General features: G+C 66.4%; 43 protein-coding genes (2 of these 43 running past the window's edge). 18 read left to right on the forward strand and 25 right to left on the reverse strand.

Annotated elements, in window-relative coordinates:
- The 6 genes from KF688_12595 to KF688_12620 all read right to left on the reverse strand — a co-directional run.
- A protein-coding gene (locus KF688_12595; protein ID MBX3426512.1) for a hypothetical protein crosses the window boundary here: on the reverse strand, positions 1-1,005 show its 5' portion. Its footprint begins 468 nt before the window's first position; only the first 1,005 of its 1,473 coding nucleotides appear in the window; the start codon lies at positions 1,003-1,005; the stop codon falls past the left edge of the window.
- Between the two features lie 508 nt (positions 1,006-1,513).
- The gene (locus KF688_12600; protein ID MBX3426513.1) at positions 1,514-2,983 is read right to left on the reverse strand and encodes an NAD(P)(+) transhydrogenase (Re/Si-specific) subunit beta; all 1,470 of its coding nucleotides are present in this window, start codon (positions 2,981-2,983) and stop codon (positions 1,514-1,516) included.
- Between the two features lie 85 nt (positions 2,984-3,068).
- Positions 3,069-3,335 carry an NAD(P) transhydrogenase subunit alpha gene (locus tag KF688_12605; protein MBX3426514.1) on the reverse strand — a complete coding sequence of 89 codons (267 nt, stop codon included), beginning with the start codon at positions 3,333-3,335 and terminating at the stop codon, positions 3,069-3,071.
- A 104-nt stretch (positions 3,336-3,439) separates the two neighbouring features.
- Positions 3,440-4,642: a Re/Si-specific NAD(P)(+) transhydrogenase subunit alpha gene (locus KF688_12610; GenBank protein ID MBX3426515.1), complete on the reverse strand. Its 1,203-nt coding sequence runs from the start codon at positions 4,640-4,642 to the stop codon at positions 3,440-3,442.
- Positions 4,643-4,855: 213 nt separating this feature from the next.
- A complete protein-coding gene (locus KF688_12615; protein MBX3426516.1) occupies positions 4,856-6,847 on the reverse strand; it encodes a hypothetical protein in 1,992 nt (663 codons plus the stop codon).
- A 208-nt stretch (positions 6,848-7,055) separates the two neighbouring features.
- Entirely contained in the window at positions 7,056-8,567 is a 1,512-nt protein-coding gene (locus KF688_12620; protein ID MBX3426517.1) for a carboxypeptidase M32, read from the reverse strand.
- Positions 8,568-8,819: 252 nt separating this feature from the next.
- Here KF688_12620 and bshB1 point away from each other — a divergent pair, with 252 nt between their 5' ends.
- Positions 8,820-9,509 carry a bacillithiol biosynthesis deacetylase BshB1 gene (gene bshB1, locus KF688_12625; protein ID MBX3426518.1) on the forward strand — a complete coding sequence of 230 codons (690 nt, stop codon included), beginning with the start codon at positions 8,820-8,822 and terminating at the stop codon, positions 9,507-9,509.
- A 102-nt stretch (positions 9,510-9,611) separates the two neighbouring features.
- Here bshB1 and KF688_12630 read toward each other — a convergent pair whose 3' ends face one another.
- Positions 9,612-10,793, reverse strand: coding sequence for a hypothetical protein (locus tag KF688_12630; GenBank protein MBX3426519.1), 1,182 nt, complete (start codon positions 10,791-10,793; stop codon positions 9,612-9,614).
- Positions 10,794-11,175: 382 nt separating this feature from the next.
- On the opposite strand from KF688_12630, the gene KF688_12635 reads away from it, so the two are divergent.
- Positions 11,176-12,366: a GNAT family N-acetyltransferase gene (locus tag KF688_12635; protein ID MBX3426520.1), complete on the forward strand. Its 1,191-nt coding sequence runs from the start codon at positions 11,176-11,178 to the stop codon at positions 12,364-12,366.
- Positions 12,367-12,602: 236 nt separating this feature from the next.
- On the opposite strand, the gene KF688_12640 is transcribed toward KF688_12635, so the two are convergent.
- On the reverse strand, positions 12,603-12,815 hold the full coding sequence (locus KF688_12640; GenBank protein MBX3426521.1) for a hypothetical protein: 213 nt from the start codon (positions 12,813-12,815) through the stop codon (positions 12,603-12,605).
- Between the two features lie 416 nt (positions 12,816-13,231).
- On the opposite strand from KF688_12640, the gene KF688_12645 reads away from it, so the two are divergent.
- The 4 genes from KF688_12645 (at position 13,232) to KF688_12660 (ending at position 20,416) form a co-directional block, all read left to right on the forward strand.
- Positions 13,232-16,363 (forward strand): CHAT domain-containing protein, encoded by a 3,132-nt coding sequence (locus KF688_12645; GenBank protein ID MBX3426522.1) that lies wholly within the window; start codon positions 13,232-13,234, stop codon positions 16,361-16,363.
- A 382-nt stretch (positions 16,364-16,745) separates the two neighbouring features.
- The gene (locus KF688_12650; protein ID MBX3426523.1) at positions 16,746-17,429 is read left to right on the forward strand and encodes a VWA domain-containing protein; all 684 of its coding nucleotides are present in this window, start codon (positions 16,746-16,748) and stop codon (positions 17,427-17,429) included.
- Between the two features lie 154 nt (positions 17,430-17,583).
- Positions 17,584-18,354 carry a protein phosphatase 2C domain-containing protein gene (locus tag KF688_12655; protein ID MBX3426524.1) on the forward strand — a complete coding sequence of 257 codons (771 nt, stop codon included), beginning with the start codon at positions 17,584-17,586 and terminating at the stop codon, positions 18,352-18,354.
- Positions 18,317-20,416 carry a hypothetical protein gene (locus KF688_12660; protein MBX3426525.1) on the forward strand — a complete coding sequence of 700 codons (2,100 nt, stop codon included), beginning with the start codon at positions 18,317-18,319 and terminating at the stop codon, positions 20,414-20,416. Before KF688_12655 ends, KF688_12660 begins: the two co-directional genes overlap by 38 nt.
- 76 nt (positions 20,417-20,492) lie before the next feature.
- On the opposite strand, the gene tadA is transcribed toward KF688_12660, so the two are convergent.
- Positions 20,493-21,974, reverse strand: a complete 1,482-nt coding sequence (gene tadA / locus KF688_12665) for a Flp pilus assembly complex ATPase component TadA (GenBank protein ID MBX3426526.1) — start codon at positions 21,972-21,974, stop codon at positions 20,493-20,495.
- Between the two features lie 304 nt (positions 21,975-22,278).
- Here tadA and KF688_12670 point away from each other — a divergent pair, with 304 nt between their 5' ends.
- On the forward strand, positions 22,279-23,715 hold the full coding sequence (locus KF688_12670; protein ID MBX3426527.1) for an MATE family efflux transporter: 1,437 nt from the start codon (positions 22,279-22,281) through the stop codon (positions 23,713-23,715).
- Between the two features lie 105 nt (positions 23,716-23,820).
- Here KF688_12670 and KF688_12675 read toward each other — a convergent pair whose 3' ends face one another.
- Both KF688_12675 and acs read right to left on the reverse strand, forming a co-directional pair.
- Positions 23,821-24,108, reverse strand: a complete 288-nt coding sequence (locus tag KF688_12675; GenBank protein ID MBX3426528.1) for a hypothetical protein — start codon at positions 24,106-24,108, stop codon at positions 23,821-23,823.
- A gap of 131 nt (positions 24,109-24,239) precedes the next feature.
- Positions 24,240-26,198 (reverse strand): acetate--CoA ligase, encoded by a 1,959-nt coding sequence (gene acs, locus KF688_12680; GenBank protein ID MBX3426529.1) that lies wholly within the window; start codon positions 26,196-26,198, stop codon positions 24,240-24,242.
- Positions 26,199-26,450: 252 nt separating this feature from the next.
- On the opposite strand from acs, the gene KF688_12685 reads away from it, so the two are divergent.
- Positions 26,451-28,433: a glycoside hydrolase family 97 catalytic domain-containing protein gene (locus KF688_12685; GenBank protein ID MBX3426530.1), complete on the forward strand. Its 1,983-nt coding sequence runs from the start codon at positions 26,451-26,453 to the stop codon at positions 28,431-28,433.
- A 75-nt stretch (positions 28,434-28,508) separates the two neighbouring features.
- On the opposite strand, the gene KF688_12690 is transcribed toward KF688_12685, so the two are convergent.
- The 3 genes from KF688_12690 to KF688_12700 all read right to left on the reverse strand — a co-directional run bounded on the left by KF688_12690 (position 28,509) and on the right by KF688_12700 (position 32,400).
- Positions 28,509-29,735, reverse strand: coding sequence for a 6-phosphofructokinase (locus tag KF688_12690; protein ID MBX3426531.1), 1,227 nt, complete (start codon positions 29,733-29,735; stop codon positions 28,509-28,511).
- A 267-nt stretch (positions 29,736-30,002) separates the two neighbouring features.
- Positions 30,003-30,719 carry a polyprenol monophosphomannose synthase gene (locus KF688_12695; GenBank protein ID MBX3426532.1) on the reverse strand — a complete coding sequence of 239 codons (717 nt, stop codon included), beginning with the start codon at positions 30,717-30,719 and terminating at the stop codon, positions 30,003-30,005.
- 94 nt (positions 30,720-30,813) lie between these two features.
- Positions 30,814-32,400, reverse strand: coding sequence for a sodium:proton antiporter (locus tag KF688_12700; GenBank protein ID MBX3426533.1), 1,587 nt, complete (start codon positions 32,398-32,400; stop codon positions 30,814-30,816).
- Positions 32,401-33,273: 873 nt separating this feature from the next.
- Here KF688_12700 and KF688_12705 point away from each other — a divergent pair.
- Positions 33,274-34,014, forward strand: coding sequence for a PEP-CTERM sorting domain-containing protein (locus KF688_12705; GenBank protein ID MBX3426534.1), 741 nt, complete (start codon positions 33,274-33,276; stop codon positions 34,012-34,014).
- A gap of 97 nt (positions 34,015-34,111) precedes the next feature.
- Here KF688_12705 and KF688_12710 read toward each other — a convergent pair whose 3' ends face one another.
- The 5 genes from KF688_12710 to flhA all read right to left on the reverse strand — a co-directional run bounded on the left by KF688_12710 (position 34,112) and on the right by flhA (position 39,999).
- The gene (locus tag KF688_12710; protein ID MBX3426535.1) at positions 34,112-34,906 is read right to left on the reverse strand and encodes a FliA/WhiG family RNA polymerase sigma factor; all 795 of its coding nucleotides are present in this window, start codon (positions 34,904-34,906) and stop codon (positions 34,112-34,114) included.
- Positions 34,907-35,069: 163 nt separating this feature from the next.
- Complete coding sequence (locus tag KF688_12715; protein MBX3426536.1) at positions 35,070-35,330, reverse strand: hypothetical protein; 261 nt, start codon at positions 35,328-35,330, stop codon at positions 35,070-35,072.
- Between the two features lie 161 nt (positions 35,331-35,491).
- The gene (locus KF688_12720) at positions 35,492-36,364 is read right to left on the reverse strand and encodes a hypothetical protein (protein ID MBX3426537.1); all 873 of its coding nucleotides are present in this window, start codon (positions 36,362-36,364) and stop codon (positions 35,492-35,494) included.
- Between the two features lie 192 nt (positions 36,365-36,556).
- A complete protein-coding gene (flhF, locus tag KF688_12725) occupies positions 36,557-37,765 on the reverse strand; it encodes a flagellar biosynthesis protein FlhF (protein MBX3426538.1) in 1,209 nt (402 codons plus the stop codon).
- A 143-nt stretch (positions 37,766-37,908) separates the two neighbouring features.
- A complete protein-coding gene (gene flhA, locus KF688_12730; GenBank protein ID MBX3426539.1) occupies positions 37,909-39,999 on the reverse strand; it encodes a flagellar biosynthesis protein FlhA in 2,091 nt (696 codons plus the stop codon).
- 343 nt (positions 40,000-40,342) lie between these two features.
- Between flhA and mdh the strand changes: the two genes are divergently transcribed.
- Together mdh and KF688_12740 are read left to right on the forward strand one after the other, a co-directional pair.
- Complete coding sequence (gene mdh, locus KF688_12735) at positions 40,343-41,284, forward strand: malate dehydrogenase (protein ID MBX3426540.1); 942 nt, start codon at positions 40,343-40,345, stop codon at positions 41,282-41,284.
- A gap of 153 nt (positions 41,285-41,437) precedes the next feature.
- Entirely contained in the window at positions 41,438-42,199 is a 762-nt protein-coding gene (locus tag KF688_12740; GenBank protein ID MBX3426541.1) for a prolyl oligopeptidase family serine peptidase, read from the forward strand.
- A 47-nt stretch (positions 42,200-42,246) separates the two neighbouring features.
- Here the strand turns inward: KF688_12740 and KF688_12745 are convergent, their stop codons facing one another.
- The 4 genes from KF688_12745 to ppdK all read right to left on the reverse strand — a co-directional run bounded on the left by KF688_12745 (position 42,247) and on the right by ppdK (position 48,450).
- Complete coding sequence (locus KF688_12745; GenBank protein MBX3426542.1) at positions 42,247-43,356, reverse strand: radical SAM protein; 1,110 nt, start codon at positions 43,354-43,356, stop codon at positions 42,247-42,249.
- On the reverse strand, positions 43,353-44,840 hold the full coding sequence (hemG, locus tag KF688_12750) for a protoporphyrinogen oxidase (protein ID MBX3426543.1): 1,488 nt from the start codon (positions 44,838-44,840) through the stop codon (positions 43,353-43,355). Before hemG ends, KF688_12745 begins: the two co-directional genes overlap by 4 nt.
- 85 nt (positions 44,841-44,925) lie before the next feature.
- Entirely contained in the window at positions 44,926-45,705 is a 780-nt protein-coding gene (locus KF688_12755) for a hypothetical protein (protein ID MBX3426544.1), read from the reverse strand.
- A gap of 72 nt (positions 45,706-45,777) precedes the next feature.
- A complete protein-coding gene (ppdK, locus tag KF688_12760; protein MBX3426545.1) occupies positions 45,778-48,450 on the reverse strand; it encodes a pyruvate, phosphate dikinase in 2,673 nt (890 codons plus the stop codon).
- Positions 48,451-48,859: 409 nt separating this feature from the next.
- Here ppdK and KF688_12765 point away from each other — a divergent pair, with 409 nt between their 5' ends.
- Both KF688_12765 and KF688_12770 read left to right on the forward strand, forming a co-directional pair.
- A complete protein-coding gene (locus KF688_12765; GenBank protein ID MBX3426546.1) occupies positions 48,860-49,438 on the forward strand; it encodes a CPBP family intramembrane metalloprotease in 579 nt (192 codons plus the stop codon).
- Between the two features lie 746 nt (positions 49,439-50,184).
- On the forward strand, positions 50,185-51,033 hold the full coding sequence (locus KF688_12770) for a hypothetical protein (GenBank protein ID MBX3426547.1): 849 nt from the start codon (positions 50,185-50,187) through the stop codon (positions 51,031-51,033).
- Positions 51,034-51,072: 39 nt separating this feature from the next.
- Here the strand turns inward: KF688_12770 and nfi are convergent, their stop codons facing one another.
- Together nfi and KF688_12780 are read right to left on the reverse strand one after the other, a co-directional pair.
- Positions 51,073-51,744, reverse strand: a complete 672-nt coding sequence (gene nfi / locus KF688_12775) for a deoxyribonuclease V (protein ID MBX3426548.1) — start codon at positions 51,742-51,744, stop codon at positions 51,073-51,075.
- 210 nt (positions 51,745-51,954) lie between these two features.
- Positions 51,955-53,337, reverse strand: coding sequence for a hypothetical protein (locus tag KF688_12780; protein ID MBX3426549.1), 1,383 nt, complete (start codon positions 53,335-53,337; stop codon positions 51,955-51,957).
- A gap of 701 nt (positions 53,338-54,038) precedes the next feature.
- On the opposite strand from KF688_12780, the gene KF688_12785 reads away from it, so the two are divergent.
- The 5 genes from KF688_12785 to KF688_12805 form a co-directional block, all read left to right on the forward strand.
- Positions 54,039-54,539 carry a beta-hydroxyacyl-ACP dehydratase gene (locus KF688_12785; protein ID MBX3426550.1) on the forward strand — a complete coding sequence of 167 codons (501 nt, stop codon included), beginning with the start codon at positions 54,039-54,041 and terminating at the stop codon, positions 54,537-54,539.
- A gap of 135 nt (positions 54,540-54,674) precedes the next feature.
- Entirely contained in the window at positions 54,675-55,064 is a 390-nt protein-coding gene (locus KF688_12790) for an acyl carrier protein (GenBank protein ID MBX3426551.1), read from the forward strand.
- 129 nt (positions 55,065-55,193) lie between these two features.
- The gene (locus KF688_12795; protein ID MBX3426552.1) at positions 55,194-55,721 is read left to right on the forward strand and encodes a beta-hydroxyacyl-ACP dehydratase; all 528 of its coding nucleotides are present in this window, start codon (positions 55,194-55,196) and stop codon (positions 55,719-55,721) included.
- Positions 55,722-55,824: 103 nt separating this feature from the next.
- On the forward strand, positions 55,825-57,111 hold the full coding sequence (locus tag KF688_12800; protein MBX3426553.1) for a beta-ketoacyl-[acyl-carrier-protein] synthase family protein: 1,287 nt from the start codon (positions 55,825-55,827) through the stop codon (positions 57,109-57,111).
- 353 nt (positions 57,112-57,464) lie between these two features.
- Positions 57,465-57,671, forward strand: partial view of a class I SAM-dependent methyltransferase gene (locus KF688_12805; GenBank protein MBX3426554.1) — the start only. Its footprint extends 543 nt past the window's final position; the window shows 207 of its 750 coding nt (coding positions 1-207); it begins with the start codon at positions 57,465-57,467; the stop codon falls past the right edge of the window.

The raw sequence follows: 57,671 nt of genomic DNA on the forward strand, positions 1-57,671 counted from the left end.
CGATTCTTGCCAAGCCGTCGCTGCTTCCTCCTGCGAGAAGTCCCACCGGCGAATCGACTCGAACGACCCCGGAGCGTCTTCGCGCAGCAGCATGATCGAAGTCGCCTCGATCGCCGTCGCCGGGCGGCCGTGGATGTCGACCGCTTCGACGACCACGAACAGACTCTGCGGCTCGGCGCCGTCCGAGCCCGCGTCGTCGCGGAGGAGGTGACGCACGACCAATTGAACCGGCGCCCCGGCGACGAGCGGCGATTCTTCCTCGGGATTCGCCGCCGTGAGTTGCAGTGCGTCGGGGGCGCGGACGAGCGCGGCATCCTCCGCCGCGAGCAAGGCGGAACCGTCCTCCGGCGGCAGGTCGTCGGCCGCAGGGTCGGGCAAGACCAACGCCAAGTCCCCGAAGCCTTCCGGTTCGTCCCCAGGCGTCGCGGCGTAGCTCGGCGCCGTCTCAAGCGGTCGGGCGTCGCTCGTCGGACCGATCTCCAGTTCCGGCGCTTCCAACTCCTCCGGCGAGAAGTTCTCGGGGAGCAACTCTTCCGCGGGCGCATCGAGCTCCTCGGGCGCCGCGTCGGGGAGCTCCGTTTCGGGGAGTTCGAACTCGGGCGCGGTCGGAGCCGGATCTGTCGGCGTCGTGCGCGGTCGCGGCGTCGGAGCGGGCGTCGCCGCCTTGGCGTTCGCTCGCGGCGCCGGGGCGTCCTCGGCCAGCGTCGGCTCAGGCAGGGGCCGCTTCGACGGCGGAGATTTCTTCGTTCCGTTGGTCGCGGCGTTCGGATTCGCGCACCGGCACTCGCGCAGCTTTTCGGAGTAGGTGAGGAGATTGTCCTCGAGTTCGTAGATATAGTCCTCCTGCTGCCGCAGCTCGCGTTCGAGCAGATCGAGCTGCGCGGTGTTGACCCCGCGACATCCCGTCGCCGCGCTCAGCACGGCCAACGCCCAGCAAATCCGTCGGCGGACCGGTCGCGGGAGAGCCGACGGAGACGTTCGATCGTCGCGATTCACAAAAGCCATGGCTGGCAGACTCGCAGCAGGGACGGTCGTCGCTTGCGCCGCAGGCGCAGCGATTCAGGGCGGGAGGAATAGAAAAACCGCTGCTGGGAGTCAACGGCGCTGAGCAGCGAGTGCTAGCACTCGGGCGCCGGCGTGACCTCAAAACTCGGACTCCGGCGGCGAGAGCATCGTCTGCAGCCGGACGCGGCATGATCCTGTTCTTGGTAGAAAATGGGCCGCGGTTTCGTGTAGAACAATCGCCGGCGAAAGCGCGGGGGACGGCGCGCAGCAAAGCGAGAATCGCTTGAAACGCCGGGGGCATTTTGCTCGACTGGCTGCGAGTTTTGCTGGCAAAACGCCCGCCCGGGGACCGCCGAGCTCGGTCGTAAACCCTTTGCGATCAAGCAGTAAGGCAATTCGCCATCGCGTGGTGCAGCGGAGTTTTGCACCGAAGAATCGAGTTCGGCCGCCTTGGCCAATGTGCAAAAAGGCCCTCGCCGCCGCTGCGTCGTCCCGCGCCGAACCTTGCCTACGATTCCTTGAGCGCTGCAACCAACTCGACGAGCGCCTTCTTCCCGTCGCCGAACAGCATGAGGCAGTTGTCGGCGGCGAACAGCGGATTGGGGATCCCCGCGAAGCCGGGGCTGAGGCTCCGTTTGACCACGACCACCGTGCGGGCTTCGCCGACGTTCAGGATCGGCATTCCCGCGATGGGGCTCGTGGGGTCGGTGTTCGCCAGCGGGTTGACCACGTCGTTGGCGCCGATCACGATCGCCACGTCGCACTGGGCGAACGTCGGGTTGACTTCGTCCATCTCTTTGAGCTGGTCGTACGGCACGTCGGCCTCGGCCAACAGCACGTTCATGTGCCCCGGCATGCGGCCCGCGACGGGGTGGATGGCGTACTCGACGGTCGCCCCCTTCGCTTCCAGCAGGTTGGCCAGTTCGCGCACCGTGTGTTGCGCCTGAGCGACCGCCAAGCCGTAGCCTGGCACGACGACGACTCGCTGGACGCCGTCGAGCAGCATCGCGAGCTCCTCGGGCGAGGTTCGCTTGATCTTGCCGGCATAGACTTCGTCGTCGGTGGGGCCCGTGCCGCTGGCTTCCATCTTGCCGAACAGCACGTTGGCGAGCGAGCGATTCATCGCCTTGCACATGATCTTGGTCAGGATGAGTCCCGACGCCCCCACGAGCGAGCCGGCGATGATCAGCACGTTGTTGTCGATCACGAACCCCGCGGCCGCGGCCGCCAGACCCGAGTAGCTGTTCAACAGCGCGATGACCACGGGCATGTCGGCCCCGCCGATCGGCGTGGTGAGCAGCACCCCCAGGACGAACGACAGCAGCACGATCGCAAAGTACTCCCACCCCGTGCCGTCGGTCATCTCCAGGCACAGCAGCACGGCCACGCCGACCAACAGGGCGTTGACGAGTTGCTGGCCCCCAAAGCTCCATGGCTTCTTGAATTGCGGCAATTCTTGCAATTTGCCTGCCGCGACGAGCGAACCGGTGAAGGTGACGGCGCCGATCAGCCCCGTCAGCCCGGCGAACAGCCCCGCGGTCTCGGGCGAGTCGGAGCTGCTCGTGGGATGGATGATCTCGGCTCCGGCGACCAACACCGAGGCGATCCCGCCGAACCCGTTCAACAGCGCCACCATCTGCGGCATCTGGGTCATCTGGATCTTGATCGCCATGAAGATCCCGATGCCGCCGCCGACGAGCATTCCCGCGATCCACACCGCAGGGGGAGCGCCGGAAATGGTCAGCGTGACCACGACGGCGATCAACATGCCGATCGCCCCCAGCAGGTTGCCGCGCACGGCGGTCCGCGGGTGGGTCATCCCCTTGATGCCAAGGATGAACAGAATCGAGGCGACGAGGTACCCGACGTTGGCCACGCGGACGGCTCCGGCGGCCTCGATTGCTTCCTCGACCTTCTCCAGGGCGTCGGCGGCGGGTTTCGCCAGTTCAGTCGCGGCGGCAAGCAAGGGGGAGAACATTTCGAACATGGCGTGCGCGACCATCAGGTAAGGCGAGCGGGAGGCGTCGTCAGGCGGTATGAGGGTCTGCGCCCTCCGTCGACCGCTATTTCTTCTTGAACATTCCCAACATGCGATTCGTCACCAAGAACCCGCCGACGACGTTGATCATGGCGAACACGACGGCAAAAAAGCCGAGGACGTTGGCCGCCCAGCCGCCGCCGGCGAGCACCGCCCCCACGAGCGTAATGCCGCTGATTGCGTTCGAGCCGCTCATCAACGGCGTGTGCAAGGTCGGAGGCACCTTGGTGATGATCTCGAAGCCGACGAACACGGCCAAAGCGAAGATCGTCAGTGCAGTAATGAGGTCCATGGCGGGAAGGACAGGGTGATTGGTGGTTGGTGATTGTTGGGGCGGGCTGCGGCGTTGGGCGCCGAGTCGCTCGCGCTCGGCGCCAATCGCAAATAACCGGTCGCTTACGTCGCCAGATGCTCCGCCGGCGGAGTCGTCTCCGGCAGGACCAGCGGTCCCAGGCCGAGCGTTTCGCGGATGCGGGCGTTCTGCACTTGGCCGTCTTTGGCGGCCAGGGTGTCGCGAATCACCTCGTCGCCGAGGTTGACGTCGAGTTCGCCGTTCTGCATCAAGAGCCCCAACAGCGTCGCCACGTTCTTGGCGAACATCTGGCTGGCGTGCTGGGGGACTTCGCTGGGAAGATTCGTCGGCCCCAGGATCGTCACGCCGTGGACGACGGCGGTTTGGTCGGGGCAGGTGAGGCCGCAGTTGCCGCCCCGTTCGGCCGCCAAGTCGACGATGACCGAGCCGGGCCGCATTCGCTCGACCGCCGAGTCGGTGATCAATCGCGGCGAAGGCCGCCCCGGGATCGCGGCGGTCGAGATGCAAACGTCGCATTCCGCGATCACGTCGGCCAGCAGGTCGCGCTGACGCTGCTGCTGCTCCTCGCTGAGTTGCTTGGCGTAACCCCCTTTGTCTTCACTGCCGGAGGTGTCGAGCGGCAGTTCGACGAACTTCGCTCCCAGCGATTCGATTTGCTCCTTCACGACGGGCCGCACGTCGTACCCCAGCACGACGGCGCCCAGTCGCCGGGCCGAGGCGATCGCCTGCAACCCCGCGACCCCGGCGCCGATCACCAGCACCTTGGCCGGGGTCAACGTGCCTGCGGCGGTCATCAGCATGGGGAACATCTTCGGCAGGTGATTCGCCGCCAGCAGCACGGCCTTGTAACCGGCGATCGTGGCCATCGACGACAGCACGTCCATGCTCTGGGCCCGCGTGATCCGCGGGATCAGCTCGAGCCCGAACAGCGTGACGCCGCGGTCGGCGAGGTCCTTCACCGCGGCGGGATTTCCCAGCGGATCGCACATGCCGATGACGACCTGCCCGCGGCGAAACAGTTCAAGATCGCTGCGTCCCGCGTCGGGATTGGCCCCCAGAGCGCGGACCTGCAGCACGACGTCGGCCGCGGCGATCGCCGCAGCCCGATCGGCGGCCAACTCGGCCCCTTTGTCCAGGTACTCTTGATCGGGCAGATCGGCGCCCGCGCCGGCGCCCGGTTCCATGACCACCGTCAGGCCCAGCTTGGCGAGCGCAGGCAAGACGGCGGGGACCAGGGCGACTCGACGCTCGCCGGGAAACGTCTCGCGAAGGAGGGCGGCTTTCATCGACACTTCGGCGCGGGAGGAACGACGGACGCGGTTCGGCCACGGCGCAACGAGTCGTGCGCTCGAGCGCGCCGGGGGGCGATTCCCCCGTCGACGCGGCCCGCATTGTTTCACACCCGGGGGGGCGGGCGAAAGGGGGGCGAACCCGCCCCGCAAGAATCGCTCCTCGCGACTCTCGCCCGAACGACGACCGCCCCGCAAGCCGAGGCGGAATTATCGCAAGAGAAGAGCCCCCGGCCGTGGGATCGGCCGCGGTTCATCGAGCGAGAAGACGCACGGGGCGACGACCAGCACCTCGGCGCCGCCTGCGTATCCGACGAGCCTTTGGGTCGGTTGGGGCACGATCAGCCCGGCTGCGACGACCTCGTCCCCCAGTCGCCCCCGCCCGTTTTCGCCGAGTACCGCCGCGATTTGCGCCTGGTCGCCGTCGCCCATCACCAACTCGTACTCGGTCCACGGTCCGCGGGCGTGCAGGTCGCGCACCCGGCCGCGGACGACGACGCCGGCCGTCGATCGCTTGTCGTAGGCGAGCCACTGCCCGGCGACCTGCGCGATGACGCCTGCTCGCTCGGCTTCGCTCCCGGCCCGGCGAAAGAGCTCCTTGGCGAGCATCCGCTGCGTGACTGCTGCGTTGGGATCGTCGCTGGTTGCGGCCAGGGTCGCGCGCTCGGCGAGCTGCGCCAGGGCCACGTACGCCCGGCCGGTGCGACCGGCGGCTTCGGTGTTGCTCAGATCGCCGGCCAGGAAATCGGGGAGCGCTCGCTCGGCCGTTGCGACAGCCGCGGCGAGCTCCGCCAGTTCGCACCGCGAGGCGTCCAGGGCCGTCGCCGCCAGATCCTCCAGTTCGGGGATCGGTTCGGCGTGCGAGCCGATCGTCGTCGGCGTTTCTGCGAGTCCTCCAGCGGATTCGGCTGCCAGGGGGGACGTCGACTCGACGGCCAACGACGCGGTCGCCGCTTCGACCGCGGCATCGGGCCGCAACTCAGCCAACGGCGCCGCGACGACCGGCGGTTCCGACTCGATCGCCGGTTCCTCGGCGCCGAAGTCATTTCCACCGACGGCGAGCAATTTCTCGCTCGCGATCTCGGGCCCCGCGGCGGAACGCATCGCGGGGGGGAGCATCGACTCGGGCAGCACTGTCGCCAATTGCAGCAGGTCTGCCTGTCGCCCGCCGATCCAAAGCATGAGGTACCCGCCGGCGAGCGTCCCGACGGCGCCGAACAGAACGACCCCGACGAGCGTTCGCACCCAACTGCCGCGAACTCGCCGTCGGGGGCGCCCCACGGCGATCGGCTTCGACAGCGTCACCGCATCAGCCGCTTCCGCGGGCCGGGCGGCGAGGGCCGCGCTCAGGTTGAGTTCCGCCGGCGCTTCGTCCGCGAGGAGTTCCTCAATCTCCGAGGCGTCGGCGTTGAGACGGAACGCGCCGAGCGCCTCGCTGACGGCCGGGATCGACTCCGGTTCCGGCGCCGCCTCGGACGAGGCCGACTGGCGAGCGAAGTCGCGCAGCGAATCGCCGACATCGTCCCGTGCCGCCGTCGCCAGCGGCTCGCAGGGCGTCTCCTCGGCCGGCTGCGATCCTCTAGCGCCGAGGTCGAGGGCTGCGCGGCCGTTGGCGGACGACTTCGATCGCAGTTCGGCAAGCAGCGAGTCAATCTCCTCGGCCGCTTCCCGCTGCGCGTCGGTTTGATCAGGATCCTCCTCCCCGGCCGCGGCGCCGGCGTTCGTTCTTCCTTTGACCGGATCGGCCGAGTCAGCGGCGTCGGCTGATTCGAACTCTGCCGCGATGAATGGCGATGCTTCGTCGGCCAAGGGATTGATCGAGGGTTTCCCCGTCTCGGTCTCGTTGTCGGCGGCAGGGGCGTCGCAGGTTGCGGGGTCGACGTCTTCCAGCCACTGCGAGAAGTCGCGGTTCGGCGAGTCGCCGAGCACGGCCGGCGCCGAAGTGAGGGATCGCAGGCGAGCTGAGAGACTCTCCAGCGGGTCGGCGCTCAGCAGCGAGTCGCCTGCCGACTGCGTCGCCGGCTCCGTCTCGACCGGCGCAGGTCGCGAAACGATCCGCGCCAGAGGCGCACGACGCACCGCGGCGGCGTCTCGCGCGAACTTGCCGCCGCACACAGGGCACTCCAGCGTCGCCTCGTCCGGGGCGTCGTCGGGAAGCGCCAACTCGGTCGAGCAGCGCGGGCATCCGCAGATCATCGTCATGGCGAGGAATTCCATTCGCGCGAATTGCTGCTGGATCTCTTGGGCAAGTGCGGCCCCCGTCCCGGAGCGAAGCCGCGGATGCCGTCATCCAGCCCGGCAGTTGTATTCTAGCAGCCTCGTCTTCGTGCGCCGGGGCCGAATTGCCCTGTCGACCCCCGGCGCCAGCATCTCGAATTCGGGTCGAGGCGGTCGCTTGCTTTCCCAGCCGTTACAACCGATACAGCTCGCTGTACTTAGCCGTGCATTGCCCGAGCCAGTCGGCGTGCGACAGCGGCTTGCCGGTGATCCGCTCGGCGAGCTGCGCGGCCGAGTAGCGCCGACCATGGCGGTGAATGTTCGCGCGGAGCCATTCCAACAGCGGCGCGAACTCGCCGCGGGCGAACATCGTCGGCAGGTCGCCCAAATCGCGCTCCGCCTGGGCGAAGAACTGAGCCGCGTAAAGATTGCCCAGCGCGTACGTGGGGAAGTAGCCGAACGCACCGCCGCTCCAGTGAACGTCCTGCAGCACTCCCTGGGCGTCGTTGGGGGGAGTGACGCCGAGATAACTCTCGTACGCGGCCCGCCACGCGTCCGGCAAATCGCGCGCGGCGAGCCGGCCCTCGATCAACTGTCGCTCCAGATCGAACCGGATGCAGATGTGCAGGTTGTAGGTCACCTCGTCCGCGTCGACGCGAATCAGCGACGGCGCCACGGCGTTCACCGCGCCGTAGAACTCGTCGACCCCGGCGTCGGCGAGCGCCGGAAACCGCGCCGCCGCGCGGGGGAGCATGGACTGCCAGAACGCCCGACTTCGGGCGACTTGGTTTTCCCACATCCGCGACTGCGACTCGTGAATCCCCAGCGAGGTCGCCTCGCCCAGCGGCAGGCCGAACTGCTCGGCGGGGAGCCCCTGCTCGTACAGACCATGCCCCGCCTCGTGGAGGATGCTGAAAAACGCATCGCCGAAATCGTTGCGGCGGTACCGCGTCGTGAGTCGCACGTCGCGCGGGCCCGAGGTGGAACAGAACGGGTGGACCGTCCTATCGAGCCGGCCGGCGTTGAAATCGAACCCGATCGCCGCGGCCGCCTCGATTCCGAACGCTTCTTGCGCGTCTTCGGGAAAGTCGCGCTGCAGCACGTCGGACTGCGGTCCGCGATCGCTGCCGACGATCTGGTCGACCAGCGGCGCCAGGGCGTCGCGCAAGCCCTCCAACACGCGCGCCACGTTGGCGGTCGTCTCGCCCGGTTCGAATTCGTCGAGCAGCGGGTCGTACGGAGTGGCGTCGTAACCGAGCGCCGAAGCCTGCTCGCGCTTCAGGGCGAGCGTCTGATCGAGCACCGGCAGGAACATTGCAAAGTCGTCGGCCCCCCGAGCCTCGGCCCAGATCTGCTGCCCCCGAACGCTCAGCCGCGACAACTCCTCGACCAGTTCCTGCGGCAACTTCGTCTCGCGTTGGTAGTCGCGGCGCATCAGTCGGATGATCGCCCCCGCATCGCTGTCGGGATCGGCCGCGAGCGGCGAGTCGGCGAGCGTCGCCAGCCACTCGCCCCGCACTGGGTCGATTTGTCGGCGATGGATTTCTCCGGCCAGGAAGGCGACCTGCTCAGCCCGATAGTCTCCCCCCGCGGGCGGGAGCTTCGTCCGCTCGTCCCATTCCAACAGGCCCACGACGCTCCTCAGAAGCCCTGTCTGGCGGGCGTGAGAACATAGTTGGTCGAACAACTCGGCAGGAGCAGGCATGCTGGACATGGGGGCAAGGGCTTTGTGACGGGGGAGTGCGAGCAGCGCGGGCTCTCACCCTACGGCGCCTCGCCCGGTCCGACAATGCCGCGGCAGCCGTCGCCCAGCCGTCGCGAGGGCAAGGTCCTCGGTCGTACCTGCTGGCGGCGGTTCTGCGGGGCGCGGCATTGAGACTTGCGACTGCTACAATGCACCGGCCCGACCGGTTGCGCGCGACGCAGGCAAGCTCCATCCCCCGCGGACAGGTTCCCGATGCTCGATATCCTGGTGATCGCTCCCCATCCCGACGACGCCGAATTGGGGGCCGGCGGGGCCATGCTCAAGTGGAAAGCCGAGGGTTTGCGCGTCGGGGTCCTCGATCTCACCACGGGCGAGCCGACTCCGCACGGCTCGTCGGAGATCCGTGCTCGCGAGACGGCCGCGGCCACCGCGATCCTGGGGCTCGAGTGGCGGGGCAATCTGGGCCTCCCCAATCGCAGCCTGCAACCGACGCTCGAGGCTCGGGCCCAACTAGCCGGGGTGATCCGTCAGCAGCGCCCGCGGTGGCTGCTGGGGCCGTATTGGGTCGACGCTCATCCCGACCATGTCGCGGCGATCGAACTCGTCGAGGCGGCCCGGTTCTGGGCGAAGCTCACCAAGACCGACCTGCCGGGCAAACCGCACCATCCCGAGCGGATCTACAACTATTACTGCGTCCATCTGAAGCTCGCCCCCCAGCCGGCGTTCGTGCTCGACATTTCCGACGTGTGGGAGCAGAAGGCCGCGGCGATCGCGGCGTACCAGAGCCAGTTTGTCACGGGTCGACCTGTCGACTCGCCGACGTTCCTGGAACGCTTGCGCGACGAAGCGGCGTATTGGGGCAAGACGATCGGCGTTCGCTACGGCGAGCCGTTCACCTGCCGCGAACCGCTGGGATTGGCGACGACGGTCGGGCTGATCTAGCGGTCAGTTCCGAGGGTCGCTCGTGAGCATCCCTAGGCAGGACCCGAGCGAACGATCGGGATCAGCAAGGCGCCGCCGCGAGTCGTTCGCCGCATGGCGCGTTCAAGCGTTGCGTCGTAATGCCGTTGACGACACGTCGGAGCGGAACGCGGCTTCGGGCACCTCGTCGCAGAGTTGCGACAGGGCCGGCGGCAGGGGCAGGGTCCCCAGCGTGGCGAACCTCTCCGCCTCGGCGCGGCCGAACACGAGAAATCGACAGCCGAGCGTTGCGAGCTCGGCAAGCGCTTCGTCACGATCCGCCTCGCCGCCGTAGTACCGCGGCTGGGCGATCCGGGCGATCGTGTCGGCCCCCACGACGAAGACGCACCCCGGGGCGAGGCGGGCCTTTTCGACGAACGTCGGCGCCGCCGTGAGCACCAGCGGCGCTCCCCTGAATTGCTCGGCCCGCGCGGCGATCTCCAGGAAATCGAGCGGCGGCTTGTCGACGTTGGCGATCGACAGCTCGAACGCAACCGGCCGACCGAGCCGCTCGGCCGCGATCGCCGCCATCCGGCGATGCCCCTCGTGGAGCGGGTGGAACGCCCCGGGGAAGAGCGCTCGCGGAGAGCGGCGCGTTCCAAATTCGCTCGCCGCGCGCCAGGTTCCTTGCTCGTCGCAGCAGGCGGCAGCTGCGCGGCCGGCGAGGAGCGCGGCGACCGGCTGCGGGGCGGTCGCTACGCTCGCATCGATCGCTTCGCCGGGCAGCAACAGCGGCGCCAACAGGGCCCCGCGCGACGAGCTCGCCCCGAGGATCGCATCGCCCAGGGCGTCGAGGACCAAAGCCGCCGCGACGATTTCCTCCTCGTCGCGGCTGCGGGCGTCCTTCGTCAGTCCCAGCGAGCGGACCTCGGTCGTCGTCGCCGTCTGCACGGCGACATGGACGCGGTGTGCGCCGCGCTTGGGGCGATCGCTCGCCAAGCTGGCGGTGCAGCCGGCGCCGAGGAGTCGCTCGATCGGCGCCTCGGGCGCCAGCCGGCGGGCTCGCTGCCACGCGGCCATTGCCATGGCGCGGGCGGTTGCGTCGCTGCAGGCTTGCTCGGGCGCGGCGCCGAGCCACGCGGTCAGCGCTGCGGCCGAATAGGGGACGACCGCCTCAAGAACGGTTCGCGACGCACCGGGCGTTTGGGCCAACGCGGCGATCGCCCCGGTTCCTCCCCCGGCGCACGCCAACACGAATTGCCTCCCGTGGGCGTGAATCGCCGCGGAGATCTCGGTTGCGCGGTGCGGATCCCATGCTGAAGTCATCGCATCAGTCGACATGAACGAATAAGCGTCGGGCCGGGGCGAAGCGCCGGCGACGAGGGCCCGGTTCGCCTCGACGCGATCCGCGGGGAGCCGTATGTCGCCAATCCGCAACCTCGTGAGTCCGCAACCCGGGACGATGTTGCCGAAACGCCACGTCCGACGCCAAGTTCGCGGCGGCCGCAACAATCTTCCCGCCCCGGGCAGTCCCCAATTTCCGCAGCATAGTAGGTTTTTAGCAGGGAGACAGCGCCGCTCGGCACGTCCCTTGCCATTTCACGGGGCAGACGCCGTTTTTCGGCGTCCGCCCGCCAGCGCGAGACCGACCGCTCCGTCGACGAACACGTCGACTTGTTTGTCACGGTCTTGTCAGACAGGTATCGCCATGCGGGCCAAGTTGCACCCAAGCGACGAGTGGCTCCGGATGGCCGATGTGGTCGAAATCACCGACCTGGCGGAACTCGATCATTATCGCATGGCGTGGAACGCCCTGCTGCCGGCGACGCCGCGGGCCTCGTTCTTCCACACCTTCGACTGGTTTGCGGCCCAATGGCGTCACGCCGCGGGACCCGACCGGCGGTTTCGCGTGTTGGCAATCCGCTCCGCCGGCTCGATCGTCGGCATCGTGCCGTTGTGCGTCCAGACCGAGCGGTACCGGCTGGGCCGCGTGCGGGTGCTGACCTATCCGCTTGCCGACTGGGGAATGTGGTACGGCCCGATCGGCCCCAACCAAGCGGCCTCGATGCGATTGGCGATGCAGCACGTCCGCAACGCGCCGCGCGATTGGGACTTGCTGGAACTGCGCTGGCTGGACGCCGCCCCCTGCGACCGCAGCGGGGCGGTCGCCTCGCTGCTGGCCGTCGGCATGCCCGCGCGGATGAGTCGGTACCAATCCACCTCGGTCGTCGAGTTTAAGCCGTCGTGGGACGAGTATCTCGCCGGCCGGTCGAGCAAGTGGCGTCATGAGTTGCGCCGGCAGTTGCGCGTCGTCGACGAACTGGGTGACGTGGAGTTCGTGCGGCATCGTCCCGCCGGGGCCGTCCGCGGCGACGCCGACCCGCGTTGGGATTTGTTCGACGATTGCCAGCGCGTCGCCGCCGCTAGTTGGCAGGGTCGGTCGAACTCGGGCAATACGATCTCGCACGGCGACGTCCGCGAGTTTCTCCGCGAGTCCCATGCCGCGGCCGCGCGGCTGGGGATGCTTGACGTGGCGCTGTTGAAAGTCGACGGCGTCCCTGCCGCGTTTGCCTACAACTATTTCTACGACGGCCACGTCGTCGGGCTGCGGATTGGCTACGACAAGAGCGTCTCCGATCGGGGCCTCGGCCGGGCGCTGTTGGCCCATGTGATTCGCGACAGTTGCCGGCGCGGGGACAAGGAGATCGACATGGGTCCCGGGGATTACGACTTCAAACGCCGCTTCCGGACCCGCGTCGAGACGAGCGCCCGCGTGGTCCACTATCCCCCGTTGGCGATGCGTTCGCTGGGAGTGCGGCTGACCCGCTGGCTCAAGACCCAGCCGTTCGTCCAGGACGGGGGAAAGCAACCGGCCGTAGGCGAGCCGTCGGTCGTTTGACGAAGCGGCGGTCGCGACGGCCGTATTGACCCCTGCGGGCAAGGGCGCCTGAGTCGCGTCGGGCGCCGCAGGGGCGAATCCCAACGACGGCTCAGGCGCCTGCCGCGCGAGGCGCCGTCCCCCCTCTTCCCGCGGTCGGGGCGCACGTGGTGCGCAGCCGAACGCGAGCGGCGATGACTTGAGAAGCTCGGCCGTCGAGCGACGGCGGCGAGGCGCTCGAGGGGAGCCGGCGACAATTAGCGAGTTTGCGGCTCGCTGACGTTCTCGGCGTTCATCTCGGCCAGGGCCGCCGCCTCGCGGGCCAGTTTGAATTCCGGCCCAGGGGCGTAGTACTGAACGTCGTCCGATAGATGGTGCGGACTCGGCAACGTCTGTCCGGCGACGTCAATCTGGCAGCCAGTGACCCCCAGGCAACCGCAAGCGAGCATTCCGCCGGCCCACCAGGGCATCCGACGACGAGACGAGGGCGAAGTCGCATTCACAACTACGGCTCCTGGCGAGGAGGGGGCGAGCTCGGCCGGCGCGGCTTGGCCGCGACGGAAAGAGCGACCTAGTGCTTTGCCGACCCAAAAATTGACATGTGTCAAAGCGCTCGTTCCAAACGGCCGCACGGCGGCCGACGAGTTTCGGGCGTTACAATCGTTATCGACCGCGTGACCCGCAAACTTTGACCTGTCCGCTGAATTCTCCCGCTGGACTCTCCCGCTGGCGGCGCCAGCATTTCCCCGGGATGAAGGGTCCGTTCCGGCGTCGACCGCCCCGCTGCAGGGCGAACTGCTAGAATGACCGTGGTCGCCGGGCGTCACTTGTCTGGGTCGATCTCAGCTTTCCGCGCGTCGCTCCCCCGGAACGGAGTTGTGCCGACATGCTAGCAAGAACTCTTCTTTGCGCCCTGGTCACGGCGACAGCCCTGGCGTCGGCGTCCCGGGCGACGGCCCAGGCTGTTTATCGGGACTCGATCCCGGGACAGGCGTACTTTGCCGGGACCGCCTCGCTGTACCGCGGCGATTACCGCGACGCGATCCGTTCGCTCAACTCCGGCGCCCGCGGCGCCATCCAGACGATCAACGCCCGGTGGGTCGATTCGGTCTGCTTCTACGCGATGCTGGGCGAGACGTACTATCACGCCGGGCGGTACCAGGATGCGCTCGCTCAGTTCGACGCCGCCTGCAGTCTGCTGCTGCAGAACCGGCAGTGGCTGTTGCGGGTGCAGTTCGAGCAGTTGACTCCCGACCCGACCGTCGCCCGCCGGGCGGCGCCGTGGGGCGTCACCGGGCGGCAAGTCGTTCCCGCACGGTTCGGCAACACGATGGCGGTCAGCCAGGGCCAGTTCGACAACAGTCAGGCCGTCGCCCAGGGCGGGGTCGTCCAGCAGTTGCAGTTTTGGCAAGTGAACGTCGTCGAGATCATGCGCTGCTCGGCCCTGGCCATCCGCCGCCGCAACGAGATCCTCGGCCCGCTGGCCAAGTACGACAAGCTCTCGGGCGACATGACGCGGCTGTACGCGGGCGGAGGCGGCGCGCCCCCCAACCATTGGTCCAACGCGTGGACTTCGCTGCTGCGCGGAATCGCCCAGGCGGGGGTCGGCGACACGACGCAAGCGGCTCGCTCGCTCGAAGCGGCGGTGCTCGCCGGAGGGCGGTTCGATCACCCCCTCACGGGCCTTGCCCTGTTGGAACAAGGCCGGCTTGCCATGGCAGGGGGCGAACCGCTGGTCGCGGAGAGTCTGCTGGCCGAGGCGAGCTTTTCCGCGTTCCAGTTCAGCGACCCCGCCGTCGTCGACGAGGCGTTTCGCTTGATCGCGATGAATCGTCAGGCCGCTGGAGCGCGGGACGTCAGTCCCTTGTGGCAGCCTGCCGCAGCATGGGCCCGCCGAGATCGGTTCGAACACATCGCCGCGCGCGCCCAATTGGCCGCTGGGGAGGAACTGCTGGTCGTGGGGAATCATGCCGCGGCGGCTTCCGCACTGAAGGACGCTCAGAGCCGCATGCGCGACGCCCGCTCCGGCCAGTTGGGGATCGCCGCGGGGTTGCTCGACGCTCGGCTGCAATACGCTTTGGGGCGCGATTCGGCTGCGGCGGCGTTCAACGCGGCGCTGGCGGCGCAAAGCGACGCCTCGCTCCGCAACTTCCAGATCGCTTTGGCCAATCAGATGTTCGACGCCCAGACCTTGCCGACGCGCGGGGCTCAGGACGTCTACGCCCAAATGCTCGCCGATCCCGGGGCCGCGGATCTGGCCTTTCGGTTCCTTGATGCGCTGGCCGTGATGAAGACCCCGCACGACGCGGCGTTCGATCGCTGGTTCGCCGCGGCGCTGGAGCGAAACAACGTCGGCTATCTGATCGAGGTGGCCGATCGCGCCAAGCGTCGGCGGTACCACCAGCTTCTCCCCTGGGGGGGCCGGATTGACGCCATGCGGTTGGCGACGGCGGCGCCGCTCGGATCGCGCGACCCGCAATCCGCTCAAACGCGGCGCGACTTGCTGGCCGGTTTCCCCGACTTGGCCGCGGCGCTGGCGACCGAGCAGTCGCTCCGCACGCAGATTCAACAGCAATGGCTCCCCGAGCTTGAACTTGACGCCAAACGCCGCCAGACGCGGCTTTGGAAGGAGTACGCCGCGGCGATCGGCGCCCGCGAGCAGGAAGTGGCCGCGGCGGCGTTGACTCGCGTGCCGGTCGACTTCGCCTTCCCCCCGCGGGCCGAGACGGTTCAGGTCCAGCAGCGGCTTCGCCCCGGGCAGGCGATCCTCGTGTTCCACGACAGTCCCGCAGGCCTGTCGGCCATGTTGATGACCTCGAAAACCGCGTCCCATTGGAACTGCGGCCCCGCCGGACGCCTCGGACCCGCGGTCACGCAGTTGCTGCGCGCCCTGGGCAATTACGACGCGAATCGCGAGATCTCGACCGACGAACTGGCCTCCGACGAATGGCACGCGGCGAGCGACAAGGTCTTCGCCGCGTTGTTCGAGGGCGCCCGCCAGCCTCCCCACGCGATCAAGGAACTGGTGATTGTTCCCGACGGCGTCACATGGTACGTGCCGTTCGAGGCGCTCTGGATCGAGGGAGAAGATCGCTCGGCGTCTTGGATTTCTTTCACGCAGATTCGGTACGCCCCGACCGTGGGACTTGCCATCCGGCACGATGGCCCCTGGCGTCGAGTCCAACGAACCGGCGTCGTCCTGGGGAGCCTCTCTCCCGGCAAGACCGTCGAAGAGCAGACCGACGCGGCCGAGATCATCCGCGACGCGGTCACGGGGGCGATCACGCTCGACGGTTCGCTGACGGCGCCGGGATACGTCGCCGGGTCGGCGCTCGACGGGCTGGTCGTGCTGACCGACGTCGACGCGACGTCCGGCGGGCCGCTCGATTGGAATCCCGCGCCGCTCCCTGAGGACCGCCGGGGGGCGCTCGCCGATTGGCTGCTGCTCGCCGGGACGGGGCCGCAGCGGGTCGTTCTCCCCGGGCTTCACACCCTGGCCGAGACGGGGGGGCGCGGCTCGCGGCGAGCCGGTTCGCTCGCGCCGGGCGACGAGCTCTTCGCCGGGAGCTGCGCCCTCGCCTCCGCGGGGGCCGAGACGGTGTTGTTGTCGCGGTGGCGCGTCGGAGGGGATTCGGCGCTGCAACTGGTCCACGATTTTTTGCAGGAAGCGCCCCATTCCGCAGCGGCGGACGCATGGCAGCGGAGCGTGCAACTGGCGATGGAAACCCCTGTCGATCCGGTGAACGAGCTCCGCGTTCGGCAAGGCAAGTCGACGGAACCGCTCACCGCGGCTCACCCGTTCTTTTGGGCCGGTTACATGGTCGTCGACACGGGGTGGCGTCCTGACGAGGATGATGACCAGGTCGAGCCGGCGGACGTCGAGGTTCCGCCCGCAGCGGGGCCTGTCGCCGAAGGCGAGCCGCCGGCCGAGCCCGCACCGGCGGACGCCCCCGCCGCTGCGCCTGCGCAAGGGGATGAAGTCGCCTCCGAAACGCCCCCCGCCCCGGCGAGCGAGTGATCGCGCGCTCGGCTGCGGCGTGGTGCGTTCGATCGCCTTCAAGTTCGAGTTTGGAATTTAGTGCGAGGTTCGGAAGATCGAGCTTCTGAGTCTCGCAACAACGGGGCGCCGGCGGCGATCTTCGCTCACTTTCTTCGTCGCTCAGCCAAGACGATCGTTTCTCCGGGCCTCGCCTCTCGGCAGGTGTTCGCTAATCGTTGCGATCGCGCCAGCACCGCTGAGGATTGGGGCCTTCACACGTTTTTCGCCCTGTTCGGTCCCGCGGGCTGCGGGGAAATTTCGTTGAATCCCTTACCCGGCCGCGATACAGTGAAAAAACGCGTCTGAATGACGACGGGACCGCGCCGCTGCGTTCCCGGCCGCAGCGACTGAAAGGACGGTCATGGAGCAGCTTTCCGCCGATAACGCATTTGCGTCCGTTGAATTCGCCGAGAACCCCGAGCCGCGCGTCCCCTGCGTGCTGATCGTCGATACGTCGACCTCGATGCAGGGCCTCAAGATCGACGAGTTGTGCGTCGGTTTGCGCTGTTACCAGGAAGAGCTGCTCGCCGACACGCTCGCCTGCAAGCGGGTCGAGGTGGCCATCGTCACCTTCGGCGGGCGAGTCCAGCGGGTCGTCGAGTTCACGACCGCCCCGGAACTCAAAATCCCCGCGTTGCAAACGATGGGCCACACCCCCATGGCCGAAGCGATCAACGTGGCTCTTGACATGATCGAACAGCGCAAGGAGTCGTATCGCCAGCACGGCATTGCGTACTATCGCCCTTGGGCGTTCATGATCACCGACGGCGAGCCGAGCGACGACCCGCAGCACGTCGCCCGCCGGATCCAATTGGGCGAGGACGCCAAGTCGTTTTGCTTTTTCGCCGTCGGCGTCGACGGGGCCGACATGGACGTCCTGGCTAAGATCTCGGTCCGGGCGCCGCTCAAGCTGCAGGGGCTCAAGTTCCGCGAGTTGTTCAGTTGGCTCTCGAACTCCCAACAGGCGGTTTCGCGATCCAGCCCCGGCGACGAAGTGCCGCTCGAAGACCCCACCAGCGGCCCCAAAGGTTGGGCGTCGGTGTAACGCCCGGTCAGGCTCGCAACCCGCCAAGCGCGCTGGTCGGTTGGTCGAGCAGTTCCGTCAACCGCCGTCGTCGGCCTCCAGCGGCGCCTGCCGCGCGTCGACAATTCGTTGAATCGCCGCTTGGCGTCCCCGCTCTCCGCCCCGTCGCCCCCGTATGGACCAGGACGAACACCGCTGGCGGTTCCTCGCTCAGAGCGTGACAGGGGCTTCCCATGCCGCGGCCGAATTGCCGTGCCAGGACTCCCATGCCGTGGCGGTGGTGGGCGAAGGCGACGCGGCGGCGCTCGTGGCTTGCGTGGCCGACGGAGCGGGGAGCGCCCCCCACAGCGACCAAGGCTCGGCGATCGCCTGCGAATCGCTCCTGGCGAGCGCCCGGCGGCACTACGCCGAGGCGGGCAGTTTCGCGGAGCTCGACGAACCGACCGTCGTCGCCTGGGTCGCCGAAGCTCGGCAGAACGTCGCACGGCGGGCGGAGGAACTCGCTTGCGACCCTCGCGACTTGGCCACCACGATCTGCGCGGCAGTCGTCGGTCCTGAGCGGGCCGTTTTTTTCCAACTCGGCGACGGGGCGATGGTCGTCTCTCGCCAGGGAGTGCACGGAGTCGTATTTTGGCCCCAGTCGGGGGAATACGCCAACACGACCAACTTTCTCACGGCCGACAAATTCGAGCAGAAGCTCGAGTTCGCCGTCGCCCCGGGCCGCATCGAGGAACTGGCGTTGATGACCGACGGGCTCGAACGGCTGGCCCTGCAGTTCGATGCGCGAACCCCGCATTTGCCGTTCTTCGCCCCGCTGTTCAAGGCGATCGTTTCCGACCAGGACGAAGAGACGCTCGCCGCCGACCTTGCCACGTTCCTCCGCTCCCCTGCCATCGAGTCGAGATCGCATGACGACAAGACCCTCGTCCTCGCAACCCGAAATTAGCGCGCTGCAGCTCGTGCTGGTCGACGGCGCGGGGCGCGAAGTCGTGCTCGGCGACGAGATCGGGCGCGGCGGCGAAGGAACCGTCTTCGAGGTGGTCGGCCGCCCCGAGCTGGCGGCCAAGCTGTACAAGAAGTCCCCCCTGGACGAGGAGCAGACTGCCAAGTTCCGCGCTCTCGTCGCACGCCGGAGCGCCGAGCTAGACAAGATTTCCGCGTGGCCGCAGGGGATGCTGTTCAATCCGGGGGACAACGTCCCGTTGGGGTTGATGATGTCGCGCGTCGTCGGCGCCCGGTCGCTGCACGAATTGTACGGCACGACCAATCGTCGGCGTCACTTCCCCGACGCCCAGTGGCGACATTTGCTGCTCGCGGCCCGCAACATCGCCGCGGCGTTTCACACGCTGCATGACGCGGGGGTCGTGTTGGGGGACGTCAACCAGGGGAACATGCTGGTCGACTCGCAGATGATGGTCCGGCTCATCGACTGCGATTCGTTTCAGATTTCCACGGGCGAACGGCTCTTCACCTGCCCGGTGGGGACTCCGCACTTCACGCCTCCGGAACTGCAGACCCTCAAGCTCCGCGAGGTCGCCCGCACGGTCGAACATGATCGGTTCGGGCTGGCCGTGCTGGTGTTCCACATGCTGTTCGTCGGGCGGCACCCGTACGCGGGGCGGTTTCGTCGCACCGGGGATTTGTCGATCGAGCGGGCGATCGCCGAGCGGCGGTTCGCGTTCTCCCGTGATCGCCACGAAACGCTCGTCGACCCGCCCCCCGCGTCGCTCCATTTGGAGGACCTGCCGCCGGGGCTGGCGGTGTTGTTCGAGACGGCCTTCCGGGGCGAGCCGCGCGAACGGCCTGAGCCGATCGACTGGATTCGAAGTCTCGAGTCGCTGATCAAGGAGTGCAAGCTCTGCTCCTACGACGCGGCCCATGTGTATTACCGAGGGCTCAAAGAGTGCCCGTGGTGTCGGATCGAAGACGCGGGAGGACCGTCGTTCTTCGTCGCCGATGCCGGAGGGACGATGGTCAGCAAGGATCGGCTGGCTGCGCTCGAGCTGAAGATTTCGCGATTGTCGCCGGTGACGTTCCCCGCGGTGCCGGCGACGACCCTCGCCCCTCCCAAGATGGCGCTGGTCAAGGCGGCGACGAAACCGGGGCGGCGAACCGCCGTCGATTGGGCCGTCTACGGACTTGTCGCCGCCTGGGGGCTGTGCCTGGCGGGCACGGGGTGGGGGCTGCTGTTGGCCGCAGGAACGGTCGGTTCGCTTGCCGCGGGCGGCTACCTTGTGTTCGGTCGTCCCGGCAAGGAACGCCGCCTTGCCGCGCATGATCAACGGGCCAAGATCGACGCCGGCTACGAGAAGGCGACCAAGCTGTCGCAAATGATCAAGTCGCGCCACGAGCAGCGGCAAGCGGCGTTCGATCGCATGTCCGAGGAGCTCAAGGCCGAGGCGGCCCGGTATCTGGCCAAGGGAGACAAGCTGCAAAGCGTGATCGCCGAATCCGCCCAAATCCAAAAGGCCGAGTACCTCCGCGGGTTTCTTATCGGCGACGAGTGGCGCTCGATCCCGGGGATGTCGCGAAATCTCGTGACGATCCTCGAATCGTTCGGCGTCGAAAACGCCAACGACGTCGATCCGATGATCCTGCACGGCGTGCCGTACGTCGACGACGAAGCGGTGCTGGAGCTCGTGGCTTGGCGGCGCGACAAGGAACACAGCTTCTCGTTCGCGCCGGATCACGGCGTGACGGTGCAGGATCTGAAGGCTCAGGGCGAGTTGGCCGAGCGGCGATTCAAGGCGTCGCAGGCCCGGCGGATTCTCACGGCCGCCAAGCAGCGCGAGGAGTTCGCCGCGACGGCCCGCGAACAGCTCGCCCGCGAGGTCGCTCAGTACGAGAAGGTCGCCGACGAGTGGCGCGAGCAGGCCAAACGGTTCCGCGATTGGCAATCGAGCCGCCGCAAGCGCGAACGCCAGTTGAACGACAACCCGGCCGTCCTGATCGGCTTGGCCACGGGAATCCCGGCGGTCGCGGCGCTGCTGTGGCTGATGCTAGGGTAGGGGAGAGGACCGCACAGAGGATTCATGATCGACGATTTTCAAAGATCGCAAATCATGAACTTTTTCCCGGGCTCCCTTACATCGCCCCCGCCGCGTTCAGTTCCTCGAGCGTCGTCATGCCCGAGAGGAGTTTGAGCGACGCGTCCTCTTGGAGACTGGGGTGTTTGCATTGTCGGGCGTAGCGGGCGACGTCCCCCTCGGTTCCCCCGGCGACGACCATGCGGGCCAGTTCGGCGTCGATCGGTATCATCTCGAACACCCCGACGCGACCTTTGAACCCCCGGTCGTTGCACGCCGCGCAGCGACCCGGACCGTACACCGTGCGGCCGACCGCCTCGGGCCGTCCGATCGCCGCGGCCTCCTCCTCGCTCAGCGGGCGGGGAACGCGGCATTTTTGGCAGAGCCGGCGGACCAGCCGCTGCGCCACCGCCAATCGCAGCGTCGCCGCCGCCTGATACGGGGCAATCCCCATGTCAACCAGCCGCGTGACGACCCCCGCGGCCGAATTGGCATGCACCGTACTGAACACCAAATGTCCCGTGAGCGCCGCCTTGATCGCCACGTCGGCCGTGATCAGGTCGCGAATCTCGCCGATCATGATCACGTCGGGGTCGCTCCGCAGGATGTTGCGCAGCACGGTTTCGAACTTCACGCGGTCGGAACTGTCGACCTCGATCTGCGCGACGCCGACCATGTCGTACTCGACGGGCTCCTCGACCGTGATGATCCGCCCCGGCTGATACGCCAGCCGGTGTCGCAGCGCCGCGTACAGGGTCGTGCTCTTCCCCGCGCCGGTGGGGCCCGACAGCAGCACCAGTCCTTGCTGCTGGGCCGCGGCGCCGGCGAACATCTTGTACCCCTCGGCGCTCATCCCCAGCTTGTTGAGCGTGAGTTGGTCGATCTCGACCGCTAACAGGCGCAGCGTGATCCGCTCGCCGTGGGTCGTGGGAAGCGTCGCCGCTCGGATCGAAATCCGCCGCTTCGGCTCTCCCAACTCGACCAGGAACTGCCCGTCCTGCGCCATCCGCCGTTCGGCGATGTCCATTTTGGCCAGGATCTTGAACCGTCCGATCACGGCGCCGTGGATCGCGATCGGCAGCTTGCGCAGCGGCTCCAACTGCCCGTCCACGCGCAACTGGACGAGCGAGAAGCTCTCCTCGGGATCGATGTGCAGGTCAGACGCCCCGCGCTCGAGCGCCGTCTCCAGCAGTTGATCGCAAAACTCGATGACGTCCGGCAAGTCGGCGCCGGCGTTCTTGGCGTCCCCCTTGCCTTTGAGCCCCAAGGTCCGCGCAAGCGAAGCCAGTTTCGAGTGGGCCTCGGGGTCCTCGCGCTCGGCGACGACCTGCCCCGCAGGCGCCGCGGTCGTCAGCTCCAGCCCCGGGATGTACGCGGCGATGATCCACTCGCTGGAGTCGGCCCGCCGGACCCGATGGGTCGGCATGAGATTGCCCGCCGCGGCCCACTTCTGCAGCTTCTCGAGCGTGTACGGGCCGTACACCTGCCCGTCGCCGATTTCAAAGAACCACTGGTCGGAAGCAGCCGGAGCGGTCGACATAGGCGGGTTCGCAAACGAGTGACAAGTCCCGGCGCTTGTGGCGCCCTTGGCTTGATTGTACCAAGGGAGGAATCGGTTCGCGCGGCCGATGTTCCCGCCCCAGGGGCGAGAACGTGCAGGTGTCAGCGGAACGGGCCATGGCCGGGGAGCTTTCCGGGCCCAATGTCTACTCTCGTCCCGACGGCTCGCTTATGCTGACGGCGAACCTTCCCGCCTCGGGGCGCGTCCCCCCTGAATCGGCCTCGGCGACGTTCCGGCGACTTCGCCAACTTGCCTCCCTGCTCTCTTTTGCCTCGAACGTCCCATGCACGGACCGCTGCTTGACGATTCCACGGAGTCGGTCCCGGGCTCGTGGACCCCGCTGAGTCGCTGGTGGACCCGCCCGGCCGGGGGGGCCGAGGTGCTGCGCGTTGCTGCGCCGCTGGTCGCCTCGAGCGTCTCCTGGACTGCTCTGACGTTCATCGACCGAGTGTTTTTGAAGTGGGAATCAGGCGAGTCGATGTCGGCCGCGTTCGGGGCCTCGGCGGCGTGGTTTGCAGTGCTTTGCTTGCCTTTGGGGATCTGCGCCTACGTAAACACCTTCGTCGCCCAATACCACGGCGACGAACAACCGCGCATGATCGGCCCTGCCGCGTGGCAGGGGGTCTACGTCGCCCTGCTATCGACCCCGCTCTTGGCCGCGGCCGTCTGGGGGGCGCCGCTCATGTTCGGCTGGGCCGAGCACGCCCCGCACGTCACCGACCTTGAGGTCCGCTATTTCCGCATCGTCTGTTATGGCGGCTTGGGGATGTGGATCGCCCAAGCGCTCTCCTGCATTTACAGCGGCCGGGGGCTGACCTGGGTCAACATGTGGATTGACGCCGCGTTCGCCGGGGTGAACGCGGTGCTCGACTACTGCTGGATTTTTGGCCACTTCGGCTTCCCCGCGTTGGGGATCGAAGGCGCCGCGTGGGCGACGACCGTGTCGTTGTGGCTCAAGGGGGCGTTCTATTTGGCCCTGGTGCTGCGAGCCCGCAATCGCCGGGAGCTGGGAACCGACGTCCTACGTTTCGATCCGGAACTGTTCCGCAGGCTGTTGAGGTTCGGCGCCCCCAGCGGCGCCCAGATGCTGCTCGACGTCTCCGGGTTCACCGTTTTTATCCTGATGATGGGCAAGCTGGGGCCCAGCGCCGCCGAGGCGACCGCCCTGGCGTTCAGCGTGAACATGGTCGCCTTCATGCCCATCTGGGGCATCGGCATGGGGGGGAGCATCCTTGTCGGCCAGCACTTGGGCGAGAACCGCGACGACTTGGCCGCTCGCGCCACGAGCACCGCCATGGTCGTTGCGTGCGTATATGCCGTGGCGATTGCGCTGTTGTACGTTGCGGCGCCGGGGTGGTTCCTGGATCCGTTTTTCGCCGGCTCCGGCGGCGCCGACGACGCGGGCATCTACGCCACCGCGACCCGACTGCTGTGGTTCGTCGCCGCGTACACGGTGTTCGACGCGGTGCAGTTGGTGTACGTCTGCACGCTCAAGGGGGCGGGCGACACCCGTTACATCATGCTGGTGAGCCTGGCGATGGCCGCCTTGCTGGCGAGTTCGGCGTGGCTGGCCGTGACGCGCCTGGGCGTGGGGATCTACGGCTGCTGGACCCTGATCATCGCCTGGCTCCTGGCGCTTGCGGTGCTGTACTTCCTGCGCTACCGCGCCGGGCATTGGCGCTCGATGCGGGTGATCGAGATGATCCACGCTCCGCAATGACGAAGCGTCGGCATTGCGCCGACGATTCGCGCCGGTCGGCGTAGGTCGCAAACGATGCCGTCGGCCAAGGGCGCGCTGTGCTCGCCCCTGACCGACAGGCGGGGATTACTTGCTCATCGCTTTCTTGATGAGCCCGACGATCAGGGTGAGGATCGCCCCGCCGCCGGCCGACGCGGCGCCGTTGCCCAGCAGGCCCCCCGCGGCGCCTTCGCCGAAGATCTTCGTGATCAGATCGAACACCCCGGCGAGCTGTCCCCCGCCGATTCCGCCGATGATCCCGCTGATCGTCGCGATCAGCTTGTTAAGATCGAGTTTCTTGAGCGCCGCTCCGACGGCGTTTCCTCCGACCGCGCCGCCGATGAGTTGGATAAGAAGAGGAAGCAACTGATCCATAGCCGACTCCTTGTGCGAGGATGAGACCGAAACTTGCCACGGGCAAGTCCGCCGGGCGTCAATGTACGCGGTCCCGGTGCTGGAGCCTAGCAATTTTCTTCAAGAGGCGAATGTTCGCGCTCGCCAACGACTTACTCCTCGTCGCTTCGCAGCTTCGCCAGTACGCTGTAGTCTTCCAAGGTGGTCGTGTCGCCGACCGACTCCTTGCCCGCGGCGATGTCCTTGAGCAGCCGCCGCATGATTTTGCCGCTGCGAGTTTTGGGAAGCGTGGCGGTGAAGCGGATATCGTCCGGCTGGGCCAAGGCGCCGATCTCCTTGCGGACGTGCTGTTTGAGTTCCGCCCGCAGGGCGTCGCTCGGCTCGCACCCCGCGACGGTGACGAACACCGCGACCGCCTCTCCCTTTAGTTCGTCAGGTCGGCCGACCGCCGCCGCTTCGGCGACGTTGGGGTGGCTTACCAGGGCCGATTCAATCTCGATCGTGCTCAGCCGGTGGCCCGAGACGTTCAGCACGTCGTCGATCCGGCCCATGATCCAGTAGTACCCGTCCTCGTCCCGGCGGGCGTTGTCGCCAGCCAAGTAGCGGCCCGGCGTCTTGCTCCAGTAGACGTCGCGGTACCGGTCGTCGTCTCCCCATATGCCGCGCAGCATTCCCGGCCAGGGGTGAGCGATCGTGAGCCAGCCCCCCTGGTTCTCGCCGACCTCTTCGCCCAGGGGATCGATGATCTGGGGGATGATCCCCGGCAGGGGCTTCGTGCAACTTCCCGGCTTGGCGGGAATCGCCCCTGGGAGCGGGCTCATCATGATCCCTCCCGTCTCGGTCTGCCACCACGTGTCGACGATCGGGCAGCGCTCGGCGCCGATCTTCTCGTGGTACCACGTCCACGCCCGCGGGTTGATCCCCTCGCCCACGGTGCCCAGCAGCCGCAAGCTCGACAGGTCGTGCTTCTCGACATGGCTGTCGCCCCACTTCATGAACGCCCGAATCGCCGTCGGGGCCGTGTAGAAGATCGACACTTTGTACTTTTCGATGATCTTCCAGAACCGATCCTCGGCCGGGAAGTTGGGGGCGCCCTCGTACATCACGCACTGCGCCCCGGCCGCCAGGGGACCGTAGACCAAGTAGCTGTGGCCCGTGACCCAGCCGCAGTCGGCCGTGCACCAGTACACGTCCTCTTCGCGATGATCGAAGACCCACTCGAACGTCTTCTTCGCGAACAGGTTGTAACCGGCGGTCGTGTGGCGAATTCCCTTGGGCTTTCCGGTCGAACCGCTCGTGTAGAGGATGAACAGGGTCGTCTCGCTGTCGAGCGGCTCGGCGGGGCAGTCGTCGCTCGCATGGGCCGCCAGTTCGTGCCACCAGTGGTCGCGCCCCGGCTCCATGTGAACCGCTTCGTTGACGCGATTCAGCACGATGCAGTGCTTGACGGTGGGGGATTTGGCGAGCGCCTCGTCGACCGTCGCTTTGAGCGGCAACGCCTGCCCTCGCCGCCAGCCCGAGTCGGCGGTGATCTGCAATTTCGCTCGGGCGTCGTTGTTGCGATCGGCGATCGCCTCGGCCGAGAACCCCGCGAAAATCACCGAGTGAATCGCCCCGATCCGTGCGCAGGCCAGCATCGCGACGACCAGCTCGGGGGTCATCGGCATGTAGATCGACACGACATCGCCCTGCGCGATCCCCAGCGACTTCAGCATGTTGGCGCAGCGGCAGACTTCGCGCAGCAACTCGGCGTACGACAGCCGCCGCGAATCGCCGGGCTCCCCTTCCCACAGAATCGCCGTGCGATCGCCGCGGCCCTCGGCGACGTGTTTGTCGAGGCAGTTGTACGAGGCGTTCGTCTTGCCGCCGACAAACCACTTGGCAAACGGTTCGTTCCACTCGAGGGTCGTCGTGAACGGCTCGAACCAGTGGAGCTCCTCACGGGCCAACTCGGCCCAAAACGCTTGAGGATCGGCCGCGGCCTTGTCCCACAGCGCCTGGTACTCGTCCAGCGACTTGATCCTGGCCTTGGCCGCGAACTCCGCAGGGGGCGGGAAGACCCGCGACTCGTGCATCACGTTGTCGATGCTGACTGCGGACTGCGACCCCATGGCGAATCTCCGAATCGAATACGACGAGCGGCGGCGTAAGCCAGGAAAACTGAGAAGAACCTCGATTGTAACGGGCGAGAAATCAGGTTCAATGATGATCAAGCCGGGGTTGGGACGCCGTCTGCCCCGGAATTCGGCCCCGTTTCGTCCCGGCTGCAACAGGGAGCGGACGTGTTCTGCTCGTCAGTACGGGATCCGCTATCTCCCAGAATAGTCCGCCAGAATTGAATCGTTCGAGGACGCAGCACTACGATGATTGCCAAGCTTTTCGCCATATTTATCGTCCTGTCCCTGGCGGGCGTCGCTCGCGCTGCTGAAACGTGCGGCGACGTGAGCAGCCCCGATGGCCAGTTGCGGGTGCGGATTGTGCTCGACGACGCGGGAGCGCCACGGTACGCGATCGAACGGCAGGGCCGCCCCGTGCTGCTCGACTCGAAGTTGGGGCTCGTGCGGGACGACGCCGATTTCACGAGCGGCCTTCGCTTCCTCGGCGCCGAGCCGGTGCACGTCGTCGTCGACGAGTACGAGATTCTCACGGCCAAGCGTCGCCGCAATCGCTACGAGGCGAACGAGGCCGTATTTCACTATGCCGAATCCGGGGGGCGATTGCTCGATGTCGTGTTCCGCGTTTCTCGCGACGGCGTCGCGTTTCGCTATCGCTTTCCCGAGACCGACGCGACGACGCATGAGATCAAGACCGAGGCGACCTCGTTCCGCTTCCTCCCCGCGACGCGCGCCTGGTTGCAGCCGATGTCGGTCGCCAAGACCGGGTGGGAGAAGTCCAATCCGTCGTACGAGGAGTACTACGAGAAGGACGTCGAAGTCGGCAAGCCGTCGCCGACCGGCGCCGGATGGGTCTTCCCCGCGTTGTTTCGCACGACAGCGTTTGAGGAAGGTGACACGTGGGTGCTCCTCAGCGAAACGGGGCTGGGCCGCACCTACTGCGGCTGCCGTCTGGGGAGCGAGTCTCCCGGCGGCGAGTACGCGATCGCTTTCGCCGATCCCCGCGAGGTCTTCCCCGGCGGTCCGGCGAATCCGACCTCGTCGCTCCCGTGGACGACCCCCTGGCGGGTGATCGTCGTCGGCTCGCTGGAGACCGTGACCGAATCGATGTTGGGGGTCGATTTGGCCGATCCGCCCGCGGAACCGGCGGCCGCCGCCGATCTCCCGGGCAAGTCCTCGTGGAGTTGGGTCTTGCTGAAGGACGACCACACCGTGTTCGACGTGCAGAAGCAGTTCATCGACTACGCCCGCGACATGCACTGGAAGTATTGCCTCGTCGACGCAGATTGGGATCGCAAGATCGGCGAAGAAAAATTGGCCGAACTGGTTCGCTACGGTCGCGACAAGAATGTGAAGATCATTGTCTGGTACAACTCGGCCGGCTCGTGGAACACGACCCCCTACACGCCGCGCGACAAGATGCTTTCGCACGAGAGTCGCGTCGCGGAATTCGAGAAGCTCAAGGAGCTCGGCGTCGCGGGGCTGAAGATCGACTTCTTCGGCGGCGACGGGCAATCGATGATCGCCTACTACCACGACATTCTCGAGGACGCGGCGCCGTACGGACTGGCGATCAACTTCCACGGGGCCACGCTCCCCCGCGGCTGGCAGCGAACTTACCCCCATTTGATGACGATGGAGTCGATCCGCGGCATGGAGTTCATCACGTTCGAGCAGGCCAACGCCGATCAGGCGCCGAGTCACAACGCCCTGCTGCCGTTCACGCGCAACGTGTTCGACCCGATGGACTACACGCCGACGGCGCTCGACCGCGTGCCGAACATCCGTCGGCGGACGACGGCGGGGCACGAGTTGGCGCTGGCGGTGCTGTTCACCTCGGGGATCCAGCACTACGCCGAGATCCCCGCCGGGATGGTCAAGGCGCCTGATTTCGTGCAGGAGTTCTTGCGTCATGTCCCCGCCGTTTGGGACGACGTGAAGTTCCTCGCCGGCGAGCCGGGCAAGTTCGTCGTCCTGGCCCGCCGCTGCGGCGATCGCTGGTACGTCGCGGGAATCAACGGCGAACCGACCCCGCGGAGCATCGCGTTGCCGCTGGGCGAACTGGGCGTCTCGCGGGCGGAGACGATGACGGTCATCGCCGACGGCCCCGTCGAAGCCGAAGGACCGTCGTTCCGGGAAGAGCGCGTCTCGCTCGGCGAACGGCCGTGGGAAACGACGCTCCCTCCCCACGGCGGATTTGTCGGCGTGGTCCGCGCACGCGCGAGCCAATAGTCGGCGCCAGTCGGCGTCGCCCCTCCGGGGCGACCGATCGCCGACGCTTCCTGCGCCCAGGCGACGATTGCATCGCTATTCCGCCAGCGCCTCGTCGGCCGCCGCTTCGCACAAGTCGAGCGTGAACTCGACGTCCGCTTCCACTTCGTCCGCGGTCGCGGCTTCGCCCTCGTCGGCGAGCAGCCAGTTCGGACACGCGAACGGGCTCTCGTCGGCCGGGCAGTCGCCGAAGCTGATCCCCATCGCCCGGGCCGCTTGCACCGCGGCCCCGCACGGATCGACCTCGCGAATGTGATTGACCGCCTCCATGATCGCCACGCTTCCCATCTCGGGCGGGTTGTAGCAAATCATCTCTCCGAACCGTCGCTCGACAATCAGCCGCACCGCGTGGGCGCCGTATTGCGTGGCCAGCACGCGATCGAATGTCGTTGGCGCCCCGCCTCGTTGCAGATGGCCGAGGATCACCGTGCGGCACTCGCGATGGAGCCGGCGTTCGATCTCACCCGCCACCAGCGGCCCGATCCCTCCCAGCTTCGCTTGGGCGCCTGCTCGCTCCTGCGATACGAGCCCCACGTCCGGCAACGGCGCCCCCTCGGCGACGACGACCAGCGTGAACTTCTTCCCTTTCGCCTCGCGGTCGAGGATTTTGTGGCATACGTCGTCGTAGGTCCACGGAATCTCGGGGAGCAGGATGACGTCCCCCCCGCCCGCAATTCCTGCGTGCAGGGCGATCCACCCCGCGTGGCGCCCCATAACCTCCAGGACCATGATTCGCTCGTGGCTGGCCGCGGTCGTGTGGAGCCGATCGAGGGCGTTGGTCGCGCACTCGACCGCGCTGTCGAACCCGAACGTAAATGCGGTCGCCTGCAGGTCGTTGTCGATCGTCTTGGGGACCCCCACGACGGGGATGCCGTATTCGTGAAATTGCTGGGCGACGGCAAGCGAGCCGTCGCCGCCGATGCAGATCAGACCTTCGATTCCCAACTGCCGAACCGTGCCGGCGACTCCTTCGAGCAGTTCCGGATCCAGTTCGACCCGATCGGCGACCCCGACCGTGGCTGCGAACCGGCCTTTGTTCGTCGACCCCAGGATCGTCCCCCCCTGGTTGAGGATCCCGGTCGTGTTTTTCGAAGTGAGCGTGACGTAGTTGACGGGGTTGTAGAGTCCCTCGTATCCCTTGAGGAACCCGAGACACTCGTACCCGAGTTGATGGGCCGCCTTGAACGCTCCGCGGATGACCGCGTTGAGTCCGGGGCAGTCGCCCCCGCTGGTGAGAATGCCGATGCGTTTCTTGGCGCTCATGACGGAGGGAATCCTGCGAGGATACGTAGGCGACGATGGTCTGCGGCGCAACGCCGAACAGACAATCGTAGGTCGCACTCGGCCCTCGCGCGGGGGATTGCCGCGGCCGGAACAACCGGCGCACTCCGCGTGCCCTGCAAGACCCGTCCCGCCCGACGCTTGCCGGCTTAGCAGGCAGACCAAGGGAACAGGTACGCGCGCGGATCACAGCCGTCCGGGAGTCTGCCGGCCGTGCTCCGCAAGCCGGTCTCTTCTTTCAACGACCGGTCAGCGCCTCGACAGCCGCCGCCAACCCAATCGCAGGAGCATCCGCAACTTCCCGAGCCCCTCGCCCGCAGTGACCTTCGACTCCCCTTCGCGACGGTCGGTGAACGTGATCGGCGTCTCAGCGAAGGTCGCCCCTTGCTCTCGCAGTCGCCACAGCATTTCTTCCAGATATGCGTAGCCGCTCTCACGCAGCAGCGAGAAGTCGAGCCGCTCGAGCGCCGCGACGCGGTACAGCCGGAACGCCGTGCTGGCATCGCGGACCGGCAGTCCGAGCGCCGCCCGAGTCGCGAGATTCACCGCGCGGCTTACGAGCCGCCGCGACAACGGCCACCCGTCGACGATTCCGCCGGGACAGTAACGCGAGCCGATCACCACGTCGGCGTCGGTGCGGACCTGCGTCTCGACGAGTCGCGGCAAGGCGTCAGGGGGATGACTCCAATCGGCGTCGAGCGTCGCAAGCCACTCCGCTCGTCGGGCAATCGCCCACTGCATCGCCGCCCATGTCGCGCTGCCCAGCCCCTGCTTGCCGGAGCGGTGGATGACGTGCAACCAGTCGCATTGCCGGGCTTGCTCGTCGCACCACGTCCCCGTGCCGTCGGGCGAATTGTCGTCGACCACCACTACCTTGGCGTCGGGCGAGGCGTCGCGCACCGCCGCCACCAGCGACGGCAGGTTCTCTCGTTCGTTGTACGTGGCTATCGCGACCAGCATCGGCACGCAGGACTCCCTCCATGAATCGCAACACTCGGCGCCCCGCGTCGCCGGCGCCAGGGGCGAAGGACAGGCGTCAAGTACGGCTGGCGTCGAAGGGTCAGTCGAGGAACAGCCAGTTCATCAGGGCCAGGATCGGCAGCAAGATGCAGCAGCTGTAGGCCATGTAGCCGAAGAAGCTGGGCATCTTCACTCCCGATTTCTCGGCGATCGCCTTGACCATGAAGTTCGGGCCGTTGCCGATGTAAGTCATGGCGCCCATGAAGACAGCTCCCAGACTGATGCCGGAGAGAATCGCCGCGGGGACTTGCCCCGTATCGGCCGAGCTGGCCGCCGAAGCCGGGTCCTGCGCGGTCTGGAAGAACACCAAATACGTCGGCGCGTTGTCGAGGAACGACGACAGGGCGCCGGTCGCCCAGAAGAACTCGGCCGGGCCGAGCTTGAACTTTTCGACGATCGCCGCTCCGTTGGCGTTGAGAATTTGCAGCGCGGGCTGCATGCAGACGAAGATCCCCACGAACAGCGCGGCCACCTCGACGATCGCCGCGTAGTTGAAGTTGTTCTCTTCCCGGACGCGACTCGAGCCGAAGTGAAGCGACGCGGCCACGAGGGCGAGTTGCACCACCTCGCGAAGGTACATCGGCGGGTGCCATTCGGTTCCGGGCAGCGCCTTCGAGGGATCAAGCAGCGCTACGGCCAACACGACCCCGGTCAGCAAGGCTCCGTTGACGGCCAGTCCCTCGATCTTCAGCCGGCGAACCTGCGTTAGGTCCCGCTCGATGTCGCGGAGCGTCTCACGCCGGTGGAACCAGAGGTGATCAAGGAGACAGTACGTAAGCAACAACATCCCGTTGGTGAAGAGCCACTCCTGCCACAGCCCCATCGTCCACAGGAACCCGACTCCCTTGAGATAGCCCAGGAACAGCGGCGGGTCGCCGATCGGCAGCAGGCAGCCGCCGCAATTGCAGACGATGAAGATGAAAAAGATGACGGTGTGGGCGACGTTTTTGCGCTCGCGATTGGTTTCCAAGAGCGGTCTGATAAGCACCATCGCGGCGCCGGTGGTGCCGATGAAGCTGGCCAGCACGCCGCCGACGGCCATGAACAGCCCGTTGGTGAGCGGATCGGCGGTCAGATCGCCCGTGATGCGAATGCCGCCGGCGATGACATAAAGGCTGAACAAGAGCACGATGAACGGGATGTACTCGTGCAGAATCGCATTGGCGAGGATTGCCTTGACGAAGCCGACCTGAACGCCGTCGACGGGTTGGACCACGGCGTGCCCGGGCCAGTGCGCCTCGACCGGCGCGTGATGCAGGAAGGCGTAGTACGCGAGGGTGACCAGCCCCAGCCCTGCGGCAACCTTGAATCGGTTGAGGTTGTGCTCCCACCAATGCTCGGTGGCGTGCAGCAGCGGAAAGACTGCAATCGCGCCCAGAAGCAGCACGAACGGAATCACCGACCAAGCGGGCGGGGGCGAGGCGTGGTCGGCGGCATGCTCGACGGCCAGACCCGCCGCGTGAGCCGCGCCTTCCGAGACCGCGACGGCGTGGGCCGCGTGGCCGAGCGACTGCTCGGTCCATCCTTGCGGCACATGAGCGAACATCGCCGCGGCGTAGGCCAGCAGGACCGCAAGGAGGACCAGGACGACGCTGTTGCCGCCGGGCAGCGTTCCGGCACGATTCATGGTGATGGCGTCCGACGACACGGTGACTCCCCCCGGGAGGCGGCAATGCGTGGAGCCTGCCGTGCGAGGGACTTGCGAGTGCGACGGCCGCAGCGTCGCATCGGTCCCAAACTACGGGGTCGGCAGGCGTTCGTCCATGCCCCGCGGACGCACCCCTGGCGAGCGTCGGTCAGAGCACGCTCGCCGGCGGCTTTGCAAGTGCAAAGTCTGGCCATCCGGGCGCATTGGTGCGCAACGACTGCGCACCGGCGGACCCTAGGCCGCGAGTTACGCAACCGTAGCTCTAGGATGCGAACGAATCTCGATCGGCAACCCGCAGGGGGGGAGTTCGGGCGAATTCCGCCCCGGCGGCGATCGGCAGAAGCCGTACAGGCGATACGGTGCGCGAGCTTCGCGGGGGGGGCGACTCGGAAAGACGGATGAGATCCCAGCGTTCGAACGAGGTCCCGACTGCAAGGAGCCGGAACCCCGCGGTCGCCTGAGTCGGCAGGCGGCGCGCACCGGCGAGTGATTTCGGTCCCGCCCCCCCGTCGCCGGTCTGCCGCAGTTCCGCGCTTGGGTCCGTCGTCGAACGAGGTCGATTCTTCCCGGCTGCGAGGGGGGGTGGCCACGACGTTCTTGGCCACCCCCAGCTTTCCCCAGCTTTTGGCGGGCCGCCCGGGGGGGGGGCGAAGGCCGAGTTCGCCCCCCAAACCCCGCATTTGCGAAAAACAGAGAATTCAATGCGCAACGTTTGCGTGCGATCTTGGGTGATTTTGATTAATCTGAGGGTAGCGATTCCTCGCGATTTGAGCCCTGCTCGATCCGCGACTCCTCATTTTCGCCTCGCTGTCGGGTCCCGCTCGTCAGCCGCCTTCAACGGGAGAAGACCTCATGAAGTTACCGAGACTGTTGGCCGCCGCGGCCCTGACGCTGGTCGTCGGGCAGGCCCAGGCGGCTTCCTTGACCTTCAGCATCGGCGTGCGCGAAGCGAGCAGCACGACGACGATTGGCGCTAACGGCGGAGCGACCGCCGGGATTGAATTCATCGATCTTGACCTGCACCCCGTCCCGCTCGACGGCAGTTGGCATAAGGTCACGATCGACCTGCCGACGGGGACGGTCACGCCGTTCGCCGGCGCCACTGCCGACGGCATTCTCACTTCGTCGAACGGTTACGGCGTGTTGGAGATGATCCGGATCCGTAACACGGCCGGCATCACCGCTCCCATTCAGATCTTCCTCGACGATCTTGTCCATACCGAGCCGAACGGGAACGCGACGCACTTAGGCTGGGAAGGCCTGCCGCTCGCGACCGAGCACATCTTTCAGGAGCCGAACTTCTCCGGCTCGACGGCGGGCAACCTGTTGGCCGGCGGGACCTCGTTAGTCACGGACTCGATGGCTAACACCGGCTCGCAGTCATATGAAGTGAAGATGCAGTTCGTTGACGCCACGACGACGAGGTGGGTGCGCCTGACGACGTTCAACACCGTCTCGGGCGGGAACCCCACGATCCGGCTCGACGCGGAGATCAGCTTCTGGGTCAAGGGGACTCCGATCCCCGAGCCCGCGAGCCTGACTCTGGCAGGGATCGTCGCCTGCGGATTGGCCGTCGTTCGGCGACGGGGCTAAGCCGCAGCGGATCGACAATCTGCTCTCAGCGCAACGAGCCCCCGGCGAAACGCCGGGGGCTCGTTTGTTTTGCGGAGCGGTCGTCGTCGGAGACGGCTCAGGCGCCAAACTCCGGCCGACGGCGGCCAAGCTGGTTCTGCAGCCGCGAGACGATGGCGCTGTGCATCTGACTCACTCGGCTTTCGCTGAGATCGAGCGTAGCGCCGATCTCCTTCATCGTCATCTCCTCGTAGTAGTAGAGGATGATGATGAGCCGCTCGTTGCGGTTGAGACCCTTGGTAACGAGCCGCATGATGTCGGATTTCTGAATGCGGCCGGTGGGGTCTTCGCCTTTCTTGTCTTCCAGGACGTCGATCTCGCGGACGTCCTTGTAGCTGTCGGTCTCGTACCACTTCTTGTTGAGGCTCACCAGGTTCACGGCGTTCGCCTCAGTAATCATTTTTTCGAGTTCGGCGACTGAAATCGCCATGCGCTCGGCGAGTTCGATCTCGGTCGGTTGCCGGCCGTACTGGGCCTCGAGCTGCTTGACCGCCTCGTTGAGCTTGCTGGCCTTGGAACGAACCAGCCGCGGGACCCAGTCCATGCTTCGCAGTTCGTCGAGCATGGCGCCGCGAATGCGGGGAACGCAGTAAGTCTCGAACTTGACGCCGCGGTCCATGTCGAAAGCGTTGATCGCGTCCATCAGCCCGAAGACGCCGGCCGAGATGAGGTCGTCGAGTTCGACTCCGTCGGGGAGCCGGGACCAGATGCGTTCGCCGTTGTATTTGACCAGGGGCAGATACTGCTCGACGAGTCGATTGCGCAACTCGCGACGGGGGTCTTTTTTGAACTCGCGCCAGACTTCGGCGATTTCCTCATCCGACGACCGTCTAGCCACCAGCATTGTCGCCATGCAATCCTCCGTGATGCCTTGCCTCGCGCGGGGGACCGCAATGGTCGCCCGCCGAGTGCGAAGTCAGCGAGAGTCCTTCTCGCAGTGTCAGTTGTAATTGGATCGTGTCGTAAGGCTCGTCCCGACGCGAGGGGCGGTCAGTCAAGGCGCGACCAGGATGCAATTAGGTCGTCGCGTTGGCATGTCCCCCCGCCGCCCGGGCGGCGGCAATGTCGCGAAGATCGGCTTCGATGCGCACGCGAATCGAATCCTCGATGGTCGTTTGGGCGAGGGTCCCGACGATGCCGCCGAGGACCGCAAAGATCGCCATCCAGCTCAAACCGGCGAACACCGCCGTCTCGAGGCTTCCGCCGTTCTTGAACGCTCGCAGCAGGACGACCGTCAGGCTGACCAGCCCCATAATGACGGCGTAACGTCGTGCCATGCGAACTGCCTCGACTGCCGGTAAACTCGTCGCAGTCGCGCCACATTGCCAACTCGGCGCGCGGCGAACTGCACTCTTGCGTTATCGTCATGGCGAGGCGTGGGGGTTGATCGGAATATGAGGAGGGAGCGATTTTTTTTCGTGCGAGAACTGCGCCCGCGTCAGGGGCGCCAGCTCAACGTCGGAGCGTCGTCTGCCGGGTGCGGGTCGACTTCCCGCGCCGCTGCGAGGCGACGGCCGAGATCGCGCGACGTGCGTGGACGTCGCTGATGTGCAATGCGCATCGGCGCCAGCAACTCGGCCGCCAGCAGTCGGCACGCGCTGCGGCGTTCAGCTTGCGCCGCCTTGTCGTTGCCGGGGACGAGCACCGCGGGGGGATGCACCAGCGGATCGACTCCCGCGTATTGGAGCGCCGTTTCGCCGATTTTACGGGCGACGGCCCCGGCAGCCTCCCACGAGCCGCGCAGCGCGAGTCGCACGCGATGCCGTCCCCCGAACGATTTCACGAGGGCGTAAGCGGAGCGGACGTCGTCGGGGCGGACCGACCCGGCGAGGAGAATCTCGCTGCTGGAGCGACAAATACGATCGCCCCAGGGAGTCAGTTCGGCGCCGACGTCGACCAGGATCGCGTCGAACCGCTCGGCGGCGGCGCGGAGCTCCCGGACGAGGCGATCGAGCGACTCTCCCTGCGGCGGTTGATCGAGCGGGTCGGGCTTTGCGCAGATCACCGCGGCGCCGAACGGGGCGGGGACGGTCGCTTCGGTCAACCGTCGGCGTCCGGCCAACACGGCGTGAAGGTCGGCCGATGCGGCGACCTCGAGCCGCGAGCCGAGGGCAGGCCGGGCGAGATTGGCGTCGACGACCAGAGTACGCGCCCCCAGCGAAGCGAGTTGCTGAGCCACGCTTGTCGCCAACGTGGTGACTCCGACGCCGACTGAACTGCCCGCGAGCGCCACGTAGCCCGCGGGCGAACCGCCGGCGAGCACCAGCGTTTCGCGAACCAGCTCGCGGAGTTGATCGGCCTGATCAGGCATAGGGAGCAGAGACGGGGGATGAGGCGCCAGAGGTTTGGACGCAGGGTTTGAGGCGGCAGGGGACGAGGGTTGGCTCACTCGGACGGCAATCGCTCGTCCCCGTCACCGGAAGTTGCCGAGAGATCTCTTGTTTCGAGCACGCCGCGACAAACAGCGAGCTTCGAACCGGGGCAGTTGCAAGCGCCGCTTCCCCTACTCATAGGCCGCTGCGATCATTGCGCCGAGCGTTACCGCGTCGGCGGGGGCGATATCGTCGGGGACGTGCTGACCATGGGTGAAGTAGCTCATGGGGAGCGATTTGGTTTGCGAGAGCTTGAGCAGATTGCCGGGGGCCTCGACTTCGTCGAGCTTTGTGACGACGACATGGGTCAATCCCGCGGGGGCGAATTGGTCGACCGCGGCGGCCAGCGAGCGAGCGCTCGACGCGGCGCTCAGGACCAGATGCACCTCGTCGGGCCGAGCCTCTGCCAGCAACGAGCGGAGCTCGCGAATCTGCACCTCGTCGCGGGGACTGCGGCCCGCGGTGTCGATGAGCACCAGGTCGCAACCCTGCAGGCGAGCCGCCGCCTCGCGCATCTCGCGCGGCGTGCCGACGACTTCCAGCGGCAGGTCGATGATGTCGGCGTAGGTGCGAAGCTGTTCGACCGCGGCGATCCGGTACGTGTCGACCGTGATCAGCCCGACGCGGCGGCCCTCGCGGAGACGGAAGTTCGCGGCCAATTTGGCGATCGTGGTCGTCTTGCCGACCCCGGTCGGGCCGACCAGGGCGACGATCCGCGTCTCGCCGGTCGGAAGGCGGATCGGGCCGGTCGCGGCGAAACGCTCGGCAATGCGTCGGCCCAGTGCGGCGCGGTCGCCGGGGGCGTCGAAATCGCGTTCCGGCCCGGCGAGCGATTCGATCAACTCGCGGGCCAGATCCTCGTCGACCTCGCGCTCGACGAGCTCGGCGAACAGATCGAACAGCGAGGTCGTCGGCGCCAAGGGCTCAGTCGTTTGCGGGGCGGGCTGCGGCGGAAGCGACCGACTCCGCAGCTGCTGGACCATCTCCTCCAACTCGGCTAATTGCGAACTGGGGAGCGACGGATCGCGCGGGGCGTAGGTGACGGCGGCGTCAAGCCGTGATGGGTCGCTTGTTTCAGGGAGCGGCGCCATGCGCGGCGCGGTCGCGCGCTGCGACGCATAGGCCGCCGCGACGGGGGAGACTTGCGGCGCTGCGGAGGGAGCGCCGACGCGATCATCGAGGGTCGCGGCGATTTCGTACCGCCGGCCCAACAGCATGCGACTGAGCAGCCCGGCGCTTACCTCCCGAGCATGCAACACCGTGGCCGCAGGCCCCAGCTCGCTTCGCACGAGGTCGAGCGCTTGCGGCATCGTCTTGGCGCGAAAGGTTTTGATTTGCATCGGCGGGAGGAGACGAGTGGTCAGGGGTCGGGGATCAGAAACGACGCGGACATCATCCCCCTGGCCGCGACCTCCATGGTCGCCGGCGGCCGCGGGGGTGTAGCACGCGGCGGGCGGTTTGTGAATGGCGAGTTGGAGCGCGGCTAAGCGACAGCGTCGCTAGCGAGCCCCATGGTGACGACCTCGGTGTCGCGGGTGACCTCGTTGAAGCTCAGCACGACGAGTTGCTGCAGGTGATTTTCCGTCATTTGCTTGAGCGCGGCGCGAATCTGCGGACTCACCAACACGATCGGCGCGTGGTTGGCGGCCAGGAGCTTTTCGAGCGGTTTCTGGAGCGCACGGCAGGTCGCTTCGATCGCCTGGGGGGACATGCGTATGAAGAGACCCCGCTCGCTGTGCTCGAAGCCGGCGCGGATTCGCTCCTCGAGCGCCGGATCGACCGCCACGACGTGCAGCTTCCCCTCGGCGTCGCGATAACGGGTGCAGATCTGTCGGGCGAGCCGGTGCCGCACGTACTCGGACAGCAGAATCGGGTCCTTGGTGCGCCCGGCGTAGTCGCCGAGCGTTTCCAAGATGAGCCCGAGTTGGCGGATCGACACTTGCTCGCGCAGCAGGATTTGCAGAACGGCCTGCACTTCGGCCAGGGACATGGCGCCGGGGATCAGCTCGCTGACGACCGCGGGCTGGGTCGCCTTGAGTTCGTCGACCAGATGTTTCACTGAGTCGCGGGTGAGGATTTCGTCGGCGTGGCGCCGACAGACCTCGGTGACGTGCGTGGCGATTACGGCGCCCGGTTCGACGACCGTGTAGCCGAGCATTTCGGCTTCGTCCTGCTGGGCGGGGTAGATCCATTTGGCGTCGGCGCCGAAGGCCGGGTCCTTGGCGTCGACGCCGTCGAGGGGGCCGCTGGTCATCCCCGAGTCGATCGCCATCAGCATTGCCGGTTCGACGCGGTCGTGGGCAACCGGCATGTCGGCGATCTTGAGGCGGTACTCGTTCGGGTCGAGCCGCATGTTGTCGCGGATCCTGACCTTAGGCATGATGATGCCGATTTCGCCGGCGACGCTTTGCCGGACGCGCTGGATTCGCTCGAGCAAGTCCCCGCCTCGTTTGGGATCGGCGAGTCGGATCAGTCCCACTCCGACTTCAATCTCCATGGGATCGACGACCAGATAATCCTCGATCCGCTCCTCGACCGGGGGTTTGTCCGCCTCGGCCTGAGCGGCGGCGGCTTCGGTTTGCTTCGATTGGTTCTGCTTCGTCATGATCCGAGCCATCCCCAAGCAGGCGGCGCCGAGCATCATCAGCGGGGCCGCAGGGAGGTCGGTCGTCACCAGGACCATGAGAAAGCCGCCGGTGATCGTCAGCGCCTGCGGCCGGGCCAGCATCTGAGAGACGAACTGCTGCGGCAGGTTGCTCTTCTGCGTGCTGCGGGTGACGAGCAAGCCCGCGGCGAGCGAGACGAGAAACGCGGGGACCTGACTCACCAAGCCGTCGCCGATGGTGAGCCGCGTGAAGAGCGACCCCGCCTCGCCGAAGCCCATTCCGTACTGGCCGACGCCGATCACCAGCCCGCCGACGATGTTGATGACCGTGATGAGGATGCCGGCGATGGCGTCGCCGCGGACGAACTTGCTGGCGCCGTCCATGGCGCCGTAGAAGTCGGCCTGCTGGGCGATTTCTTCGCGGCGGCGCTGGGCCTCGCGTTCGTCGATGGCGCCGGCGTTGAGGTCGGCGTCGATCGCCATCTGTTTGCCCGGCATGCCGTCCAAGGCGAACCGGGCCGCGACTTCGCTGATGCGCGTGGCGCCCTTGGTGATCACGACGAATTGGATCGTGATGATGATCACGAAAATGATCAGCCCGACGACAATTTTGCCGTCGCCGGCGACGAAGTCGGCGAACGCGGTGATCACTCCGCCTGCGGCCGTCTCCTTGTCGAACGCCGCGCGGGTGAGAATGAGCCGCGTCGTCGCCACGTTGAGCACCAGCCGCGCAAGCGTGGTGGCCAACAGCAGCGTGGGGAAGATGTTGAACTCCAGCGGCGTCTGCACGTAGATCGTGGTCATCAGCACGATCACTGACACCGCGATGTTGGCCGACAGCAGGACGTCCATCATGACCGGCGGCAGCGGGACCAGGATCACCAGCACGCTGGCGATGATCGAGATCGGCAGGATGAGATCCTGTCCGCGGCGGAACCAGTCGGAGGTGGCGCTTGTGTGCGAAGCCATGCCGGCGTCAGGCCGTGAGGAAACTGCGGTCCAGCGGACGAAGGGGGCGGCATGGTAGGGAAGGGACCAGGAAGAGTCTAGAGAGGGCTTGAGCCAGCAGTGTGCGGGAATGCTCCGCAAGCAGGCCGATCTGTGCGGCAATTCGCCGGAGGCTCGGCAGGGCGCGGCGACTTGGGGGCGGTCTTCGCACTGGGGGCGAACGGGCAAGACGCAGCCCCTTGCGTGGCTGTGGCTGCGGCGCGATACTTGCCCTCGTTGCTGCCGCGAGGGGGGCGACGAGCGCGTTAAACATCGCCCTGACATCGTCTTTGATTGAAAATAGCCAAGACAGGGGACCTAGAGAATGAAGCGAGCGAAGATCACCATCGTCGGGGCAGGCAACGTTGGCGCCACGTGCGCTCATTGGTGTGCGGCTGCGGAACTGGGGGACATCGTCCTGTTGGACATTCCCCAGACCGAGGACATGCCCAAGGGGAAGGCTCTCGACCTGATGCAATCCTCGCCGATTTTCGGGTTCGACTCGAAGGTCGTCGGCACGACCGACTATGCCGACGCCGCGGGGAGCGACGTCGTGGTGATCACCGCGGGCATCCCCCGCAAGCCGGGCATGAGCCGCGACGACCTGTTGGCCACGAACGCCAAGATCATGACGGCGGTCTGCACCGAGGTGAAGAAGAGCAGCCCGCAGGCGATCGTCATCGTCGTCAGCAATCCGCTCGACGCAATGGTGCAGCGGGCGCTGCAGGTGACGGGCTTTCCCCCCAACCGGGTGCTGGGGCAAGCCGGCGTGCTTGACACGGCCCGGTATCGGACGTTCCTGGCGATGGAACTGGGGGTGAGCGTCGAGGACGTCTCGGCTCTGCTGATGGGGGGCCACGGCGATACGATGGTTCCGTTGCCCAGCTGCACGTCAGTCGGCGGCATCCCGGTCGCTCAGCTCATTCCCGCGGAGCGGCTCGCCGAGATCGTGAAGCGCACGGCCAACGGCGGAGCGGAGATTGTCGCCCTGCTCAAGACCGGCAGCGCGTACTACGCCCCGGCCGCGGCGACGGCTCAGATGGTCGAGGCGATCGTCAAGGACAAGAAGCGGCTCATCCCATGCGCAGCCTACTGCGACAAGGAGTACGGGGTGGGCGGGTACTACGTGGGCGTGCCGGTGGTGTTGGGTTCCAGCGGGGTCGAGAAGATCATCGAACTGAAGCTCACGGCTGAGGAGCAGAAGGCGTTCACGGCAAGCGTCGACGCAGTGAAGTCGCTGGTGTCGACGATGGCCGGCTTGGTGTAATGTGCCGTGCTAGCGGCGCGGCTCCGCCGTTGACAAGGCGGCGCGCCCTGGCATACAACCCCACCCTCCGAGTCCACGACCTCGTCCGCGGCGGCGTTTGCTAGCAGACGCGCCGCGGCGGGTCCTTCCCGCCTGAGCGACTCACGACAAACTATGAATCGACTTCCCAGCGTCAGCGGCTCTCTTGGTTCGGCTTCTCCGTGGCAACAGGGGGAGTCGGCGACCGCTCGCCAGCGATCGTGGCGTCGGCCGGTCGAGCGGCTGGACGAGGACGGGTTGTCGTTCTTCACGCCCATGCATTACGAGCGGAACTACGCGTATCCGCTGTTCGTGTGGCTGCACGACGACGACGGCAACGAACGACAGATTCGTCAAGTGATGCCGCACGTGAGCCTGCGCAACTACGTGGCCGTCGCGGTGCGCGGCACGCAAACGAGCCGGCGCGAGAAGCACGGCTTCGTCTGGCGCGAGTCGGCCGATGCGGTGCACAAGGCGGCCCAACAAGTGCGGGCCGGCGTCGAAGAAGCTCGCGAACGATTCCACGTGCATGCCGACCGCGTCTTCATCGCGGGTCATCGCCGCGGCGGGACGATGGCGTTGAGGTTGGCGCTACGGTTCCCCGAGTGGTTTGCGGGCGCCGTGTCGCTATGCGGCGCCATGCCGCAGGGAGACGCTCCCTTGGCTCGCGTGAAAGCCGCCCGGCGGCTGCCGCTGTTGTTGGTTTCGACCCGGCAGAGCGACCGTTACCCCGAGTCGCAGGTCGTGGCCGATTTGCGGTTGCTCCACGCCGCAGGGTTCGAACTGTCGCTGCGGCAGTACCCGGGCGATTGCGAACTCGACACCGAGATGCTCGCCGACGTCGATCGATGGGTCATGGAGCGGGTTTGCTCGCCCGCGCCGAGCGAAGCTCGCTGAGGCAGGCGCCGCAACACGTCCGCCGGGGCTGAAGGACGACGCCCGGCTCACGGCATGACGAGCGGTTCGTCGCCCGAGGGGACATAGGCGCAATCGGGTTCTTCTTCCAACGGGTCGCCATAGACCGCGAACGCGCGAGCGCGGCTGCCGCCGCAGACTTCGCGATACTCGCATGCCCCGCAGCGACCCTTGAGTTGCGACGCGTCGCGCAGAGCGACGAACGTTGGGTGAGACTGGTAAACTTCGACCGGCGAGTCATGCGGAAAGCGTCCGCACTCCAGCGGCAGGAATCCCGCGGGGAATATCTCGCCTCGGCAACCCACGAACATGATTCCCTTGCCGTCGCGCACTCCCAGCGGCACGCGTCGCCCCGACGCCGCGGGACGCGATTGCGGATCGCCGCCGTGCTGGAGCACGAACCGGCGATAGTGGGGGGCCTCGGTCGTCTTGATCGCATAGTTTCGCCGGGCGCTCTCGCGGTAGAGCCGCTCGAACGCCGACTCGTACTCGTTCGCCGACAGTCGCGGCTGGTCGACGCCCCGCCCGACCGGCACCAGAAAAAACACCGACCACATGACGACCTCGAACCGATCGAGTTGTTCGGCCATTTGCTCCAACTCGCTGAAGTTGCGCGTTGTGAGCGACGTGTTCACCTGCACGGGGAGTCCCAACTCGCGCGCTGCGCTAAGCATCTCGAAGGTTCGCGCGTAACTCCCCTCCCAGCCGCGAAAGGCGTCGTGGGAAGCGGCGCTCGCGCCGTCGAGGCTGATCCCCAGGGCCATGACGCCCGCGTCTTTCAGCCGCTCCAGGGCAGGGCGATCGGCGAGCGGAGTGGCCGACGGGGTGACCGCGACGCGGAGTCCGCGCTCGCGAGCCCGGGCGATCAACGCGAACAGGTCGGCGCGCTTCAGCGGGTCGCCCCCCGTGAGCACGATCGTCGGCGGCGCGGGGAAACGGGCGACTTCGTCCACCAGAGCCAGCGACTCGGCCGGGGACAACTCGTCGGGGTCTGCGCATTCTTGAGCCGACGCCCGGCAGTGCTGACAGACCAGATCGCAGGCCTGCGTCACCTCGTAGTAAAACATGAGCGGACTGCGATCGAACGGCCCGGCGGCAGTCGGTTCGGCGATCAGCCGGGGAAGCGACGAAGGTCTCATGCGGGACTCGCGGCGTGAGGCGCGTCGGCCGAGGCCTCGGCGCGGGAAAGCGGGGGGGCGGAGGTCGCCAGCAGGCGTTCGACCGCCTGCTGCGCGTCGTGAATGCAATGGGGAATGCCGATCCCCCGGTAGGAGTTCCCCGCCAGTTCCAGCCCGGGGAGCAATGCGGTTCGCGATTCGATTTCGGCAATCCGATCGAGATGGCCCACGTGGTACTGCGGCATGACGTGACGCCAGCGGGCAATGCGCACCAGGAGCGGTTCGCCGCGGACGTCCAAGAGATCGGCCAGTTCGCGGCAGACGACGTCGACGAGTTCGGCGTCGCTGGCGTCGACCGCCTCGGGGCGCTGCGCGCCCCCGAGGAACGCTCGCAAGAGCGCCGCCCCGGCGGGGGCGCGGCCGGCGTACTTGACGCTGCTGAAGGTGCAGGCAGCCAACAGGCGCCCCTCGACGTACGGAATCACAATCCCCGCCGCGTCGAGCGGGCGGCCGATCGCCGCACACGGATAGGCGACGTTCACGACGACGCAGCTTGTCGTGGGGACGCCCGCGAGCACGTCGGCGAGATTCTCGTCGGCGCCGCGGAGCATCGTCGCGGCTTCGCGGGCCGGCGCGGCGATCAGCACGCGTGCGAATCGTTCGTCAAACGCGCGCCCCGTCGACGCGTCGACGCCGACGATGCGCCATCCCGACCTGTCGCGAACGAGGGTCTCGACGCGATGGTTCAAGCGGATGCACTCCGCGGGGAGCGCGGCGACCAGCGCCCCGACGAGTTGGCCGATCCCGCCGCGCGGGGCGGTGAAAACGGTGTCGCGAGGCGCGGGAGGGACCTTCGCTGCGCGGCGTGCGGCGATGCGGCACGACTTGATCAGGCTGCCGCACTCGCGTTCGGCGGCCACGAGCTGCGGAAACGCGGCCCGCATGCTGAGTCGCTCGGGGTCCCCCATGTAGATTCCCCCGGCGAGCGGTTGGATGATCCGCGCGAGCCCCTCGGCGCCGAATCGCCGGCGGGCGAATTGGGCGAGGCTTTCATCGTCGGACTCGCGCCGGGCGGGCAAGAGCCGCTCTGCCGCCATCCGCACCTTGCCCCACGGGGTGAGAATGGGGGTGCGGATCATCGGCCAGATCCTCTGCGGAGCCATCGCGGCGAGCCCCTCGGGCATCCGCACCAACCGGCCGCGATACACGGTATAAACCCCCGCGGAGGCAGGCTCGGTGGGCGTCAACTCGCCGGCAATGCCTAGCTGCTCACAGAGCTTCACAGCCCACGGCAGCCGACGGAGAAAACTGTCGGGCCCGAGTTCCAGGCAGTAGCCGTCGTGCCGCTCGGTCTGCAGCACCCCGCCGGGGCGATTGGCGGACTCGTACAGCACGATCTGAGCCGTCGGGTCGCGACGGCAGAGATGCCACGCCGCGGTCAGCCCGGTGATTCCGCCGCCAATGACGGCGATGCGATTCGAAGGACGATCAATAGATGCCGACATGCCCAGGCCCGGCCGCGCCGGATCGCCGACGCGGCAGAAAGGATCGTGGTGCGGCCAAAAAACGCTGGCGCCGGCGGCATTAATTCTACTCTTTCGCTACGGGCTTGGCAGCGGGGGAGCGGGACCGAAACTTCCCCGGCAGGAACCGCTTGAGTTCCAGCGTGATCGTTTCGCCCCCCCGCTCTTTGCTCTTCCACGTGCAGGAGACCAACCCCAGGCCGGGCGCGAAGCGGTAGACGGCTTTGGTCTCGGTTTCGTCGAGCTCGTAGACGAGGCAGCGGAACTTGCCCGCGGGGGTGACCGCTTCCTCGTCGACGGCCAAGCAGCGGACCGTGCCTGGAGGCGATTCGCCCGTCAGATCGGCGAGATACGGCCATTCGTCCCCCGGTTTGGCCGGATAGCGAAACACCTGGAACTCGCGGTCGATCTGCAGGCCAAGGGTCTCTTCGTCGTAGCCGACGTCGGCCTCGTACTGGCCGTCGTCCCGGATGTGAACCCAGAAACAGACGGCGTCCTCTTCGAAGTGGCGCCACAGCTCGCCGTTGAAGAGGTACTCGCCCCGGACGAGCGAGTAGGTCTCGGTGACCGCAGGCTGTTCCCCCTCGTAGGCGACGGTCTTCTTGTAGACCCAGCGATCGCCCAGCGACATGGGGAAGTAGTCGTGCGCGGTCGGCGCCGGGCGTTTGGCCGCGTCGTCAACATCTCCCTTCGCCGCCGCAGGCGCCTCCGCTCCCGGCTTGGCGTCGTCGGCGACGGCGACCGTTCTGCCGAACGGCGCAGCAGAGACCAGTGTCGCCAACAACGCAAAAAGCAATCTCGCGCAAAGACGCCAAGTCGCAAAGGTTCGCACGGTGCGCTTGCTCATGCTCCGCGGTCCTTTCCTTTGCGCGTCTGCGCCTTTGCGCGAGATCATCGTGCCTTCGGACGTTCCCGCGGCTTAGGTCGCCAGCGCGGCCTGGGCGGCGGCCAGCCGGGCGATCGGCACCCGGAACGGGCTGCACGACACGTAATCGAGCCCCGCCTTGTGGCAGAACTTGATCGAGGCCGGGTCGCCGCCGTGCTCGCCGCAGATGCCGCACTTCAGCTTGTCTTTGGCGCTGCGGCCCTTCTGGACCCCCATGACGACCAGTTGGCCGACGCCGGAGATGTCGAGCGACTGGAACGGATCCTGCGGCAACAGCTCGTTGTTGATGTAGTCGGGCAAGAAGGTGTTCACGTCGTCGCGGCTGTAGCCGAAGGTCATCTGCGTCAGGTCGTTGGTGCCGAACGAGAAGAAATCGGCCTCGGCGCCGATCTCGTCGGCGGTCAGTGCGGCGCGGGGGATCTCGATCATCGTCCCGATGAGCAAGTTAAGCTTTCCCTTGTACTTCTTCTTCTCGACGACTGCGGCGATCGTCGCCTCGGCCTGGCCCCGCAGCATCCGCAGTTCGGCGGCTGTGCCGACCAGCGGGATCATGATCTCGGCCTGGGCGTCAATCGACTTTTCCTTGCAGGCGATCACGGCTTCGGTGATCGCGGTGACCTGCATTTCAAGGATCTCCGGGTAAGTGACCGCGAGCCGGCAGCCGCGGTGTCCCAGCATCGGGTTCGCCTCGTGGAGGGCCGCGACGCGGTTCTTCACTTCCTTGACCGTCACGCCGAGCTGCTTGGCCATCTCGGCCTGGCTCTTATCCTCGTGCGGCAGGAACTCGTGCAGCGGCGGGTCCAGGAGGCGGATCGTGACCGGCAGGCCCTTCATCGCGGTGAACAGGCCGACGAAGTCCTTGCGTTGCAGCGGCAGGAGGTCCTTGAGGGCCTTCTTGCGGGCCTCGGTGTCGCTGGCCAGAATCATGGCTCGCATGGCGAGGATGCGATCCCCTTCGAAAAACATATGCTCGGTTCGGCAGAGGCCGATTCCCTCGGCGCCGAAGTCGCGGGCGCGCTTGGCGTCGGCCGGGGTGTCGGCGTTCGTGCGGACCTTGAGCGTGCGGTACTTGTCGGCCCACTTCATCACGGTGGAGAAATCGCCCCCCAGCTTGGGTTCCTGCGTGGCGATCGAGCCGACCATCACCTCGCCGGTGGAGCCGTCGATCGACAGCGTGTCCTTGTGGGTGAAGGTCTTGCCGCCGACGGTGATCTTCCGGGCCTTTTCGTCGATGTGGATTTCGCCGGCGCCGGCGACGCAACAGCGTCCCCAACCGCGGGCCACCACGGCGGCGTGGCTGGTCATGCCGCCCGTGCTGGTGAGGATGCCGGCGGCCGAGTGCATGCCGTCGATGTCCTCGGGGTTGGTCTCCTTGCGTACCAGCAGCACGCTTTCGCCGGCGTGGGTCCGCTCGACGGCCTCGGCGGCGGTGAAGGCGAGCTTGCCGACCGCGGCGCCGGGCGAGGCGGGCAGCCCGACGCACAACAGTCCGCCGGCCTTCTTGGCGTCCTGCTTGGCCGCGGCGCTGAAGCTCGGGAGCAGCAGTTGCGTCAGGTCGCCCGCGGGGATCCGCTTGACGGCGGTCTTCTCGTCGATCAGCCCTTCCTTGACCATGTCGCAAGCGATCTTCACGGCCGCGGCGCCAGTTCGCTTGCCGTTGCGGGTCTGGAGCATGAACAGCGTGCCGCGCTCGATCGTGAACTCGATGTCCTGGACGTCTTTGTAGTGCTTTTCGAGCTGGTCCTTGATTCCCAGCAGTTGCTTGTGGACTTCCTTGTTCCACTTGGGCATTTCGGCGACGGGGAGCGGCGTACGGATGCCGGCCACAACGTCCTCGCCCTGAGCGTTCACGAGGAATTCGCCGTAGAACTTGTTCTCGCCGGTCGAGGGGTTGCGGGTGAAAGCGACCCCGGTGCCCGAGTCGTCGCCCATGTTGCCGAACACCATCGACTGGACGTTCACAGCGGTGCCCAACAGGCCGATGATGTTTTCCACCTGCCGGTACTTGACGGCCCGGGGCTGCATCCAGCTCTTAAAGACCGCTTCGATCGACAATTCAAGCTGCTGGAGCGGGTCTTGCGGAAAATCCTTGCCGAAGTGTTTCTTGAACACCTTCTTGTAAGCGTCGCAGAGCTTGACCATGCCTTCGAGCGGCACGTCGTTGTCGAGCGCGGCGCCGTATTCCTTCTTAATCTTGTCGAACGCCTCTTCAAAGTGCTCGTGATCGACGCCGCACACCACGTCGCCGAACATGTTGATGAGTCGGCGATAAGCGTCGTAGGCGAACCGCTTCTGCCCGGTGGCGTTGGCAAGACCGACGACCGCTTCGTCGTTGAGGCCCAAGTTGAGAATCGTGTTCATCATGCCCGGCATCGACGCCGCGGCGCCGGAGCGGACCGAGACCAACAGCGGCAGGTTCGTGTCGCCGAACTTCTTGCCGAGCTCCTTCTCGAGGATCCCGACGTTCTTGCGGACCTCGTCCATGAGTCCCGGGGGAAGCTTGCGGTCGTTCGTGTAGTAGGAACTGCAGCACTCGGTGGTGATCGTGAACCCGGGAGGGACGGGGAGCCCGATGCTGGTCATGTCGGCCAGATTGGCGCCCTTGCCGCCCAGCAATTGCCGCTGGTCGCTCTTGCCCTCGGTCTTGGTCTTGCCAAAGTAATAGATCATCTTGCCGGAACCGGCAGCGGCTGCCTTTTTCGCCATGGTCGTTACACGCCTCGGATGTGCGGGGGTCGCGATGGACTGAGTTACTTTTCTGTCACGTGATTCGAAACCGCTCGCGAGGTCGCTGCCGCAGGCCCGGCCCGAATCGTTCGGGTTGGCGGCGGGGCGCAGGGAGCGGGCGAGAACAGACGGCACAAGGGGGGAGGCGGCTCCGCGTGGGAGCGGCACCCCCAGCGAGCTATTTCGCCTGGAAACCGAACCGGTGAGACTAGCCACGCCCCGGGTCGTCGTCAACCCGCGGGGGCTGCAGCGCAAGGCCGCCACGGGGCTCCAGAGACGCAAAGCGAGTCGCAGCGAGAGGGAAGGCGAACGGGCCATTCAGGGGAGCGCGAGCCGCTCGGCTTGCTCGCCATCGACCCTTCGCCGGCTGTAACGCAAGGAACCGATCGTGACCGCACCCCGCAAGTCGCCGCTGCCCAACGCTGCACCGGTGTTGGTGGTCGCCGAGCTGTCGCTGGGGCTTGGCGGGGCCCTGTTGGCTCGGTGGCTGGGGATTCCGGTTGGGGAGCGACTGGCTGTCGACCTGCGAGTCCTGCTGCAAGCGACGGCAGGGCTGGCTCCGCTGCTCGGGGTGCTGACCTTCGCCCAGCAAACTCGGTGGTCTCCCCTGGTGCGGCTGCGTCGGCAAGTGAGGCAAATCGTGAGATCGACTCTCGCCGGGGCGCAGGGCTGGGAACTGGCCCTCGCCGCCCTGGCCGCCGGCGTCGGCGAGGAGATCCTGTTTCGCGGCGCCCTGCAGCCCTGGGCCGCTCGGGCGTGGGGCGAACCGGCCGCCCTGGCGATCGTAAGCCTGCTGTTCGGAGTCGCACATGCGGCGTCGCCGGCCTATTTTCTGGCCGCGACGGCCGTGGGAGCATATCTGGGTTGGCTCGCCTGGGTCTGCGACAGCCTGGCCGTGCCAATCCTAGTTCACGCGGCCTACGACGCGATCGCCCTGGCCTGGTATCGTCGGCGGATCGACCGGTAGCGGCGCCCCGGCAAAATCTCGTTGCCAATCGCGGCAAAAGATTTGACGAACCCCGTCGGGGTGAATAGGCTAATATTCGAGCCAAAATCTCCTTAGTCGCCCCGAGCGCTCGTGATTCTCTGTAAGACGCCCCCCCGACCCCGCCGGGTCGTTTTCGCCAGTTCTGGCAGGGGCGTCGGCGACGGCACTTGCCATTGAATGCTCGCTGTTTGGCGCCGCTGTGCGCCCAAATGGCCCTACGAGCTCCCTCGGCTTCGTCGTCGCCGCGCAGAGAAACGCTCTCCCCGCTGCCGCCGCCGATGCATACATCGATCACATTGTCGCTAGGGGACCTGCTTTCGAGCATGAGCGTCTGGCTTAGCCGCACGCGCCGGTTTGGCCGAATCGGCGGGGTCCCGTTCGGCCGGAGGGGAGTCCCGAGGCCTGTTCAGAACTCCCGTCGCCGGGTTCGAGAACTCCGCGAACGGCGGCTGCGCGAGTTGCAAACGAAGAGTTGATCTCGCAATCATAGGGAGTGACGACCGGCGCATTCGCGGATTTCGATAGCAATGCCGAGCCGCTTGATCGCTTATCCAAGGAGGGCAGGCTGAGTGATTCGCAGTCTCATCTGGCGTCGAATTCTTGTTCTTGTCGCGGCGGCAGTTTGCACGCTCGACGTTCGGGCGGTGCGCCGCTTGAATTCCTGCGTCGTCGCAGGCATCGCCTTTTGTTGCTGTACACCGGCGTTCGCACAGCTTTCGTATTCCGTGGCGACCGACCACTCAAGTTACGTGGTCGGCGAGTCGTTGTGGGTGACAATCTCTGCACACAACGCAGCCGATGCGCCCGTCACGCTCGGCTTTCCGAGCTCGCTGCAATCGTCGTACGTCATGGACGGCGTCTATGTGAACAACGAGGTCGGGCTGGCAGTTCTCACCGAGGCCGTCGTCCCCGCCCGCGGCTCACGCGAATGGACGTATCGCCATCGATGGGACGACTACCCGCTCGTCCCCGGTCTGCATAGCGTGGTCGGGCGCGTCGCCGGGTACGGCGAATCGGTCCCGCTCGAATTCGCGGTCGTCGCTCCTCAGCCGATCGTGGACGACGTCTTTATCGACTTCGAGACTTTTCCCGACGGGACGCGGCTGGACAGCTTGTGGGCGACAGCGTTTCTCCCGTGGGGCGTGACGTTGCGGTCCGACGGCGGGAACTTAGGATTGCAGCGTGTTTCGAGCGGCGGGAACGTTGTTTCCGCAGTAAGCGGAGCCCATCCTTTCAACATCGCGGCCGCTTTCAGCATGCTTGTGCACGAAGTTTCGGTCGACGTCGGCGCCGCCGCCGGCACGCGCGTGACGATGCAAGCCTTCGACGCCGCCGGCGCCCTGTTGGGGCAAACGACGTCGCCTGAAATTGCCAGCTATCCGGACCTTGTCGGACCGCTCACGTTCGTCTCCGCCGTGCCGATCGCTTCGGTCAAATGGACTTCGTCGAACCCGTTTTCAGGGGTGTCGATCGACAACTTGTCGTTGCGAGTCGGCGCCGTGCCGGAACCCGGTTCGCTGCTGATCGCGATTCTGGGGGCGGTTTGCGGCCAATTGCGATTGTCGCGACGATAGCGGCGCTGCCCAAAGGCGTCGCGCCCGGCAACGGGCCGCTTAATCGCGACCTGCGTGAAGATGGGCCAGACGAGTCGGCTCGGGAAGCCGGTAACCCGCACAACAAGCGAGCGCCAAATCGAGCGCCGTCGGCAGGTCGATCCGGTGGCCAAGGGAAATGTAGAGCGGCTTCACGCCGGTGCGCGTACGGAGCACTGCGCCTATCAATTCGCCCGGGAGCCCGCTCAGGCGGCCGTCGTCGACGAGGTCCGTGTAGCAACCGGCCTCCGCATGCGGTTCGTCGTGGACTCCGATGAACCGCGTCTTGGCGCAGCCGATCGTCGGCAAGTCCCACAGCAAGCCGAGATGCGATGCGAGCCCTAGCCGTCGCGGGTGGGCGATTCCCTGGCCGTCGACCAATGCGAAGTCGGGCCGCGTCGCCAGCTTCTCGAACGCCGCGGTCGCGACGGGACATTCGCGGAACGACAACAACCCCGGCACGTAGGGAAACGGCGTCGGAGTCTCAGCCGCGGCGACCTCGACGACTTCCAGGTCGGTCAGCCGCAACACGACGACCGCCGCTCGCGAGAGGCCGTGTTTGACGCTGACGTCGACGCCGGCAACCAGCCGGGCCCGCTGGAGCCCTGGAGCGTTCCTCCGCGAGACGCGCCGCTGCAACCGCTGTTGGATCGCTCGGGCCTCGGCCGCAGAGACATTCCAAGGATGCCGCAAATCTGAACTTTGCGAGGCTCGCCAACTCATGCCAGCGATTGTATCGCGACTTGAATTGTCCGGCTGAGCTGCCGCGAGGCGCGAATGCAGCAAAACAAGAAAAGGCCCGCATCGCCTTGCGACGATGCGGGCCCTTCAAATCTAGCCGATTGACCAGGCCAGCTTCTTGACAGAGGAAGTTTCAGGCCCAGCTAACCCTCGATCGCTCGCTTACTCGGTGCAGCCGCAGGAAGGCTCTGTGGCACAACCGCACGAGGGATCGCAGGGGCAGCAGACGCACACGGGCACTTGCTTGCAGACAATCTTCGGGCAGCAGCGGGTCACCGTGTAGGCTTCCTTCCGCGGCACGCAGCGATGGCAGTTGATCGTCTTCTGCTCGCAGTGCGGGACGCACACCGTGTAGCAGACCGTCTTCTTGCAGGTCTCGGGGACCATCTTGCAGACCTTGTAGCAGCAGGTCTTGGTCTCGGGGACCATCTTGCAGACCTTGTAGCAGCAGGTGCGGGTCTCGGGGACCATCTTGCAGACCTTGTAGCAGCAGGTCTTCGTGTGGGTCTCGGGGACCATCTTGCAGACCTTGTAGCAGCAGGTCTTGGTCTCGGGGACCATCTTGCAGACCTTGTAGCAGCAGGTCTTGGTCTCGGGGACCATCTTGCAGACCTTGTAGCAGCAGGTGCGGGTCTCGGGAACCATTTTGCAGACCTGGTAGCAGCAGGTCTTCGTGCGGCACTCGGGGACCATCTTGCAGACCTTGTAGGTGCAAGTCTTGGTCTCGGGGACCATCGTGCAGACCTTGTAGCAGCAAGTCCGGGTGCGGGCTTCGCAGACCGTCTTGCAGCACTGGATCTCCTTCGTGATGCACTCGGGAACCCAGACGCGCTTGCAGCACTTGATCGGCGGACGCTCGGCGGTGAGGGTCACGCACGGACCGGGGCAGTACACGCAGCAGCACTTCACGGGATCCCACTTCAACTCGCCGACGCTGCGCACCGTCTTCTTGCACGGAGCCTGGGCGACTTCGTAGGTCTGGTTTTCCCAGTGGCCGCTCTGGACCTGGATCGTCTTGGTGTAGGGGACCTTCACGTGGACGTGGTAGGTCTCCTCACGCTGACGGGTTTCCCAGACCGGCTTGCACACCGTGTAGGTGCGAGTCTTGGTTTCCCACACCGGGACGCAGACCGTGTACTGGACTTCCCGCTGACGGGTTTCCCAGACCGGCTTGCAGACGGTGTAGGTCCGCTCGCGAGTTTCCCAGACCGGCTTGCAGACGGTGTAGGTCCGCTCGCGGGTTTCCCAGACCGGCTTGCAGACGGTGTAGCACACTTCTTTGGTCCGCTGTTCGGGGACCATCCGCGTCACGTTGATCGTCTTCTGTTCGCAGACGCGGTCGTAAACCGTGCGATAGCACGTCACTTCTTGCTGTTCGTAGACTTTGCAACGAACAGTCTTCATGACCGTATGGCAGCTCTGCTGATAGCTGCAAGGCACACAGCCGTTGTACCGTGCGGCGCCGCAGTAGCCCGCCCATGTTGGGGACGCCAACATGGCCAGAGCCAGAACTGCGAGAGCCGACACACCCACTTTCGCTCTCATGATTCCCTTTGCCTCCTTCAAAAAGCCGGAACACGCGTGTTGAAAATAGACAGCCTGGTCAAAACGGGCAGTCTTCCCGTCACTAATTGATTCGACTTACCCAGGCGTTGCCCCTTAGCCACATCGCGTTGTTTTCTTGCAACACCCATGCTTTCCAGCCGTCGCAATCGATACGTTCGGAACCATGCAAAGCGCCCTTTCGCTCCGGTCGAGTCGAGGCTGTGCCGAAGGGGAGGAAACAGCCGGCAGCACGGACTGATCCCCTCCGCGAAAAAGGGCCGGGAGAGAGGGTTGTGCGGGCCGGCGCCACGTGCTGGCTGCGGGCCTCCGCACCGATGCCGGTGCCCTGCACGCACCCCCGAAAAGACCTCTGGGCGGGACAGATCTCACGCAGAGCCGCAGAGTCCGCGCTGCGGAAAATCCCGGGCATTGCCTTCCTTGCCGCATCGGAGCTTCGCCACTGGACAGGGGGGTGCGCATCGCAGCGGCCAGCTTGTTCAAGAGCAAAACTCCGCCCGGCCTGATTCTGCGGCCCCTGCGTGAAATCCAGGAATCATCCGTTGCGGGCGACTCCGCAGAACTCGTGCGAGCCCGTGGGCGCGCCGTTGTGGGTGCTAGTGGGGCTCGCTATAATCGCGAATTCGCAAAATTGCCGTGCCTTCCCAGGTTGTCGTCGCCGCCCCGCGTACTTCGAGCTCTTCATGCGATTCTGTCTGCTGGACCGCATTTGCTCGTACACGCCCGGGGTGGAATTGAAGGCTGTGAAGAACGTCTCGCTGGCCGAGGAATACTTGGCGGATCACTTCCCCGAGTTCCCCGTCCTGCCGGGGGTGTTCATGCTCGAGGCGGCGACCCAGGCGGGGGCGTGGCTGTTGCGCTTTAGCGATGATTTCGCCCACAGCATCATCACGCTGGCCGAGGCCCGGGCCGTCAAGTACGCCGACTTCGTCTCCCCCGGGCAGACGCTGCGGATGACGGTGCGGCTGGTGAAGCGAGAGGGAGTCCGGGCGACGTTGAAGTTCGAGGGGGAAGTCGAAGGGCGCGCCAGCGTCAGCGGCCGATTGATCCTGACGGGCGCGAATCTCGCCGACGAGAATCCCGAGCTTGCGGGGCTCGACGAGGGGATGCGGCAGAAACAGCGCGAACTGGCCGCTGTGCTGTGTCAGGGTCAGCCCGTCCCGGCGCCGGTCGCGGTTACGTAACAACTCACCTTACACGGAGGATCGACGGCGGGTCGCCGCCGCTGGTCGCCATCATCGCCAACTTGGCGGCGCGCTCGGCTCGGCCGGCGCTTCCCGCCACGCGAATTCCCCATCCTGCGGAGGCTAAAGCCCACCATGCCCGCTGACGAAGAGATTTTCTCGAAGGTTCAAGAAGCCCTGGTCGACGCCCTGGGCGTCGACGATGAGGACGTCGTGCCGACCGCGACGCTGCAGGGAGATCTCGACGCCGAGTCGATCGATTTTCTCGATATCGTGTTCCGGCTCGAGAAGGCGTTCGACATCAAGATCGAACGGGGCGAGTTGTTCCCGCAGGACATCCTCGAAGACACGGCTTTTGTGCAAAACGGCCGCGTCAACGCCGACGGAATCGCCAAGTTGCGCGAGCGGATGCCGTTCGCCGACTTGACGAAGTTCGAGGCCGACCCGGTCGTCCAGCACCTGGCGCAGCAACTGACCGTGCAGGATATGTGCAACTTCGTCGCCCACAAGCTGGCGAAGAAGTAACCAAGCGACAAGCGGTCGGCTCCAAAGTTGTCGCCCCCAAAGCCTGTGCGGAATTTCGTTGGTCTTGTTCGCGGCTCCCGCCGCGTCGTTCCTTTTGGCTGACGGCTTCAAGCTTTCGGCATCAAGCCCATGCGCTGGTTCTGGTTCGATCGCTACACCGAGTTCGTCAGCGGGTCGCATGCCACGGCGGTGAAATGCGTGTCGCTGGCCGAAGATCACCTCCACGACCACTTCATCGGTTACCCGGTGATGCCCCACACGCTGATCACCGAGGGGATCGCCCAGGCGGGGGGGATTCTGGTGAGCGAGCACTACCGGTTCGGCGAACTGGTGGTGCTTGGGAAGGTGTCCAAGGCTGTTTTTCACGGCCGGGTGCGGCCGGGCGAGCAACTGACCTATCGGGTCCGGGCCGAAGCCCTGCGGCCCGACGGAGCCAGCGTCGTCGCCACGGCCCACGTGGGGGACCGGCTGCAGGCCGAGGCCGAGCTGTTTTTCGCCCGCCTGGGGGAGGACAGCCCGGTGACGAACGGGGCCCGCTTGTTCCGCCCGACCGATCTGCGACACTGGTTGTCGCTGGTCGGAGTATTCGAGGTGGGCGTGAACGCGCACGGCGAACGTCTCCGTGAAATCGACTACCCGCTCAGCGAAAACGATTGACACCGCAGGTCAGACTTTCCCGTCTGACTTGCGGGGCAGGGGGGAAAGCCTGCCTTGCCGCCGATGGCGTCAGGCACAATAAGCCTGATCTACCCAAGGGTCTTTGAGCATGCGTCGTCGCGTCGTCGTCACCGGTATTGGCTGCGTCACCCCGCTGGGGCATTCGCCCGAGGAGTTGTGGCGGAACCTGATGGCATGCAAGAGCGGCGTGGGGATCACGACCGTCATGGACTCGAGCAGCTATCCCACGAAGATCGCCGCCGAGGTGAAGGACTGGTCGATCGCGTCGGTCGGCGAGGACCCGGCCGTTTGGGACCAGCGGAGCCGACACACGCGATTCGCCGCCGGGGCCGCCAAGCAGGCGGTCCAGGAATCGGGGATCCTCGCGGGGATCGATCCGGGGCGATTCGGCGTCTATCTCGGCGCCGGCGAGGGCCAGCAGGATTTTCTGCGGTTCGGTCGGATGATGACCGCGGCCACCTCGCCCGACGGAACTTTCTCGCTAGCGAAGTTTGTCGCCGCGGGGATCGACATCCTGGAACCGACCGCTGAGCTGCAGCAGGAGCCGAACATGCCCTCGGGCTACCTTGCCGGGATGTTCGGCGCCGAGGGGCCCAACGCCAATTGCCTCACGGCGTGCGCGGCCAGCAGTCAGGCGGTCGGCGAAGCGACAGAGATCATTCGCCGCGGCGAAGCGGACGTCATGCTGTCGGGGGGCGCCCACAGCATGATCCACCCGTTCGGCGTGACGGGCTTCAATCTGCTCACCGCGCTTTCCACTCGCAACGACGAGCCGGAGCGGGCCTCGCGGCCGTTCGACCTGCACCGCGACGGTTTCGTCTTGGGCGAGGGCGCCGCGATGGTGATTCTTGAGGAGTACGAGCGGGCCAAGGCTCGCGGGGCGCACATTTACGGCGAGATCGCCGGGTACGGCACGACCGCCGACGCGTTCCGGATCACCGACACCCATCCCGAGGGGCGCGGCGCCATCGCCTGCATGAAGATGGCGCTGGCCGATGCGGGCAAGGGGCTCGACGAGATCCACTACATCAACGCCCACGGCACCAGCACCTCGGTCAACGACCGGGTCGAATCGCTGGCGATCCGCGAGACGTTCGGCGAGCGGGCGTACCAAATTCCCGTGTCGAGCACCAAGAGCATGACCGGGCACCTCATCGCCGCTGCTGGGGCGACGGAGCTGATTATCTGCCTGTTGGCAATGCGCGAGGGGGTCGTCCCGCCGACGATCAACTACGAGACCCCCGACCCGGCATGCGATCTGGACTACGTCCCCAACAAGCCGCGGGAGCACAAGGTGACGACTGCCCTGTCGAACAGCTTCGGCTTCGGCGGACAGAACATCACGCTGGTGGCGACGACTGTGTTATAGCGCTTTGACACAGCCCAATAGACTCGTCTAGGCGTGAATTTCACTTGAGTAAAAGCAATCCGCAGGCGGGTGGAGGAGCCGCGAGCTTGTCACCTTGGCCATGACGGGTCCCGTGATGCAGGCTTCGCCTTGAAAGCCGAACCGAAACAACGACGCTTTCTCGACACGATCCGGACCTCCTGAAAGGCGCCCCAGAGAAGAGGTTCGACCGCCTTTTCAAGCTGTCCAGGTTTTGGGGTCAACCTCCGTGATGCGAAAGTGCGGTTAATGACTGCGCCGAAAGTCGTTGACGATCGCTTGTGAACGCCTTCGCTGCACACGTGTCAACTCGCTCTTCGCTAGCGTGACGGTGAATGACGCGATTCCAACCTCCGCGCGACATGTACGATCCCCAGTTCGTGCGGGGGTTGTTCGACGAGATGTCACGGACCTACGGCGTCGTGAATTTCGTCTCCTCGTTTGGATTCTGCCGACGATGGCGACGGCAATGTCTGCGTGGGATTCAGATCGACGCCCCTGGGCATGCCGTCGACCTGATGACGGGCATGGGCGAACTTTGC

This window comes from Pirellulales bacterium, assembly GCA_019636345.1.
Classification (GTDB): Bacteria; Planctomycetota; Planctomycetia; order Pirellulales; family Lacipirellulaceae.

Coding starts and splice junctions, on each gene's coding strand:
- bshB1 (MBX3426518.1), top strand. CDS start 8,820: ATGCTCGATATCCTGGTGATCGCTCCCCATCCCGACGACGCCGAATTG.
- KF688_12740 (MBX3426541.1), top strand. CDS start 41,438: ATGAATCGACTTCCCAGCGTCAGCGGCTCTCTTGGTTCGGCTTCTCCG.
- KF688_12640 (MBX3426521.1), bottom strand. CDS start 12,815: ATGCCCTGGTGGGCCGGCGGAATGCTCGCTTGCGGTTGCCTGGGGGTC.
- KF688_12745 (MBX3426542.1), bottom strand. CDS start 43,356: ATGAGACCTTCGTCGCTTCCCCGGCTGATCGCCGAACCGACTGCCGCC.
- KF688_12610 (MBX3426515.1), bottom strand. CDS start 4,642: ATGAAAGCCGCCCTCCTTCGCGAGACGTTTCCCGGCGAGCGTCGAGTC.
- KF688_12670 (MBX3426527.1), top strand. CDS start 22,279: ATGCACGGACCGCTGCTTGACGATTCCACGGAGTCGGTCCCGGGCTCG.
- KF688_12700 (MBX3426533.1), bottom strand. CDS start 32,400: ATGAATCGTGCCGGAACGCTGCCCGGCGGCAACAGCGTCGTCCTGGTC.
- flhA (MBX3426539.1), bottom strand. CDS start 39,999: ATGGCTTCGCACACAAGCGCCACCTCCGACTGGTTCCGCCGCGGACAG.
- flhF (MBX3426538.1), bottom strand. CDS start 37,765: ATGCAAATCAAAACCTTTCGCGCCAAGACGATGCCGCAAGCGCTCGAC.
- acs (MBX3426529.1), bottom strand. CDS start 26,198: ATGGGGTCGCAGTCCGCAGTCAGCATCGACAACGTGATGCACGAGTCG.
- KF688_12675 (MBX3426528.1), bottom strand. CDS start 24,108: ATGGATCAGTTGCTTCCTCTTCTTATCCAACTCATCGGCGGCGCGGTC.
- KF688_12605 (MBX3426514.1), bottom strand. CDS start 3,335: ATGGACCTCATTACTGCACTGACGATCTTCGCTTTGGCCGTGTTCGTC.
- KF688_12785 (MBX3426550.1), top strand. CDS start 54,039: ATGCGATTCTGTCTGCTGGACCGCATTTGCTCGTACACGCCCGGGGTG.
- hemG (MBX3426543.1), bottom strand. CDS start 44,840: ATGTCGGCATCTATTGATCGTCCTTCGAATCGCATCGCCGTCATTGGC.
- KF688_12600 (MBX3426513.1), bottom strand. CDS start 2,983: ATGTTCTCCCCCTTGCTTGCCGCCGCGACTGAACTGGCGAAACCCGCC.
- KF688_12705 (MBX3426534.1), top strand. CDS start 33,274: ATGAAGTTACCGAGACTGTTGGCCGCCGCGGCCCTGACGCTGGTCGTC.
- KF688_12715 (MBX3426536.1), bottom strand. CDS start 35,330: ATGGCACGACGTTACGCCGTCATTATGGGGCTGGTCAGCCTGACGGTC.
- KF688_12720 (MBX3426537.1), bottom strand. CDS start 36,364: ATGCCTGATCAGGCCGATCAACTCCGCGAGCTGGTTCGCGAAACGCTG.
- KF688_12790 (MBX3426551.1), top strand. CDS start 54,675: ATGCCCGCTGACGAAGAGATTTTCTCGAAGGTTCAAGAAGCCCTGGTC.
- KF688_12690 (MBX3426531.1), bottom strand. CDS start 29,735: ATGAGCGCCAAGAAACGCATCGGCATTCTCACCAGCGGGGGCGACTGC.
- KF688_12780 (MBX3426549.1), bottom strand. CDS start 53,337: ATGAGAGCGAAAGTGGGTGTGTCGGCTCTCGCAGTTCTGGCTCTGGCC.
- ppdK (MBX3426545.1), bottom strand. CDS start 48,450: ATGGCGAAAAAGGCAGCCGCTGCCGGTTCCGGCAAGATGATCTATTAC.
- KF688_12620 (MBX3426517.1), bottom strand. CDS start 8,567: ATGCCTGCTCCTGCCGAGTTGTTCGACCAACTATGTTCTCACGCCCGC.
- KF688_12755 (MBX3426544.1), bottom strand. CDS start 45,705: ATGAGCAAGCGCACCGTGCGAACCTTTGCGACTTGGCGTCTTTGCGCG.
- KF688_12645 (MBX3426522.1), top strand. CDS start 13,232: ATGCTAGCAAGAACTCTTCTTTGCGCCCTGGTCACGGCGACAGCCCTG.
- KF688_12655 (MBX3426524.1), top strand. CDS start 17,584: ATGGACCAGGACGAACACCGCTGGCGGTTCCTCGCTCAGAGCGTGACA.
- KF688_12630 (MBX3426519.1), bottom strand. CDS start 10,793: ATGACTTCAGCATGGGATCCGCACCGCGCAACCGAGATCTCCGCGGCG.
- mdh (MBX3426540.1), top strand. CDS start 40,343: ATGAAGCGAGCGAAGATCACCATCGTCGGGGCAGGCAACGTTGGCGCC.
- KF688_12710 (MBX3426535.1), bottom strand. CDS start 34,906: ATGGCGACAATGCTGGTGGCTAGACGGTCGTCGGATGAGGAAATCGCC.
- tadA (MBX3426526.1), bottom strand. CDS start 21,974: ATGTCGACCGCTCCGGCTGCTTCCGACCAGTGGTTCTTTGAAATCGGC.
- KF688_12635 (MBX3426520.1), top strand. CDS start 11,176: ATGCGGGCCAAGTTGCACCCAAGCGACGAGTGGCTCCGGATGGCCGAT.
- KF688_12660 (MBX3426525.1), top strand. CDS start 18,317: ATGACGACAAGACCCTCGTCCTCGCAACCCGAAATTAGCGCGCTGCAG.
- KF688_12615 (MBX3426516.1), bottom strand. CDS start 6,847: ATGACGATGATCTGCGGATGCCCGCGCTGCTCGACCGAGTTGGCGCTT.
- KF688_12685 (MBX3426530.1), top strand. CDS start 26,451: ATGATTGCCAAGCTTTTCGCCATATTTATCGTCCTGTCCCTGGCGGGC.
- KF688_12795 (MBX3426552.1), top strand. CDS start 55,194: ATGCGCTGGTTCTGGTTCGATCGCTACACCGAGTTCGTCAGCGGGTCG.
- KF688_12650 (MBX3426523.1), top strand. CDS start 16,746: ATGGAGCAGCTTTCCGCCGATAACGCATTTGCGTCCGTTGAATTCGCC.